Consider the following 57,671-nt stretch of genomic DNA (forward strand, 5'->3'; position numbering starts at 1 on the left):
CCGCGGCCGGCCGTGGGCCGTACCCCACGGCCGGCCGCGCGCAGCAGGCCGCCGCAACCGGTGCGTCGTCGCTCGGGGACGACGCACCGGTCCCGCCGCACGTGTTCGGTGAACGGAACGTCAGACCGGCAGGACCTGGTCCGGCCGTACCGTGACTGTCACCTGGCGTGTGCCCCCCATCACGCCCGGGACCGTGAACGCGACCGAGACCCCCCGGAACCCGACGCTGGTGACCACCCCCTCCGCGTACTGCGGCACATAGGGCTTGCTCCAGCTCTCGATGTCGGAATTGGCGATGACCGGGTCGCCGATTTTCATGCCGCGTCCCCTCCTTGGGAATGGACCGGAAGGCAGTGAGCGAACCAGTCAACCCCCGAGGCCCGGAACCGGCATGCGCTTTTCCGGAAACCACCCCATCGGGTGAAGGCCAATGACACGCTCCGAACGGCGTTGCCGAAAAGCGCCCCTGCGCGCCCCGCGCGTCGCGGCGTACCAACGCCCGTCCACGACGAGCCCGTTGCCGTGCGCGGTCACCCGGCGCCGTCGGGCTCGATGTACTGGCTGAGGACGACGATCGGCAGGGCCGGGAACTCGGCCCGCAGCGCGACCCGGGGCACGCACGCGGGCGTCGCCGGCATCGATCCCGCGGGTGCGGTACGCCCCGGATCTACAGCGCCGGGTCGCGGAAGCCGGCGGGCGGCTTGATCCCGCCGGCCGGGCCGGGCACGCCGCGGAACTTGTACGGCAGCGGCTCCCGGCCCGCCTGCACGACCCATGCCTGGCCGGTCTCGGCGGACGTGAGGCAGCCCAGCACCGCGGCGGCGATGTCCTCGGCCCGGATCAGCGGCATGCCCTGGTCCTCGAGGTAGGCCTTGGCGCCGCCGAGCAGCGGCGTGTCCGTGAGTCCCGGGCACACCGCGTTGATGGTGACGCCCCGCTCGGCCAGGTCGGGCGCCAGGGCCCGGACCAGCCCGATCACGGCGTGCTTGGTCGCGGTGTAGACGGGATCGCGCGGGAACGCGACCAGGCCCGCGAGGGAGGACGTGGCGACCAGGCGCCCGCCGCCGCGTGCCTCGAGGGCGGGGAGGAGCGCCCGGGCGCCGAAGACGACGCCGTCGACGTTGATCGCCATGATGCGGCGGTACTGGGCGTCCGAGAGCGAGCCGATACCGGCGCCGCCGGTGTCCACACCGGCGTTCAGGAACCCGATGTCGATGCCGCCGAAGACCTTGGTGACGTTCTCGACGAGACGCGTCCAGTCGGCGGGAGAGGTGACGTCGAGTTCGGCGTACCAGGCCCCGAGGGAGTCCGCGGCGCGGTGTCCGGCCTCGGTGTCGATGTCGGCGACGACCACCTGGGCGCCGGCGTCGATGAGTGCGCGGCAGGTCGCGTAGCCGATGCCGGAGGCGCCGCCGGTGACGACCGCGACCTTGCCGGCCAGGTCGTACGGGGCGGGATCCGGGGAGGTCTCGGGGTCGCCGTCCGCCCCGCCGTCAACGCCGTCCACCACGCGTCCCCCTCCGCCTGCGGGCCGTTGCACGGACACGACCGCCCTGGATTGTGCCCCTATGGCGGGTGTCACGTCCAGACCTTGACTTTTGCGCGGCAGGAGTGATGCTGTTCACCTGACGGTGTGTCAGTTATGACCGCGATCGCAGATGTGACACAACACCACTCTGCGCGTAGATGTGTCTTCACAGGACCGTGTCGACATGCTAAACACTGTCAACCAGTCGGATCGGATTCCCGAACAGGGATTCGGTTGGCAGCTCCGGTAGAGCGCTGAACCGCCGTCCGTCCACCTTGTTTTGTCAAAAGCGGACACGTGCGCCCTCGTGGTGACACGTGTCACGTGCACGCCCGGCTCGCTCGCAGACAGCTCCATGCACAGCTTCATGCACAGCACAGAACGGACAGGCCCTCATGTCTGAGACCGCAACACCGAACGCTGGACCTCCACCACAGGTCTCGGACGACACAGGACGCCTCGACGGTGCTTCCAAGGGGAAGATCTTCGGCATCCTCGCGATCATCGTCCTCTTCTCCGAGGTCGTCCCGCTCCAGTACGCGATGATCTCGGCGGCGGTCCCCAAGATCGCCCCTTCGTTCCCCGACCAGGGCGAGAACATCTCGTGGATGATCGTCATCCTCGGCCTGACCGGCGGTGCGGTCAGCCCGCTGATCGGCAAGCTCTCCGACCTGTACGGCAAGAAGCGCATGCTGCTCGCGTGCAGCGTCGCCTTCCTGGCCGGGACGCTGCTGTGTGCCACGACCGACAACTGGACGCTGTTCCTGGCCGGCCGCGCCCTGCAGGCGGTCGCCTTCGGTATGACGGCCATCGTGTACGGCCTGATCCGCGACCTGATGCCGCGTAAGTTCATCCCGGTCGCCATCGGCGTCTCGGCCACCGGCCTCGGCCTGTCCGCCGCCCTCGCCCCGGTCCTCGGCGGCGTGCTGACCGACCACTACTCGTGGCGCTCGCTGTTCTGGTTCCTGGCGATCTTCATGCTGGTGGCCATCCCGCTGCTGGTCATATTCGTGCCCGAGACGAAGCTGCGCGTGCACCAGAAGCTCGACTGGTTCGGCGCGATCGTCCTCGGCCTCGGCCTCGCGATGATCCTGCTGTACATCAGCCAGGGCGAGAACTGGGGCTGGAGCGAGCCCACCGCGTGGGGTTACGCGGTCGGCGGCCTGATCGTCATCGGCCTGTGGGTCGTATGGGAGAAGCGCCAGGACCAGCCGCTCATCGACATGAAGCTGCTGACCGCGCCCAAGGTCGCCGCCGTCATCGCCATCGCCTTCGTGGCGAACATGATCATCGGCATGCAGAACTACCTGACCAGCTACATGGCGCAGACGCCGGAGGCGGACGAGCTCAAGGGCCAGATCACCGCCGGAACGCTCGCCCAGACCGAGGCCGGGGCCCGCGCCGCCGGCACCCCGGACGGCATGATCGCCGGGCTCCTGGACAACATGCGCCAGGGCATCAGCTTCAACGACGACCTGAACTACGCGCTCGGCTTCTCGATGCTCGCCATGGCCCTGCACCTGGCCATCTGGCAGTCCATCGGCAGCATGATCTCGGGCCCGGTCGCCGGCGCCTGGGGCCAGCGCCGCGGCCTGCGCCAGCCGATGATCGCGGGTATGTCGCTGCTGTCGGCCGGCATGCTGATGTACGTCTTCCTGCACAACAACTGGCAGGTCATGCTGATCTGCGGTGTCGTCTACGGCCTCGGCTTCGGCATGTACTACTCGGCGGCGCCGAACCTCATGATCGAGGCGGTCCCGCAGGAGCAGCAGGGCATCGCGTCCAGCATGCTCGTCGTCGCACAGTCGTTCGGCGCCTCGGTCGGCGTCGCGCTGCTGTCGCCGATCTTCACCCGGAACGCGTTCGAGGTCTCGGTGCCGAACCCGGCCACGGGGCAGATCACGACCAACGAGATCCCCCAGGTGTACACGACCGACGGGTACGTCCAGGGCTTCTGGCTCGCCCTCGTCGCCGGCCTCATCGGCCTCGCCATCGCGATCGTCATGAAGCACGGCCGCAACAAGGCCACCGGCGGCCTCGGCCACGACGGCGCCGTCCCGGACGGCGACTCCGGCGCGGCGGCCAAGGAGCCCGCGAACGCCTGACGTTCGCCGAGCAGGCAAAGCTTCGGACAAAAGGAGCCCCCGGGACGTGGTCCCGGGGGCTCCTTTGCGCGGCCGTCGCACGCGCTCCTTTGCACAGCTTTTGCGTAGCCGTTACGCGCTGTGGGGTCAGCCGCGCAGCCGCTCCAGCTCGGCGACCAGTCGCGCCGCCTGCTCGTCCGGTGTGCCGTCGTCGGGGGTCAGCCGCAACTCGGGCTCCAGCGGGGCCTCGTAGGGCGCGTTGATGCCGGTGAAGTCCTTGATCTCGCCGGTCCGCGCCTTCGCGTACAGGCCCTTGGGGTCCCGGCTCTCGCACACCTCGATCGGGGTGTCGACGAAGACCTCCAGGAACGGTACGCCGTCGCGCTCGTGCAACTCGCGCGCCCGGTCCCGGTCCGCACGGTACGGGCTGATGACCGGGACCAGCGCGACCACGCCCGCGTCCGCGAACAGCCGCGCCACCTCGCCGACCCGGCGGATGTTCTCGGTACGGTCCGCCGCGCCGAAGCCCAGGTCGGAGTTGAGGCCGTGCCGCAGGTTGTCGCCGTCCAACCGGTACGCCGCTATCCCGCGCGCCACGAGCAGCCGCTCGGCCACCACCGACACCGTCGACTTGCCGGAGCCCGACAGGCCGGTGAACCACACCGTCGCCCCGCGCCAGGGGCGGTCCAGGCGCCCCACGCCGCTGTCGTGCCACACCACGTTCGTGCTCATTCGCGTCCGCTCCGTTCCGCACCCCGCCTTGCACCGATGGCCAGGACGTTACCGGGAGCCGCGCGAACAATCCCGCGCGGTCCTAAAGGCCCAGCAGCTCGATCGACCGCTCCCGCATCTCGACCTTCCGGATCTTCCCGGTGACCGTCATGGGGAAGTCCTCGACCGCGTGCACGTAGCGCGGGATCTTGTAGTGCGCCAGCCTGCCCGTGCAGAAGGCGCGTACGGACTCGGCCGTGGGAGCCTCCGCGCCGGGGCGCACCTTCACCCACGCCATCAGCTCCTCCCCGTACTTCGCATCCGGCACGCCGACGACCTGCGCGTCCACGATGTCCGGGTGCGTGTACAGGAACTCCTCGATCTCGCGCGGGTAGATGTTCTCGCCGCCGCGGATCACCATGTCCTTGATGCGGCCGACGATGCCCACGTACCCGTCCGCGTCCATCACGGCCAAGTCGCCGGTGTGCATCCAGCCGTCCGGGTCCACCGCCTCGGCGGTCTTCTCCGGCTCGTCCCAGTACCCCTTCATCACGGAGTACCCGCGCGTGCACAACTCGCCCGCCTCACCACGCGGCAGCACCTCGCCGGTGTCCGGTGCGACGACCTTGATCTCCACGTGCGGATGCACCGCGCCGACCGTCGACACCCGCTGCTCCAGGCTGTCGTCCACGCGCGTCTGCGTCGACACCGGCGACGTCTCCGTCATGCCGTAGCAGATGGTCACGTCGGTCATCCCCATGTCACTGATGACCCGCTTCATGACCTCGACGGGGCACGGCGCTCCGGCCATGACCCCGGTGCGCAGCGTCGACAGGTCGTACGACGCGAACCCCGGATCGGCCAGCATCCCGATGAACATCGTCGGCACGCCGTAGAGCACCGTGCAGCGTTCCGCCTCGACCGCCTTCAGCGTGGCTGCCGCCTCGAAGGCCGGCGCCGGGACGACCATGCACGAACCGTGCGCCACCGCACCGAGGTTGCCCATTACCATGCCGAAGCAGTGGTAGAACGGCACCGGCAGACAGACCCGGTCCTCGTGCGTCCAGCCCTGCAACTCGGCGACGAACCAGCCGTTGTTCAGGATGTTGCGGTGGGTGAGCGTCGCGCCCTTCGGGAAGCCGGTGGTGCCCGAGGTGTACTGGATGTTGATCGGGTCGTCCGGGTGCAGCGTCGCCGCGACCTCCGCGAGCCGCGCCGGGTCGAGCGCACGGCCGGCCGCCACGACCCCGTCCCAGTCCGGGCCGTCGAGGAACACCACCTGCTCCAACGCCGGGCAGGCGTCCCGCACTTCGCCGACCATGGCGCGGTAGTCGCTGGTCTTGAACACCGGTGCCGACACCAGCAGGCGGATGCCGGACTGCCGCAGCACGTACTCCAGTTCATGTGTGCGGTACGCCGGGTTGACGGTCACCAGCACCGCCCCGATCCGCGCCGTCGCGAACTGCGTGAGCACCCACTCGGTCCGGTTCGGCGACCAGATCCCCACGCGGTCGCCGGGCCGGATCCCGCGCGCCAGCAGCCCGAGGGCGAAGGCGTCCACCGCCTCGGCGAGCTCCCGGTACGTGTACGCCGTCCCCGCGGCCCGGTCCACCAGCGCCGCCCGGTCCGGACCGGCCGCGACCGTGCGCGCGAAGTTCGCCCCGATGGTCTCGGTCAGCAGCGGCGAGTCCGTCGGCCCGGAGGCGTACGACAGCGCTTGATCCATGGGTGCCCCTCCAACGTGGGTGGTCCGGCGGCCGCGTACTGCCCGGTCAGCCAGGCGGCGGAACCCGACGTTATCGGGCGCGGGGGGTCAGAAGGGAGGGGTCGGCGGCGTCTTCAAGGCGATCTCGACAACCGGGGGAGCGGGCGGCTCAGGGGTGGGGTGCGCGAGGCGGGCAGCCCTTCTTGTGGCTTGCCGCGTACTCGAAGTGCCAGGGCTCGTTGTCGTAGGTCCGGCACCACCCGTACTGAGCGCCGTTCTTCTCCAGCCATGTCTGCGCGGCCTTGGGGGCGATGTCGATCGCGGTGCCCTTCACGTGCGAGGACTCGTCGGGCGGCAGGACGCGCTTGCGGGCCGCCGCCTCCGAGCCCTTGCAGGCCACCTCGGTCTCCCACAGCAGCTTCTGGTGGTCGTACGAGCGCGCACCCGAGCGCAGCGAGAGGTCGATGCCCGCGTCGGCCATCTTGTCCTCGACCGTGCGGTACGCACTGCGCGCCGCCGATGCCAGCTTGTCGGGGTTGGTGGCATCCGGCTCGGGGATGTCGCCGCCTTCGGCGCCGTCGTCGCAGCGCACGGTCATCGTGGTCGCCGGCGCCGGTGCCGCCCCCGGAGGGCGGGCGGTGCCGGTCCCGGACGTGCTGTTGCCCGACGGTCCGGGCGACGCCGTGACGGCGATCTCCACGACGCGATCGCCGCTGCCGAACACCGTCGCTCCCACGGCCGTGCCGATGCCGCACGACACCGTGATGCTCCCCGCCCACAGGATCGCGACGGGTATTCGCCGCCTCCGCCTGCTTGCGTCGCGCCGTCCTCGGTCGGGGTCGGGCGTGAGTGCGAACCTGTCGGTGCCGTTCGCGGCACCTGTCGTCTCAGGGTTGTACGCGTTCACAACAGTCCTTTCTCCGATGCGGAATCGCGAGATCGCGGGGTTGCCGAATCCGGGATCGCGAGGTCGCGGGATCGCGAGGTGTTGGGGTGTTGGGGTCTGGGGGTCGTGTGGTCGCCGAATCACCGGGTGAACGGGAATCAGGGCGCGGAGCCCGGCAGGGGACCGGGCGGCACGGGGCAGCACGGGGCAGCACGGCGGCACGAAGGGGCGTGCGGCCCTGCGACGCGATCCGGGTTGTGCGGTGGGTGGGTGTGAAGTTGTGGAAGAACGCCGGGAGTTGCCGCGGCCGCTACCGCGTTGCCCGTTACACCGTCACTCCGTGCGGAGGTTGTCCGGCCGTACCAGCCGCCACAGCGGGGGCAGCCCGACGAGTGCGACCGCCAGTACGGCGGCGCCTCCCAGGCCGGCGACCGATCCGACGTACGCCCAGTCGACTTGCGGTGGTCGCGCCGCCAGGCTCAGCAGCAGCGAGCCCAACCCGATGCCGCCGGCGACGGCGAGGACCAGGCCCACCGCCAAGGGCACGATCGTCTGTGCCAGCACGGACAGGGCCAGAGTGCGGTGCGGCGTTCCCAATGCGGCCAACACGGCCAGTGGACGCCGCTGTTCGCGCAACTGCTCCAGGGTGGACACGAGCATGCTCGCGGCGATCAGCATCAGCGTGACCGTGGCGCCGACGAAGAGGCCGCGCTTGATGTTGGTGTACTTGCGTGCCTCGGTGCTCGCCTCCAGCGTGGAGACGTAGGCGCCCGGATCGGCCCGCATCACCGCGGTGCGCAGATGTTCGAGGCCGTCCGGAACGGTCAGGTCGACCTTCACGTACGCACGGGCCTCCAGGATCCGGTACCCGCTCCCGGCAAGCGCCTCCGGCGTGGCGTAGAGGCCGCCCCCGCTCGCGAGCATCTGACCGCGGACCGATTCGATTCGCTTGGCGGTCGTGGGCACGGTCCACTCGATCTTCCGGTCGGGGGCGCCGGGAAGGTCGAGTGTCACCCGTGACCCGGGGCCGAGAGCACCCGCTTCCGTGAACGACGGCCCCCACTCCGGGTCGACGCCGTCCACCCGGGGCTCGCCGAGCACCGGGGCGCGCCGGCTGTCCGGTGCAGGGGGCATGGTGAACACGTCGCCGGCCGTGCAGTCGGTGATGTCGGCGATCTCGCGCAGGGCCGGGCAGTCGGCGACCACGACGGTCTCCGTGGGGGCGGCGTCGGTCGACTTCGAGGCGGCGCTCTCGGCATACGGCACGAACGAGGCGACCCCGGGGGTCGTGGCGAGTTCGCGGAGACGGGCCGCGCTGTCGTCGCCCGTCGAGAGGCTCACATATGAGTCCGCGAGGTCGACCCGCTGGCCGGTCGGCGTGGTGAACGTCGACTCGAGCCCGGTGAGCAGCGTCTGTACGGCGATCGCGCCGGCGACCGCGACCGCGATGCCGTTCACGACGCGCACCGATGCCGCGGTTTCGGCGTGCAGCCTGCGCATGCCGAGGAGCCAGGGGGTCGGCCCCGCGCCGAGTCGCGCGGTGAGGGTGCGTACCGCCCACGGCAGTATTGCCGTCACACCGATGAGCACCAGCAGTATTCCGCCGGAGAGTTGGTAGACGTTCATGGCAGTGTCGGCGCGGGCGTCGCGCAGCAGCGGCAAGAGCAGCGCCAGGCCGAGCGCGGCGGGGAGCAGGCGCAGCCACGCGTGCCTCGGCGCGGGCGCGGCGCGGCGCGCGACACCGAGAGGCTCGACGGTGAGGCCGCGCAGGGCCAGGAGCCCGGCGGCCACCGAGACCGCCGGGACCGCGACCAGGACGAGCGCGCCGAGCCCGATCGGCGGCTTGATGTCGCCGGGGAACACGCTGACGTCCCACAGTTCGATCCCGCGGACGAACTGCCGTCCGACGAGGAAGAACGCGAGGCCGACCGCGGTGCCGCCCACCGCGGTCGCGAGCGCTTCACCCGCGACGAGGCGCCGCATCATGCGCCGGTCGGCGCCGACGAGTCGCAGCACGGCCATGCGGCGGTCCCGAGTGCTCGACCCAAAGCGGGACGCGACGGCGACGAACACTATGACGGGGGACAGCAGCGCGACGAACACGGTCACCGCGAGCAGGGTGAGGAGCGGACCCAGCGGCTCGGGAGTCTCCCCGCTGCCGAACCCGTCGACCCGGTCCGCCTGTTCGGGTGTGAGCGACGCGCTCCCGACGTAGTACGCCAGCTCGGCCGGCCCGGTCAGACCGGCGTCGCCGATGTGTCCCGCGATCGGGTACGGCAGCCGCTCGCGGAGCAGCGTGCCCGAGGAGGACCGCAGCAGGTCGTCCAGGGCGGGCGAGACCAGCATCGTCCCGGCGCCCGGCAGTTCGCCCAGCCCCGGCGGCACCACGGGCCGGTCGCCTTCCGCCTGAAGGAGCCGGCCGCGGATCTCCTGACCGCGGAACTTGGTGTCCGCCTTGACCACCAGCAGTGTCTGCGGCCCGGCCGGAGTGCCCTCCGCGACGATCTGGTCCATGCGCTCGGAGCCACGCGTGTTGCGCGCGTCCAGCATGTTGGGCACGGACGTCGCGAGCAGCAGCAGTCCGGTGCCCAGGGCGATGCCCAGCATGGTGAGTGCCGTACGCAGCAGGCCCGAGCGCCCGCCCGAGACCGCGAACCGGGCGCCCATGCCGACGTCGTGGAGCCACTGCCGGGGCCTTGCGGCCTCGCTGCTCACGCCGCCCACCCCAAGCTGCGGGTGCGGCCGTCGCGCACCACGACCTCCCGGTCCGAGTACGCCGCGACCCGGGCGTCGTGCGTCACCAGCACCACCGCGGCGCCGGATTCCCGGGCGGCGTCGGTGAGCAGGTTCATCACCCGCTCGCTGTTGAACGAGTCCAGTGCGCCCGTCGGTTCGTCGGCGAACACCACGCGCGGTCCGGCCGCGAGCGCGCGGGCGATCGCGACCCGCTGCCCCTGGCCGCCGGACACCTCGCCGGGCAGCTTGCCGGACACGTCGTCGACCTCCAGCCGGGCCAGCCACTCGGCCGCGCGACGGGCCGCCTCGCGGCGGCGTACGCCGTTCAGGCGCAGCGGCAGCGCGGCGTTCTCGGCACAGGTGAGCTCGGGCACCAACTGGCCGAACTGGAACACGAAGCCGAAGTCGTGGCGGCGCAGCGCACTGCGCTCACGGTCGGACATCGCGGCCACGTCGCGCCCTTGGTACCGCAGTTCGCCCGCGTCGGGCGCCACGATTCCGGCGAGGCAGTGCAGCAGTGTCGACTTGCCGGACCCGGACGGGCCCATCACCGCCACGATCTCCCCCGCCGCTATGTCGAACGAGGCGTTCTCGAGGGCGGGCGTCGGACCGTACGTCTTGCGCAGTCCGCGAGCGGTGAGCAGCGAGCCGGATTCGTCGCCGGTGCGGGCCTGCGGTGCGGTGGTGACGGCGGTCGGCCGGCCCGCGCCGACCGCCCCGAGGCCCCCGGCCGGGCCGGTGCCGCCGGCACCGGACGACTTCTTCCGCTTCATCGGGTTCACAGGGCCACCTCCGCCTTCAGCCGGTCGAGGCGCGCCTCGGTCAGTTCCAGCCAGCGCAGGTCCGCCTCCAGGTGGAACAGCGCGTGATCGCAGATCAGCTGGTCGGCGAGGTCGCCGCCCTTCTTGCGCTCGGTCAGCTCGCGCATCAGCCGCAGGTGCTCGGCGCGCTGCGTGTCGAGCAGGTCGCCCGCGCTGCGCCCGGTCATCAGGGCGATGACGACCTTCGTGTAGAGCGTGCTCTGCAGATAGGGCTCGGGCTTCTCCGGCCGCGCGAGCCACTGCTCGACGTCGGTCAGCCCCTCGGCGGTGATCGCGTAGCGCTTCCGCTCCGGGCCCTCGCCGTGCTCTATGCCGTCGACTTCGACGAAGCCGTTCTTCAGCAGTCGCGAAAGCGTCGCATACACCTGCCCATAGGCGAGTGGCTTGCCCTGCCCGAAGCGGTCGTCGAACGCGCGCTTCAGGTCGTACCCGTGGCGTGGGCCGGACTCCAGCAGCCCGAGGAGGGTGTGGCTAATCATGTCGACGACTATACATGCGGGATATACACCGAGTGTATAGACGCGGTGAATAGCCTCTTCGGAGGACGCCGGAACGTCCGACCGGGATGCCCGACCGGACGGGCGAACATGGGTTTGACCTGCGGTTATGCTCCACCGCTCAGGAACTCGGAAACCGCCGAGGATTCTTTCTCGATCACCCGGGCGAGCGAAGGGCCCCAGGAGTCGAACGCCGCCGTCCGAACCTCGTGCCCCTTGCGTCCCCACGTCCCCACGGCGACGCCGTCGGCCAGCACCACGGGCCGGATGACCCCGCCGCCGGGCCACACATCTCTCTCATGGGCGGGTGGCACCACGAGGCGGCGGTCGCGGTAGGCGAGGAGGTAGTCGTCGTACGCGGGAAGCAGCCGGACGTCGGGCCCGACCGGGTCACCGCCTCCGACCGCGCCCCGACCGTCGACGCGATCCCCGGCCTCCCCTTCGTCAGGGGCCGCGTCCTCCGGGCGAAGCGTCTTCGCCGGTCCGGCCGCCCAGGCCCGCCGGGCGAGCGACAGAGGCAGGCCGGACCAGTGCGCGAAGTCCTCGGCGTCGGCGGGGCCGTGCGCCCGGGCGTACCGCAGTGCGAGCTCGGCCGCCGCCGCGTCGCCCTGCGGCCCGCGCCCGTGGGCCGGGATCCAGTCGTCGAGCAGCACGAAGGTGCCCTCGCCCGCCCGCCGGGGACCGTGGCAGACCACACCGACCAGCGCGGCGTGCCTGATCAAATGGAACGGCGCCTGCCCGGAAGGCGGGACCCCGATGGCCGCCAGGCGTTCGGCCAACTCGCCGCGGGTGAGCGGCCCGTGCGTCGCGACCGCCTCGCGGATCACGCGCGCGGCGCGTTCGCGAAGTGCCTCGTCGAGGTCCAGTTCACGGTACCGGCGGGCGTTCGCCGCCTCGTTCCGTGCCCCGAACACGCCGAGCAGCCAGCGCAGGTCCTCCGCGGGCACGGTGTGCAGCGTGCCGCGCATGAACCATCCGGTGGCGATCGAGCGTTCGTCCTCGTACGCGGCCCGCACCTCGGCCGCCGAGACGCCGTCGGCGCGCACCCGGACGCCGAGGTCGGCGGCGACCGCGTCCTGCGCCTGGATCGCGAAGACCCGGCGCACCACGCCCGCGGCGGTGTGCTCCCGGACACCGCCGGCCAGCGCCTGCGCGCGGGCCCGCGCGAGGCGCAGCGCGCGCATCGTCTGCTTGGTGGTCACGCGCATAGTCTCCCGCGTCGGGCTGACGCGCCGACCGCTACGCCCGACCGCTACGCCCGACGGCTACGCACCCGAACGCGCTACGCACCCGAACGCGCTACGCACCCGAACGCGCTACGCGCTGACCGCGTCCGGCTCCGCCGCCGGGCGGGCCTCCTCGACCGGCTCGGCCTTGCGCATCGTCGCCGCGGCATCCTCGTCGCGCACGGTCAGTGCCACGAGGGCGCCGACGAGCGCGATGCCAGCCGCCGTCCAGAACGCGGCGCGGTACGCGTCCAGATTCGGAGCGGCCAGGCCCGCCGAGGTGGTGGTGAACGCGCCCACCCCCGCGATCACCGTGCTCAGCAGGGCGACGCCCAGTGCCGAGCCGAGCTGGCGCTGCGTGCTGAACAGCGTCGACGCCGCGGCGCTGTCGGAGGGCTTGGTCTTGGCGAACGCGGCGGCCTGCATCGGGATCATGTTGAACGCCAGCGCGACGCCGGTGAAGAAGAGGATGCCGGCGAACACCGCGGGAGGGGTGTTCTGGTCGGTCCGGCTGAGCATGACGGCCGCCGCGGCTATGCCCGCCAGGCCGACGGCCATCAGGCGGCGCGGTCCGACCTTCGGGTAGATGCGGGAGACGACCTGCGAGGTGATCATCACGCCGAACGCCTCGGGGAAGGTCAGCAGACCGGTCTTGAGCGCACTCCAGCCGAACGCCTGCTGGCACATCAGCGGGTAGACGTACAGAAGGCCGAGGAAGCCCGCGGAGCCGAGCAGCGACACGGTGTTGGTGCTGGCGAACAGGCGGTCGCCGAACAGGCGGAGCTTGAGGATGGGTTCGGCGGCGCGGAGCTCGTACCAGACCATCGAGACGAGCAGCACCGCCCCGGCTATGCCGGTGCCGATGATGAGCGGGGACCCCCAGCCCTTGCCCGGGCCCTCGCTGAGCGAGTACATCAGCAGCGCGAAGCCGACGCCGGCGAGGAGGAAGCCCGGCAGGTCGAAGCGGCCCACGCCCGGCTCGCGGTGCTCCTTGAGGAACAGCGCGCCGAACACCAGGGCCACCGCGCCGACCGGCAGGTTGATGTAGAAGACCCAGTGCCACGACGCCTTGTCGACGAGCAGGCCGCCGAGCACCGGGCCGAGCGCGGGGGCGATCGCGGTCGGGACCATCAGGACGCGGGACGCGCGCACGCGCTCCTCGGGCGGGAAGGCGCGGAACATCATCGCCATGCCGACCGGGGTCAGCAGGCCGCCGCCGACACCCTGGAGGATGCGGAAGAGCACGAGTTGGTCGAGCGTCTGCGCGAGGCCGCACAAGGCGGACGCGCCGGTGAACACCGCCAGCGCGAAGAGGAACACCCGCTTGCTGCCGAACCGGTCGCCGAGCCAGCCGGACGCGGGGATGAACACCGCGAGGCTGACCAGATAGCCGACCGCCACCGTGCCGAGCTCCGAGGGACCGACCCCGAAGTCCTTGCCGATGGCCGGGAGCGCGACGTTGATGATCGTGATGTCGAGGATGTTCACGAACATCGCGGCCACGAAGACCGCGCCGACGACGAACTTCTGGTTGAGGTCGGGCAGACGCGATCGGCCGGGTGATGCCATACGGGCGGACTCCTGGGAGCGGAACGGATAGAGCGGGAGCGGTCAGGGGGCCGCCCCGGTACGTGTCGTGGTGCCGGGCCAAGGGCGGAGTACCGGGAAGCGCGGTGCACCGCGGTGTGCGTCGTAACGCGACGCCGGCCGGCGCCAAGCAGACGCAACGAGCGCGGCCCGGGAGGAATTCCTCCCGGGCTGCGACTGTGGCACAGGCCACACCAGTGCGTCGCCGATCACCCCGGCGGCGCCGCCGGTACGGCGTGTCTCAGTGCTCGCCCTCCTGGCGCGGCTCGATGCCGAGGGCCGCGCAGGCCTCGTTGTAGAGGCGGACGACCTCGACGCGCACCTCGCGCCGCTCGGTCAGCTCGCGCTCCCAGGGGATCCGGACGTCGGTCTCGGCGCCGTCGACCACCGCGACGAAGTCGGCGCCGAGGCCGTCGAGCCCGCTCATGCGCGCCGAGGTGGCGGTGTCCTTGCCGCCCAGGCCGCGCACGATCAGCAGGTTGTCGGCGGGGTGGTCGTCGTTCATGTGCTTGGTGATCGCGGCGACGACGTCCGGACCGAACGGGTTCGCGGTGCCCTGCGGGGAGGGGGTGGTGGTCATGGTCGCCTCCGAAGGCGGTCGGGCGGGTGGTCGGGTCCGGAACGGTGTACGGGCGAGGCGGCGCCGGGTGGTTCGGGGCGGTGCGAAGCGGTTCCCGGCCGTGCGAAGCGGGGCCGGCGACGCCGAGCTGTGCGGGGCGGGCGTGCCCCGGTCAGTGCGCCGCGCGGCGGCGTACGAAGACGAAGGTCCCGGCGCCGACGACGATGACGACGGCCGCCACGACGCCGACGACGATCCACACCGAGGAGTCGGAGTCGTCGTCCTTCTTGTCGGCGCTGGGAGCGGTCGACGCGTCCGGTGCCGTCGAGGTCTGCGGCACGTTCGGCATGGCGCCGTCGATTCCGGTCGGCGCGGGGCCGGAGCTCGGCGCGCCCGCCGCGTCCGTGCCGGGTGCCGCGGGGCTCTCGGTGGCTCCGGGCGGGCCCGCGTTCTCCTGCGGACGGTTCGGCAGCGACGGGGCGACGCCGCCGGTGAAGCCGATCGCCGCGACGCCCTCCTGGCTGCGGTCCTTGCCGTTGCCGACCCAACTGGTCTGCAGCGCACACGGTGTCGCGAGGCAGTCGGTGACGCCGAACTTCGCGGCCGGCTTGTAGTCGGCCACGAATCCGCCGCTCGCGTCGGTGTCGACCAGCTTGAAGTTGACCACGTCACACGCGCGTCCGGCAGGCTGGGCCGGGTCGCACACGGTGAGGAAAAGCTTGATGCCCGGCTTGAAGCCCTTGCCGGTGACCGTGATCACCTCGCCGGCCGGGTCCAGACCCGTGGTCTTGGTCGCCGACAGGCTGACGTTCTCCGCATGTGCGGTGCCGGCGCCGGCGAACAGCGCGAGCGGCAGGCCGAGGAGCATGCCGAGCAGCAGGACGGGCAGGGACGCCGCACGGCGACGGCGGGTTCGATGTGTGCTCACGCTGCTTAACTCCCAGGTCAACGGCCTGTACTCCGGCGTACGTTCGTTGTGGAGGTTAGGCTACCCTCATTGCCGTGGTGCACATCGCCGGGGCCGCCCCCGGAACCCCTTGGAGCCCAAGGATGCACCCTCCGACATCGTTCCGACAAGATGTCGGTAAGTTCTTGACGCCGGCATACGGGGCCGCACACACTGCGGTTCGGCAGCTTGTCGTACCGACGCCGCCCAAGGGCCGTTCCAAGGGGACTCAACGATGACCACGACCGACACCGCCGAGACCGCCGAAGAGACGTTCTCCGCGACCATCCGCAAGCGTTCCTGGGGAAGCCACCAAAGTGCCGAGGGCGAGGGCTTCCTCGACGTTCTGATGCGCGGCGGCCTCACCCGGGACGCCTACACCGCGATGGTCGCCCAGCACTACTGGGCGTACGAGGTCCTGGAGCAGGCTTCGGTCGTGATGCGCGGCGACGAGGTCGCGGCGCCGTTCTGCCCCGAGAGCCTGGACCGCATGGCGGCCCTCGAAGCCGACATGCTATTCCTGGCCGGCGAGGGCTGGCGCGAGAAGTACCCGGCCAACGCGGGCACCGAGCGGTACATCCAGCGCATACGGGAGAAGTGCTTCGACTGGCCCGGCGGCTATGTCGCGCACCACTACACCCGGTACCTCGGCGACATGTCCGGCGGCCAGCACATCGCCAAACTGATGCGCCGTCACTTCGGCCTCGAAGGCCACGAGGGCACCGAGTTCTACAACTTCGACGCGGTCGGCGACCTCGACGCGTTCAAGACCGGCTACCGCCGCGCGCTCGACGTCGCCCCGTGGGACGACGAGGAGAAGGAGCGCATCATCGAGGAGGTGCTGTACGCGTACGAGGTCAACAGCGCCGTACTGCGCGACCTCGGCGCCGAAATGGACCGGTGGCGCAAGGACGGCTGACCCGGCTGCGCCCGCGCATGCGCCGTGGGGTGGGATAGCGGAGCAGGCGGAGTACTCCGGATGTCCCACCCCACAGCAGTTCGCCCGCAAGGAAGCACGGAAGCAAACAAGAAAGCACGGCACGGCGGCACAGCACCGCACAGCCGCACGGCACAGCGGCGGCTGCACGGCATGGCACGGCAACTCAACAGGAGCAGACGATGGCCACCTACATCCTGCGGCGCGCGGTAGGCGTGCTCGTGGTGATGTTCGCCGTCGTCACCGGCATGTTCATGCTGCTGCACGCCTCACCCGTCTCGCCGGTCAACCAGCTCGCCCCGCAGGTCGCCGCCGACCCCGTGGCCCGCGCCGCCGTCGAACACCGCATGGGCCTGGACCGCCCCCTGGTCGTGCAGTACTTCGACTATCTCGGCGGCCTGGTGACCGGAGACTTCGGCACCTCGCTGTACGACGGCTCCTCCGTCGCCGACCAGATCGGCCGCGCGCTGCCCGTCTCGCTCGAACTCGGCTTCCTCGCCGCCCTGCTGGCCGTCGTCCCGGCCGTCCTGCTCGGCACCTGGTCCGCGCTGCGCCAAGGCCGCGCGGTGGACCAGGCCACCCGCGTCGTCACCGTCGTCGCCATGTCCCTGCCGGGCTACTGGATCGCCGTCGTGATGCTCGTCATGGTCGACAACCCCGACTTCCTGCCCGGCGCGGGCGGCTTCGTCACCTTCTCCGAGGACCCCGCCCGCAACCTCCAGGTGCTGCTGCTGCCCGCGGTCGTGCTCGGCCTCGGCGCGTTCGCGATGATCACGCGCTCGCTGCGCGGCGGGCTGGTGGAGGCGTACACCTCCGACCACGTCGCCTTCGCGCGCGCGATGGGCTCGTCGCGCACCCAGGTGCTGCGCCGCGTGGCGCTGCGCGGGGCGGTGGTGCCGACGCTGACCGTCGCGGGTGTGCTGATCGGCGGCCTGCTGTCCGGGACCGTGCTGGTGGAGAGCGTCTTCCAGATCCCCGGCCTCGGGCAGATGATGGTCACCGCGTTCCAGCGCCAGGACTACCAGCTCGCGCTCGGCGGCTGCGTCGCCACCGCCGCGATCTTCCTGGTCCTCAACCTGGTCGTCGACCTCCTGTACCTCGTCGTGGACCCCCGCACGCGACAGGGGCTGGCCCGTGCCTGAGAGCAAGCCGGTGGAGCCTGTACGTCCGATACCGCCCGAGTCCGCGGTCCCGGCGGGTTCCGCGGGCGGCTCGGACGCCGTCGGTGCTACACCCCCGGCGCCCGAGCCCGCGCCGTCCGGCCGGGCCCGTGCGCACGGACTGCGCAAGCACCTCGGGAACCTCGGCATCGCGGGCTGGACCGGGCTCGTCATGGTCGCCCTGTACCTGCTGGTCGCCACCGTGGGACGCCTGCACGGCAGCCCGACCGAGCTGGTCGCCCTCGGCCCCGAAGCGCCGTCTCCCGACCACCCCTTCGGCACCGACCACCTCGGCCGCGACCTCCTCGCGCGCACCGCCGAGGGTGCGTGGACGTCGCTGTGGATCTGCCTCACCTCGATCGGCTTCGCGCTCGCCGCCGGCACCGCGATCGGCGTGCTCGCCGGATACCGCTACGGCGGACGCCTGGACGGGCTCCTCATGCGCACCGTCGAGACCGTGCAGGCCCTCCCGCAGTTCATCTTCGTGATGTTCGTCATCGGCCTCATGGGCACCGACGACATGCACTTCGGCCCGGTCACGGTGACCAACGGCGTACGCGTCGCCCTCGCGATCGGCGTCGGCTTCATCCCGTACTTCGCCCGCGTCGCCCGCGCCGCGACGGTGGTGGAGCTGAGCGAGGACTACGTGGTGAACCTGCGTGGCCTCGGCGTGCCCCCGCGCGAGATCCTGTCCCGGGAGGTGCTGGTCAACGTCATGCCCCCGGTGCTCGGACAGGCGTTCCTCGCGATGGCCATCGCGGTCTTCGCCGAGGGCGGTCTGAGCTTCCTGGGGCTCGGCGTCCCACCCCCGCACGCGACACTGGGCAACCTGGTCGCGGACGCCGGCGGCCAGATCCTGGGCGACGCGTGGTGGTACGCCACGCTCCCCGGCGCGGTCCTGGTCCTCGGCATCCTCGGCTTCAACCTGCTCGGCGAGGCGTACGGGGAGCGGAACCGGAGCCCCCGTCTCGCACGTTCGAAGCGCGCAGGCACGAGCACGAGCGGCATCCCCGCCGCGTACGCGACAGAGGAGACGAAGTGACCCCCGGAGCGTGGAGGGCCCGTACGGCAACCGGCGGCACGGGCCGGACCGGCCAGACCGGCCCGAGCCGGCGCGGGTTCCTCGGCATGACCGCGGGTCTTGCCCTCGGCGGCACCGGCCTGCTGACCGCGTGCAGCTCCGGCGACTCCGGATCGCGCGTCGCCGACCGGCACAAGGACGGCATTCTGCGCATCGGCGTCGCGGCCGCGCCCAGCAGCCTCAACCCGCTCGACTCCGGCGCCGAGGTGACGCGCTGGATCGCCGAGCCGGTGATGGAGAGCCTGTACGCGTACGACGACCAGCTCAATTCCGTGCCGCTGCTCGCCGACGGCGAGCCGGAGGTCTCGCCGGACCAGCTCACCTGGACCGTGAGACTCAAGAGCGGGATCGTGTGGCACAACGGCGAGCCGTTCACCGCCGACGACGTGGTGGCCACGCTCACGCACATGCTCGACATGTCGGCGGGCAGCGAGTGGATCACGTACATGCTCGGTTACGTCGCGTCGTTCGAGAAGGCCGACGAGCGGACCGTGCGCATCAGGCTCGCCAAGCCGTACGGCCTGCTCCGCTCGCACCTGACCAACCTGCCGGTCACGCACAAGGACTTCGTGTCGCGCAAGGACACGATGATGGGCACCGGCCCCTTCCGCCTGGACCGCTACATCCCGGGGCAGAGCTTCACGATGTCCAGGTTCGACCGCTACCACGGCGGCCAGTACCGGGCGCCGTTCGCCGACATGCCGGCGGGCGCGGCCTTCGCCGGCATCGAGTACACGGTCTTCACCGACGGCAACACGCGCGCGGTCAGCCTCAAGCAGGGCAAGGTCGACCTGATCACCGCACCCGCGCAGACCACCGTGCCGATCCTGGAGAAGGAGAAGGGCGTCGCGGTGGTCACCGCGGTCGCGCCGCTCGACGTGCTGACGTACGTCATGATCGAGCGCGAGCCGTTCAACGACCCGGAGTTCCGCAAGGCCATCGCCTACTCGATGGACCGCGACGGCGTGCTCCAGCGCGTGTACGGCGGCAAAGGCAAGCCCGGCCAGGGCCCCATCGGCCCCGGCGAGCTGGGCCACGACGCCGGGCTCGCGGTCTTCCCCGCGACCCCCGACCTGGCCAAGGCGCGCGAGCACCTGGACCGCGCCAAGACCACCAAGCGCTCCTTCACCATCACGATCGGCGCCAGCCAGACCATCCGCGACATCGCGCAGGTCCTGGTCGCCGGATGGGACAAGATCGGCGTCAAGGTCACCATCGAGCAGCTCGCGGGCGGCCCGTGGTCCAACAAATGGCTCTCGCGCGACTACGACATGCTCATGAACACCTTCATGTCGGGCTTCACCTCGGGACCCGCGAACTACCTGACGCTCGCGCCCGCGTCCTCGACCAACGTGCTCGCGTGCGGGTACAAGAACCCGGTCGTGGACCAGGCGATCGACACCGTGTGGCAGACCACCGACCCCGCCGCCCGCACGGCCGCGCTCAAGGCGGTCGACCGCGCGCTCGCCGAGGACGCGGTGATCTTCCCGCCCGTCCATCCCGAGCTGATCGTGGCCCAGCGCCGCGAACTGAGCCCGCTCAACACCGCGCAGCTGAAGGTCTGCCGCCTGTCGCCGCAGACCCTCCGCTTCACCGGCTGACCGACCGCCGGACCGGTACCCGGGATCCGGCCCGCACACTGGGAAGGAAAACCTCCGCCCACCCGCAAACGGACGGACACTCCATGGCCACGACTCTCGGATCGGGCACCAAGCCCGGCACGGCCGCCGCAGCCGCCCCGGACCCCGCCGCGGGCGGGGCGGACCCGGCGGCGCTGCTGCGCGTGCGCGGGCTGTCCGTGACGTACCCCTCCGCACGGGGACCGGTCACCGCGGTACGCGGGGCGTCGTTCGAGGTACGGCCGGGGGAGGTCTTCGGCCTGGTGGGGGAGTCCGGCAGCGGCAAGAGCAGCGTGTGCACCGCGGTCATGGGCCTGCTGCCGGACGGCACGCGCCTGGAGGCCGACGGCATCGACTTCGAGGGCCGCGACCTCGCCCGGCTGCGCGAGCGGGATCTGCGGCGCGTACGCGGCCACCGCATAGCGCTGGTCCCGCAGCAGCCGATGACCTCCCTCTCGCCGACCACGCCCGTCGGCCGCCAGCTCCGCTGGTACCTCGGCGACCGGATGGACGACCCCGAGCTGCGCGGCACGCTGGCGGCGATCGGCCTCGGCGCGGTCCTCGACCGCCCGCGCGACCTGCCCGGCGCGTTCTCCGGCGGGCAACTCCAGCGCCTCGTCATCGCCATCGCGGCGTTGTCGCACGAGCCGGCCCTGCTGCTCGCCGACGAGCCGACCACGACGCTCGACGCCACGGTCCAGGCGCAGGTCCTCAAGCTCCTGCTGACCCTGCGTGAGAACCTGGGCCTGGCCGTGTTGTACGTCTCGCACGACCTCGCCGTCGTCGCCCAGATCTGCGACCGCGTCGGTGTCATGTACGGCGGCCGCCTCGTCGAGACGGCGCCGGTCCACGAGATCTTTGCCAACCCCCGGCACCCCTATACCCGGGCGCTGGTCGCGGCGATGCCGTCCACCACGCCGGCCGACGAGCCGCTGCGCCCGATCCCCGGTACCGCGGAGGGGGCGAACCTGCTGCCCGGGTGCCCGTTCGCGCCCCGCTGCCCCAAGGCCACCGACATCTGCCGCACCGAGATGCCGGAGCCGGTCCGGTACGGCGACGCCTCGGCCTCCTGCCACCGGCCCTCCGACGGTGGTGCCAAGTGACCGACCGCGAACCACTCCTGACGGCTCGTCACCTCCGTCGCCACTTCACTCTGCCGCGCACGCTCGGCAAGCGCGGCCCCGGTGACCGGGTGCACGCCGTCGAGGACGTCTCGTTCGACGTCGCGGCGGGGGAGATCCTCGCGATCGTCGGGGAGTCCGGCTGCGGCAAGTCGACCGTGGCGCGCATGCTCGCGGGACTCAGCGAACCGACGGCCGGGACGGTCGAGTTGGACGGCCGCGAACTGCCCGCGCACCGGGACGGCAAGGACCAGCGGCTCGTGCAGCTCGTGACGCAGAATCCGCGCGCCGCGTTCAACCGGCGCCGGGGCATCCGGCACGCGCTGCACCAGCCGCTGCGGGTGCACGGGCTGGCCGCGGACAAGACGGAACGCGAGCGCCTGGCGCTGGAGACGGTGCGCCGGGTGGGCCTGTCCGACGAGCACCTGGACCGCATGCCGCGCGACCTGAGCGGCGGCGAGCTCGCGCGCATGGTGCTGGCCCGCGCGCTGCTGGTCGGGCCGCGCGTCCTGGTGCTGGACGAGCCGACCGCGAGCCTCGACGCGAGCGTCAAGGCGACGGTGGTGAACCTGCTGCTGCGGCTGCGCGACGAACTGGGCCTGGCGATCGTCGTCATCACACACGAGATCGACATCGCCCGGCGCCTCGCGGACCGGGCCGCGGTGATGTACCTGGGGCGGATCGCCGAGATCGGCGCGGCGTCGCATGTGCTGCACACGCCGGCGCACCCGTACGCGCGCATGCTGCTGGCCAGTGTGCCGGAGCCCGATCGGGGTCGGACCGGGCCGGCGCGGTCGGACGACGCGGTGTCCGGGGCGCTGGGGGAGGTGCCGTCGGCGGTGGCGCCGCCGCCGGGATGCGCGTACCACCCGCGCTGCCCGCTGGCGACGCAGGAGTGTCGGACGGAGGTGCCGGTGCCGCGGCTGCTGGCCGGTGCCGAGGTGGCGTGCCACCACGCCGAGGAGGCCGAGGTCGCCCGCTGACGTGGTCGGCGGCCGACGGCCGAGCGGGGCGACGGCCGGCCGGTCAGCGGTTGAGGCGGCGTCCCGTCACGAGCTCCGGCTCGATGCGGAAGACGATGCCCTGCTCCGCCCAAGGGATGGGCAGCCGGCGCGAGAGCCGGTCGATCTCGGCGGCGTCGTCGACGCGTACCGCGTTCCCGGTCGCGGTGACCGACCAGCCGCTCCGCCGCTCCATGTCGCACTCGTCGGCCTGGAAGGCGACGACGGACCTGTGCAGCGCCGAGGCGAGGTTGCGGTCCCCGATGACGCGGAAGACGATCGCCGTGGCTGCGAGGGTTGCCGAGGTCGCGGGGTCAGCCTGGTCCGTCTGGTCCGCCCCGTCCGCTGCGTCCGCGGGGGCCTCGGGGCCGGCGGCCGGACCGGCGTCGCGGCCGCCTTCGACGAAGAAGTGCACCGGGCGGATCGCGGGCAGCGCGCCCTCGGTGAAGACGACACGGCCCACCGGCACGCCGGCCATCAGACGGAGCGCCTCGGCGGCCGTCAGCTCTTCGAGCCGGGGTGCGGGTGTCGTGGTCATGTGTTCCAGGATGGCCGCGCCCCGCAGCGGTGTTCAGGGGCTAAGGTCCCGCTTTGCCCGGTGGATCGGTCCGGAGCCGGTGGGACCCGGTCGGTGCGGTTGTCGGCGTGCCGTCGGCACGGCTGCCCGACTTGCCCCGAGTAGTCGCCGACTTTGTGTCGAGAACCACACTCGCCCGTTACGTCAACAAAACGATTCCTATTTCGCCAATTGATCGCCCGGCGGAATTAGCGGAATCGCAACCTCCGGTTGGTCCGAACGCCGGACAACCCTCGGAAAATCGGGGCTCCCGATGAAACCGCGCCCCTTGATCCGGCGTCCTGACAGCCAAGGGGGTGACAGGCGCCCGCGCCCGAGGATAGCGGGTTCCGTGGCCATGGATAACGGCGGGGTTTCGTCGCGGGAAAGTCGCGGATGCGGGCTGACACGCGTCATCCCGGTGCTTGATCGGCACATCGGTGATCAGGCAAGCTGAACCGTCAGACCGACCGGGACAAGCCGAGTTCCTGGCCAACTGTCGTGTTGGAATCGAAGCCGGGGCGCGATCCGCTGCTCCCGGGACAACGGTTCCCAGCAGTCCAGGGAGAGAGATGGAGCGCAATTCCGGCGGTCAGGCAGGTCCCGATGACACCGGAGGCGACGCTGCGGGAGTCGGCACCGGGGACCGGACCGGGGAACTACCGGACCGCGCGGTCGTCGACCCCGCGGTGGTCATGGCCCAGGCCAAGGACGAGAACTTCCCGGTCGCCTCGCGCGTGCTGCGTCCCGAGCACCGGCGCCACCTGCTCGCGGTGTACGGCTTCGCCCGGCTCGTCGACGACATCGGCGACGAGGCGACCGGCGACCGGCTCGCCCAGCTCGACGAGGTCGAGAAGGACGTGCGCCGGATCTACGACGGCGACGCGCCGCACCTCGAAGTGCTGCGCCCGCTGCGTGCCACGGTCGCCGAGACGCGCATGCCGGCGGACCCGCTCGTCGCGCTGATCGACGCGAACCGGCAGGACCAGCGGGTGCGCCGCTACGAGACGTACGGCGACCTGGTCGACTACTGCAAGCTGTCCGCCGACCCCGTCGGGCGCATAGTCCTGTACGTGTTCGGCCGGGCCGACGAGCAGCGGTTCGTCTGGTCCGACCAGATCTGCACCGCACTGCAGATCGTCGAGCACCTCCAGGACGTCGCCGAGGACCTCGGCAAGGACCGCATCTACCTGCCGACGGAGGACATGGCCCGGTTCGGGGTCGCCGAAGCCGACCTGACGGCCGGGTCCGCGGGCCCCCACCTGCGAAAACTGGTTGCGTTCGAGGCGGGGCGCGCGGCTAACCTGCTCCGCGCCGGTGCGCCCTTGATCGATTCGCTGCGCGGACGGGAGCGGCTGGCGGTCGCGGGATTCGCCGCCGGCGGACGCGCCGCACTCGCGGCGATCGCCGCCGTGGACCACGACGTGCTGGGGCATCGTCCCCGGCCGGGAAAGGCCGGCCTGCTGCGGGAACTCGTCCGCGTGCTGGCCCGGAAACGGTGAGGAGCCACATGGACGTCGACGCGTCGTACGCGTACTGCGAGCGGCTGACCCGCAATCAGGCGCGGAACTTCTACTACGGCATCCGGTTGCTGCCCGAACCGAAGCGCCTCGCGCTCAGCGCGGTGTACGCCTTCGCCCGCGAGGTCGACGACATCGGCGACGGCGACCTGCCGCTGGAGACCAAGGTCGCCGAGCTGGGCCGGATGCGCGCGCAGCTGGAGGATCTTGCCGCCTACCGCGACCCGGTCTGCACCGCGCTCGCGGACGCCGCGCACCGCTACCCCATCCCGCTGTCCGCGCTCGACGAGCTCATCGACGGCGTCGAGATGGACCTCAAGGAGACGCAGTACCAGACCTTCGAGCAACTGACCGTGTACTGCCGCTGCGTGGCGGGCGCGGTCGGACGCCTGTCGCTCGGCATCTTCGGCTCGACGGACCCCGAGCGCGCGCCGGAGCTGGCCGACACGCTCGGCATCGCGCTCCAAGTGACCAACATCCTCCGGGACATCAAGGAGGACAAGGACAACGGGCGGGTCTACCTGCCGCGCGAGGACCTCGCGAAGTTCGGCCTGGAGGACGCCTGGGAGCCGGAAGGCGCCTTCGTGCCCGGGGCGGCGTTCGACGACCTGGTGCGCTTCGAGGGCGAGCGGGCCCGGCGCCTGTTCGACGAGGGCCTGCGCCTGCTGCCGCTGCTCGACCGGCGCAGCGCCGCCTCCGCCGGTGCGATGGCCGGAATCTACCGCCGCCTGCTGACCCGCATCGTCGCCGAACCGTCGGTCGTGCTCACCGGCCGCCAGTCGCTCCCCGGCTGGGAGAAGGCCGAGATCGCGGTGCGCGGGCTGTCCGGACTGCCGGTCGGCGAACGCTCGGCGTTCACGGCCGTACCGCAGAACGTCGCGCGTGTGACGCGGTCCACGGAAAAATTCCTCATGCGGGGAACACGTTCCGGCGAAAAACACTTCAAGGGGGAGTAGGCCAAGTGATCTTCTGGGTACGTGAGGGCTCATGACACGTCGTCTGATCGTGGTGGGGGGAGGACTCGCCGGCATCACCGCCGCACTCACCGCGGCTGATGCGGGCGCGTCCGTGACGTTGCTGGAGGGGCGTCCGCGCCTCGGCGGTGCGACGTTCTCCTTCCGCCGTGGCGGACGGTGGCTCGACAACGGGCAGCACGTGTTCCTGCGCTGCTGCACCGAGTACCGGTGGTTCCTCGACCGCATCGGATCGACGGGCGACACGGTCCTGCAGGACCGGCTCGACGTACCCGTCCTCACTCCCTGGGGCACGACCGGGCGGCTGCGCCGCAGCGCGCTGCCCTCGCCCCTGCACCTGTCCGCCGCACTGTCCCGCTACCCGTTCCTGACCCTCGCGGGCCGGGCCCGGGTCGGGGTCGCGGCGCTCGCGCTCAAGCGCCTCGACCCCGAGGACCCGCGCCTCGACGAGGTCACCTTCGGCAGCTGGCTCGACCGGTTCGGCGTCACGGCCCGCGAACGCGCCGCGATGTGGGACCTGGTCGGCGTCGCCACCATCAACCTGACGGCCGAGCACGCCTCGCTCGCCGTCGCCACCAAGGTCTTCCGCACCGGGCTGCTCGACACCAACGACGGCGCCGACATCGGCTGGAGCAAGGTGCCGCTCCAGAAGCTGCACGGCGACGCCGCACAGCGCGCGCTCGAGGACGCGAAGGTGGACGTACGCCTCCGCTCCCGGGTCGCGGCCGTCGAGCCGCTGCCCGGCGGCGGCTTCACCGTCGACTCCGACGGCGGCACCCTGCACGCCGACGGCGTCGTCATCGCCGTACCGCACGAGGACGCCGCGCGGCTGCTCCCCGCCGGCGCCCTGCTCCTCGACGACCGGCCGGCCGACCCCACCGTCCTTGCCGGACTGGGGAGTTCGCCGATCGTCAACCTGCATGTGGTCTACGACCGGCCGGTCTTCACCGAGGACTTCGCGGCCGGCCTCGGCAGTCCCTTGCAGTGGGTCTTCGACCGCAGCGACAACCTCGGACTCGAACGCGGCCGGTACCTCGCGGTGTCGTTGTCCGCCGCCGAGGACGAGATCGATCTGACGCAGCATCAACTCCGGGACCGGTTCCTGCCCGCGCTCGAAAGGCTGATTCCCGCCACGCGTTCGGCGCGTGTCGAGGAGTTCGTCGTGACCAAGGAGCGCACCGCGACCTTCCGAGCCGCACCCGGCTCGGCCCGACTGCGACCGTACGCGCGCACCGCCCTGCCTGGACTCGCACTCGCCGGCTCGTGGACCGCCACCGGGTGGCCCGCGACCATGGAGTCGGCTGTCCGAAGCGGCCTGGCCGCGGCCCACGTCACCCTGCCCAGCCTGGACTTGGATCCCGGGCGTGTACTGCCGACGACTCCATCTGGTGCCTTCCCGGAGAGGACGACGACACCGTGACCGTAGCCGACAGCTCACTCGCCCCCGTTGTACTTGACCGCGCCCGCGAGGCCACGCAGCCCGCGCTCCGCACCGCCGTCGCCCGCCTCGAACCGCCGCTCGCCCGGGTCTCCGCCTACCACATGGGATGGGCCGACACCGAGGGCCGCCCGGTCCCGGGCAACGGCGGCAAGGCGCTGCGCCCCGCGCTCGCGCTGCTGTCCGCCGAGGCCGTCGGGGCGCCCACCCGGGCCGGTGTCCCCGGTGCGGTCGCCGTCGAACTCGTCCACAACTTCTCGCTCCTGCACGACGACCTCATGGACGGCGACGAGGAGCGGCGGCACCGGCCCACCGCCTGGAAGGCCTTCGGCCCCGGCCTCGCGGTCCTGGCCGGCGACGGGCTGCTCGTGCTCGCCGAGCAGGTGCTGATGGAGTCGTCCGGCCAGGGCGACCGCGCCGCCAAGCTGCTCACCGACGCGACCGCCGCACTGATCGACGGACAGTCCCAGGACCTCTCGTTCGAGACGCGTATGGACGTCACGGTCGAGGAGTGCCTGTCGATGGCCGGCAACAAGACCGGTGCGCTGCTCGCCTGCGCGAGCGCCATCGGTGCCGCGCTCGCCGGCGCCGAGCAGGAGACCGTGGACCGGCTGTACGCGTTCGGCCACCACCTCGGCATCGCCTTCCAGGCCGTCGACGACCTGCTCGGCATCTGGGGCCGCCCCGAGGTGACCGGCAAGCCCGCCTGGAACGACCTGCGCCAGCGCAAGAAGTCCGTCCCGGTCGTCGCCGCGCTCACCTCCGGGGGCGCCGCGGCGGACCGGCTGGCCGACCTCTACACCACCCCCGGTGACCTGACGGAGGATCAGTTGGCTTTGGCCGCAAGGCTCGTGGAGGAGGCGGGAGGCCGCGTCCGAACCGAGGTGGAGGCGCAGCGACACCTGGAGCTCGCGCTCGGCAGCCTCGACGGACTCGGCATCCCGGAGGTGACGCGTACCGACCTGGCGGCCCTGGCGGCATTCACTACGACTCGGGAGTTGTGAAGATGACGGTGACGGTCCAGACCGGTTCCACCGACGCGCCGGAGCGGGCGAAGGACACGCTCGACCGCGCCGTGGCCCACCTGCTCTCGCTGCAGGACGAGACGGGCTGGTGGAAGGGCGAGCTGGAGACCAACGTCACGATGGACGCCGAGGACCTCCTGTTCCGGGAGTTCCTCGGCATCCGCACCGCCGAGCAGACCGAGCAGTCGGCCCGGTGGATCCGTGCGAACCAGCGGGAGGACGGCACATGGGCGTCCTTCCGGGGCGGTCCCGCGGAGCTGTCCACGACGATCGAGGCGTACGTCGCCCTCAAGCTCGCCGGGGACTCCGTCGACGCCGACCACATGCGGCGCGCCGCCGCGTACATCCGCGAGCAGGGCGGCATCGCGCACAGCCGGGTCTTCACGCGCTTCTGGCTGGCCTTCTTCGGCTGGTGGTCCTGGGACGAACTCCCGGTGATGCCGCCGGAGTTGATCTACCTGCCCAAGTGGTTCCCGCTCAACGTCTACGACTTCGCGTGCTGGGCGCGGCAGACGATCGTCCCGCTCACCATCGTGAGCTCGCTGCGCCCGGTCCGGCCCGCGCCGTTCGGCCTCGACGAACTGGAGCCGACCGGGCCGGTGGCCGCCAAGCCGGTGGCCGACGACCCGTGGTCGCGGTTCTTCCGCGCCCTCGACCGGGTCCTGCACGTCTACTCCAAGCGCCCGGTGATGCCGGTGCGCCGGCACGCGATCCGCCGCGCCAAGCAGTGGATCATCGAGCGCCAGGAGGCGGACGGCGGCTGGGGCGGTATCCAGCCGCCGTGGGTGTACTCGCTCATCGCGCTGCACCTGACCGGCATGCCGCTCAACCACCCGGTCGTGGCGCAGGGCATCAAGGGCCTCGACGGGTTCACCATCTGGGAGGACACCGACGAGGGCACGGTGCGGCGCTTCGAGGCCTGCCAGTCCCCGGTGTGGGACACCGGCCTCTCGCTCGTCGCGCTGCGCGACGCCGGGCTCGCCGCGGACCACCCGCAGGTCGTCAAGGCCGCGGGCTGGCTGCTGGACGAGGAGATCCGCGAGTACGGCGACTGGGCGGTCCGCCGTCCCGGTCTCGAACCGGGCGGATGGGCCTTCGAGTTCGCCAACGACTACTACCCGGACACGGACGACACCGCCGAGGTCGTGATGGCTCTGCGGTACACCGCCCACCCCGACACCGAGCGCATGCGCGAGGTGCTGGGCCGCGCCGAGGTGTGGACCGCCGGAATGCGCAGCAAGGACGGCGCGTGGGGCGCGTTCGACGCGGACAACACCGCCGGGCTGCCGCTCAAGCTGCCGTTCTGTGACTTCGGCGCGGTCACCGACCCGCCGTCGGCGGACGTCACCGCGCACATCGTCGAGATGTTCGCGGAGTCCGGCCCGGAGTACCGCGACCAGGTCGTCGAGGGCGTGCGCTGGCTGCTGCGCAACCAGGAGGCGGACGGCTCGTGGTTCGGCCGCTGGGGCGCGAACTACATCTACGGCACCGGCGCCACCGTCCCGGCCCTCGTGCTCGCGGGCGTCGACCCGCGGCACAGCGCGATCCGCCGCGCGGTCCGCTGGCTCAACGGGATCCAGAACCCGGACGGCGGCTGGGGCGAAGACCTGCGCTCGTACGTCGACCCCGCGTGGTCCGGCAAGGGCGACTCCACCGCGTCGCAGACCGCGTGGGCGCTGCTGGCGCTCCTCGCGGCCGGCGAGAGCGGTGCCGCGGTCGAACGCGGAATCCGCTGGCTGACGGAGCATCAGAACGAGGAAGGCGGCTGGGACGAACCGCAGTTCACCGGCACCGGCTTCCCCGGCGACTTCTACATCAAGTACCACATGTACCGGATCGTGTTCCCCATCATGGCGCTCGGACGGTACGTGAAGGCGGCGGGCTGAGCCGTGGCACGGAACGCCGACGGAGGCCGCGGACACACCGGCGGTGCGCCCGCGGCCCAGGCCGCCGAAGAGGCGGCGCAGGCCGTCGAGGACGGCCCCGCGCGGCCCCTTCTCGTCGCCCCCCTGCGCATCGAGCGCCGCGCCCTGGTGCGCGGCGGCGCCGGGACCGTGCTGCGCTCCGGCATGGGCGAGGCCAAGTCGCTCGCCTGTGCCGAGACCCTGACCGGCGCCCCCGCGGTGGCCGTGGCGGGCATGGGCGCGGGCATGGAGGGGCTGCGGCCCGGCGACATCGTGGTGGCCACCGAAGTGCGCGGCCCCGACGGCGAGGTGCGGCCGTGCCCCTGGGCCGACTCCCTCGTGAAGGCCCTGCGCCCGCTGCCCGTCCCGGTGTACGCCGGACCGGTCGCGACCGTGCGCAAGCTGGTCCGCCCGGCCGAACGCGGCCCGCTCGCCGAGGCCGGGGTCGTCGCGGCCGACATGGAGTCCTTCTTCCTGCTCACCGAGTGGTGGACGCGGCCCGGCCCGGAGCGGCCCTGGGCCGTGGTGCGCGTGGTCAGCGACTCGCCGAAGCACGAACTGCTGCGGCCGGGCATCGTGCGCAACGGCCTGACCGCGTACCGGTCACTGAAAGCCGCCGCGCGCACACTCTCCGATTGGCTCGACGCGGTCGCGGGCCCGGATTCCGGCCCGTTCCCGACGGCCGGGGCACGCGAGGGGGCAGACTTGGGCGTGGGACGCGGCACGGCGGATGAACAGGACGGTGGCGGATGACGTTCGATCTCGGTGAGACGCTGGCGGAGTACGAGGGGCGCGGCTTCGAGCTGACCGCCAAGCACCTCAATCCGCAGCTGCCGCGCGTGCTCCAGACCATCGGCTTCCACCGCAACTACGTGCGCGCCGAGGGCCCGTACCTCTACGACGAGACGGGGGGCGAGTACCTCGACTTCCTGTCCGGCTTCGGCACGTACGGCGTCGGCCGGCACCACCCCGTGGTCCGCAAGGCGATGCAGGACGTCATCGCCCTCGACCTGCCGGACATCGTGCACTTCGCGACGCCGCCGCTGGCCGCCGCGCTCGCCGACCGCCTGCTGCGCACGACGCCGCACCTGGACCGGGTGTACTTCTGCAACAGCGGCACCGAGGCGGTCGAGGCGGCGCTGAAGTTCGCGCGCTTCGCCACCGGGCGCAAGCGCATCGTGTACGTCGACCACGCGTTCCACGGTTTGACCACCGGCTCGCTGTCGGTCAACGGGGCCAAGGAGTTCCGCAAGGGCTTCGAGCCGCTGCTGCCGGACTCCGCGGTGCCGCTCGGCGACCTCGACGCGCTGGAGCGCGAGCTGAAGCGCGGCGACGTCGCGGCGTTCATCGTCGAGCCGATCCAGGGCAAGGGCGTGCTGATCCCGCCGCCCGGGTACCTGGCGGCCGCCCAGAAGCTGCTGCGGCAGCACGGCGCGCTGCTGATCGCCGACGAGGTGCAGGTCGGCATGGGCCGCACCGGCAAGTTCTGGGCGTACGAGTGGGAGCCCGGCGTCGAGCCGGACATCGTCACGGTGGCCAAGGCGCTGTCCGGCGGGTACGTCCCGATCGGCGCCACGCTGACCAAGGACTGGATCTTCAAGAAGGTCTACTCGACCATGGACCGCGTCCTGGTCCACGACTGCACCTTCGGCGGCAACAACCAGGCCATGGCGGCCGGCCTCGCGACCCTCGCGGTCATCGAGGACGAGGACCTGACCGGCAACTGCCTGCGCATGGGCGACGCCTTCCAGTCCGCGCTGCGCCCGCTGCAGGAGAAGTACGAGCTGTTCGCCGACGTCCGCGGGCGCGGGCTGATCGTCGGCCTGGAGTTCGGCAAGCCGAAGTCCCTGAAGCTGCGCGCCGGTTGGTCGACCCTGAAGGCGGCGCGCACCGGGCTGTTCGCGCAGATGGTCGTCGTCCCGCTGTTCCAGCGGCACCGCATGCTCACGCAGGTGGCCGGCGACCACATGGACGTCATCAAGCTGCTGCCGCCGTACGTGATCGGGCAGCACGACGTCGACAACTTCACCGCGGCCTTCGTGGATGTCATGGACGACGCGCACAAGGGCACCGGCCTCATGTGGGACTTCGGCCGCACCCTCATCAAGCAGGCGTTGACGAAGTAGCCGCGCAGGCCCCCCGGTCACCGTGTCGGTGACCTGCACGTCGACCTGCACGTCGACCTGCACCAGGCCGGAGGAGGCCACGCGTCGCACGCCGTCGAAGACCACGGCGGCCATGTCCTGTCGGCACGGCGGCGGCATCAGCGGACGTGCCCCGGGAAGACGGGGATCCAGGCAGCCGAGCGCATGGCGGGTGCCCTCGTGATGCCGACGGCCAACTAGGGCCGGTTTGCGGGCGGAGTCCCACCCGACCGACCCGGGCGAAGACGTCGTCCTTGCCGGTGCCGAGCATCGACGCGCGCCCCACCCGCCCCTGCCCCGCGAGGAGTTCGACGAGCACGTCGGCCGCCCGGTCGGCGCGCGGGTTGTCCACCGGCACGGCGAACTCGGGCCGCGGCGGCGCGGCAGGGCGGCCGGCCCCGCCGGCAGCGTGACGCGCAGTTCCGGGTCGCCGCCGGAGGGTGCCTCGGCGTGCTCCATGTCGCTGTCCGCCGGCCCCGGCGTCTCCGTCGACCCCCTCCTGCGGCGCCGTCCAGGTACGCGTCGACCAAGACGCAGCAGGCCCTCCGTGGAAGTTTCCGGACGGTTCCGTACGACGAATAGGTTGACAGAGTCAATCAACTAAGTAGCATGAAGCGGGTAGCCGCAGAGGCCTGGAAAGCCAGGCCCGACAAGGAGGTTCGCGCGTGCCAGGTTTCCCGTCCGATGTCGGCGCAGTGGACTTGATGATCGGATTCCCGAGCGCGCAGGCCCGCAGCCACTACGACTTCCTGAAGCCGCAGCTGCGCGACGCCGAGAGCGCCGGCATGGAGTTCCCGGCCGAGTACATGTTCAAGGGCGTGCCCAACCACCTGGACGAGGGCGTCGACCCCGTCGGGGTGACGCTCGCGCAGATGGACGCCTGCGGTGTCGCCGTCGGTCTGGTCGGCATGGGCGAGACCGCGCAGCGTGCGGTCAAGGAGCACCCCGACCGGTTCCGGCTCAGCCTGGAGGTCGACCCGAACGACATCACCGCCACCGTGCGGCGGATCCGGGAGGCGTACGAGGAGCACCGCATCGCCGCCGTCACGACCTTCCCGGCGGGCTGCAACCCGCAGGTCCCGGTCAGCGACCGCCGGTACTACCCCGTCTACCAGACGTGCATCGACCTGGACATCCCGATCATCTCCAACGCCGGGATCCCCGGGCCGCGCGTACCGGCCGCATGCCAGGACGTGATGCACTTCGACCAGGTCTGCTACGACTTCCCCGAACTGCGCATCGTGATGCGGCACGGCGCGGAGCCGTGGGAGGACCTCGCCGTCAAGCTCATGCTCAAGTGGCCCGGCCTCTACTACATGACCTCGGCCTTCGCCCCCAAGTACTACCCGAAGGCCATCGTCGACTACGCCAACACCCGCGGCGCCGACAAGATCATGTACGCCGGCTACTACCCCATGGGCCTGTCCCTGGAGCGCATCTTCCGCGAGCTGCCCGACGTGCCCTTCAAGGCCGAGGTGTGGCCCAAGTTCCTGCGCGACAACGCGACCCGCGTCTTCAAGCTCTAGAGCCTTCGGAAGCTTCGCAGGACCCGGAAGCTCCGGAGGACCCGGAAGCTTCGCAGGCCCCGCGGGCCCCGGACCCCTCCGAGGCTCCGGAGGACCGCGACGCCCCCCCGCACACGAACGCATCCCCACGAGACCAGAAAGGCCGCGCGATGAGTGACCGCTACACCATCATCTCCGCCGACGGCCATGCCGGCGCCAACATGGAGACGTACCGCGAATACCTCGACGCCGCATGGGTCGAGGAGTTCGACGCCTGGCGCGACAAGTACCGCAACCCGTTCCGCGACCTCCAGGCCGACGGACGCACCCGCAACTGGGACGACGAGCGCCGGGTGCGCGAGATGGCGGCGGACGGCGTCGTCGCCGAGGTCGTCTTCCCCAACACCGTGCCGCCGTTCTTCCCGACCGGCCAGCTCGTCGCCCGGCCGCCCACGGAGCGCTCGTACGCCCGCCGCCTCGCCGGCATCCGCGCGCACAACCGCTGGCTCGCCGACTGGTGCGGCGGCGAGCACCGGCACCGCCGGGCCGGCCTCGCCCAGGTCTTCCTCAACAACATCGACGACGCGGTCGCCGAGGCGAAGTGGGCCAAGGAGCAGGGACTTGCCGGGATCCTCATCCCGACCACCCCGCCCGACGCGGCCGGCATCACGCCGATCTACGCCCCGGACTGGGACCGCCTGTGGGAGGTCTGCCAGGACCTCGACCTCGTCGTGGTCAACCACGGCGGATCCGGCTCGCCGGACTACGGGCCGTACCCCGCCTCGAAGTTCCTGTGGATCGCGGAGGCCGCGACGTTCTTCCGCAGGCCGCTCACCCACATGCTGGTCTCCGGCGCCTTCGAGCGGTTCCCGCGCCTGAAGTTCGTCATCACCGAGCAGGGCGCCTCGTGGATCCCGCCGCTGCTGCGCCAACTCGACGCGTACCACGAGCAGATGGGCTCCGGCCGCATCGGCGAGCTGAAGTACGACGAGGGGGACCGGCTGCCGCTCAAGCCGAGCGAGTACTTCGCCCGCAACGTGTGGGTCGGGGTCAGCTTCCCGAGCCCTGTCGAGGCCGAGTCGCGCCACGAGCTGGGGGTCGACCGCTTCCTGTGGGGCAGCGACTACCCGCACGACGAGGGCACCTACCCCTACACCCGCGAGTCGCTGCGCCGCTCGTTCCCCGGGGTGGACCCCGCCGACCTGCGCCGCATGCTCGCGGGCAACGCGGCCGGGGTCTACGGGTTCGACCTGGACGTGCTCGACGGTTACGCCGCGGAGTGCGGGCCGACCCACGCCGAGATCGCGGAACCGCTCGAGACCGTGCCGTCCGACAGCAACAGCCCGGCGTTCACCCGCCCCTGAGGAGGCATCACATGTCCGACAAGCGGTTCGCCGGGCGGCGCGCACTGGTCACCGGCGCCAGCCGGGGCATCGGTGCCGCGGTCGCCCGGCGCCTCGCGGCCGAGGGCGCCGACGTCGCCATCACGGCCCGCAGCCTGGACACGGCGTCCAAACTCGCCGGCACGCTCGCCGAGGTCGGCGCGCTGCTCCGGGCGTACGGCGGCAAAGTCGCACTGATCGGCGCGGACCTGTCCGACGAAGCCGACCGGGACCGCATCGTCCCCGAGGCCGAGCAGGCCCTCGGTGGACCGCTCGACATCCTGGTCAACAACGCCGCCATGGGCGTGTACGCGCCGCCGTCCGACTACCCGCTGCGCCGCGCCCGTCTGCACTTCGAGGTGAACGTCATCGCGCCGCTGCACCTCGCCCAGGCTGCGATCCCGGGTATGCGGGAACGCGGCGAGGGCTGGATCGTCAACCTCTCCAGCGCCACCGCACGGCCGTGGGCGGGACCGCCGTACACCCTCGGCGGAACCGGGACCGGGACGACCGTCTACGGCTCCTCCAAGGCCGCGCTCAACCGGCTCACCAACGGCCTCGCCGCCGACCTGTACGGCAGCGGGATCCGGGTCAACACGGTCGAGCCGCGCGCCGCGGTGATGAGCGAGGGGGCCCGCGAGCTGGTCGGGCACATCGTGCGCGAGGACCAGATCGAGTCGATGGACGAGATGGTGGAGGGCGTCGTCGCGCTGTGCGACTGCGCGCCGGAGCGGACCGGTCGCGTCGAGGTCAGCCTCGACGTCATCGCCGAGCTGGGGCTCACCGTGCGGCGGCTCGACAGCGCTCCGTGAGCCGGTCCGGCGGCTCGCGGCCCGAGTCGGTCCGGCGGCTCTGTCCGAGGTCAGAGGCGATGTGGTGATCCCGACCCGCCGATTCCATTGCAAAGTCAAACACTGATTGCATACGCTCCGGGACATGTCGACGGATCAGCGCAACGAAGAGTTCATCGAGCCCAGCCCCGAGGAGATCGTGGCCTTCACGAAGGAACACGTGAAGGGCATGGAGGGCTCGGACGACGACGAATGGTGGAACGTCGCGGGCATGCTGCACGTGCTCATCCAGACGGTGGGCCGCAAGACCGGCAACGTGCACAAGGTCGCGCTGCCCTACTGGGTGGACAAGAACGGCCACCGCGTCGTGGTCGCCTCGTTCGCCGGGGCGGACAAGAACCCGTCGTGGTTCGTCAACCTCGCGGACAAGAAGGCCAACCCCACGATCCTGGTCCGGGTCCAAGGTGCGACGTACTGGAGCGATGCCGAGGTCCTGGACGGTGACGACTACACCGACACCTGGGCCGGCCTGACCGCCGACCGCGCCTACTACAACAACTACCAGAGCCGCTGCGAGCGCCGGATCCCGCTGGTCCGCCTCCCGGAGAGCAACCTCGTCGCGAAGCGCGGCTGACCTCCGCCGCACTGCGCCACCACGGCCCGGCCCCCGACTCCCGGGGGCCGGGCCGCCCGCGTTCCGGCGACCTTCCCGCGGCGGCTCCTGCGGACTGCCGCGGGCCTCCCGACGGCATCACGTGGGGGACTTGCCTCAGGTACGTGCGACCCCGCCCGGCAGCTCCCGCCTCTGGCCTACCATCCGAGCAGCGGCCACCGGGGAGCGGCCGCTGCTCGCGTCGGAGGTGGGGACCTGTGACGAGTGGGGGAAGCGGCGGAAAGTGGGCCGTGTTCGGGGCGGTCGTGGGCACGGTGGCCGCATTGGTGGGCATTCTGCAGTTCGCCCTGGGGGTGGTCGACTTGGGCGGAGGCAGCGGTGACGGCGGCACGTCGGCGCGGGCGGAGAGCGTCGGAACGCAGACGCCGGGAGGCGACGCTGGCGGCGGCGATCCGGTCGAAGCGGATGAGGTGGAACCGGGCCGGGACGGCGGCGCGGACGGGGCCACCGACCCCTCGACGTCGTCGTCGGTGGCCGACCCGTGCCTCGTCGGCCGGTGGAAGGCCGCGGCGTTCCCCACCACGGAGATGCTGCCGGACGGCACACTGCGGCAGCTGACGGTGACGGGGTACGCGTACGTCAACTACGCGCCCGACGGCACGGGCAGCTTCGAACTCGACCTGGCCACCGACTACTTCGACCGCGGCAAGAAGGTCAGCCTGCGGGACTCGGGCATCGCCCGCTTCGCGTACACGACCCGCAACGGCCGGATCACGTACGCCGACGACAGCAGCACGGTCACGAGGACCACGCGGGAGAACGGGGTCGTGGTCTCGACGAAGGAGATGGACCCGATCCCCGACGGCGGGGACTACACCTGCACGTCCAAGACGCTGACGCGGCAGGTCAACGGCGCACTCAACCTCTGGAATCGGCAGTAGCCCGGATCGCCGCCGCCCGGGCTCCTCGGTGACGCCCGTGGGCGGCGGCCGCCGACGTGGGCTACGTTGATCGCGGTGCTCCGGCGTTCGAGCCGCGACGAAGGGGGAACGCATGCCGCACTGGGCCGTGTTCGACTACGGCGAGGTCCTCTGCCACGCCTCCGCGGTGCTTCCGGACATGGCCGCTTCGGTCGGGGTCGGAACGGCGGAGTTCGAGGCCGGGTACTGGGCGGTGCGGGACGCGTACGACCGCGGCATGCCGGACGACGCCTACTGGACCGAGGTGGGCCGCCGCGCGGGATTCGCCGTCGACGCCCGCCGCGTCGCGGAGTTGACCGAAGCGACGTCGCAGGCTGGCTGGAGGCGGACCCCGAGTCGATCGCGCTGATCGCCGAACTGTCCTCGCAGGGCGTGCCGTTGGCGCTGCTGTCCAACGCCCCCGCGTCGTGCGGGAAAGCCTTTGCGGCCCAGCCGTGGGCGAAGTACTTCCGGCACCTGGTGGTGTCCGCCGACCACGCGACGGCGAAGCCCGACGCGGAGATGTGGCGCGTGCTCGCCGAGCGGCTGGGGGCCCGTACCTCCGACTGCCGGTTCCTCGACGACCGCGAGGACAACGTGGCCGGGGCGACCGCCGCCGGACTGGTGGCGCACCGCTGGACCGGTGTCACGCCGGCCCGCGCCTGGCTGGTGGAGCAGGGCGTACTCCGCGCCTGACGCGGCATCGAGCGCGCAGACCAGGCAGGGCCGGGAAAGGCAACGTCGGATCAGACCGGGCAAGGCCGGTTGACGCCAAGTCAGTTGCCCCGCTTGGTGGCGAGGAACGTGTTCGTCACGTGGCTCACGTCGGCCGGGTCGGGCTGGTCCGCGAGCAGTCCGCGCAAGCGGTCGAGCACGTCCGCACGCTCCTCAGGCCGCATCGCGTTGATGTAGCTGATCGTGGCGACCCGCGCCAACCGCTGTTCGCGGGTGAGACGTTCGATCCAGGCGAACTCCCGCGACCGGACCGGTCCGAAGTGCCCGGAAGCGGCGATGTCCGCCGCGAAGTCGTGGCGCACGTCGTACGGCTGCGTCTTCGTCGACGCGATGGCCTTGCTCACCGCGGCGTCGAACTCGGTCGGCTCGTCGCGCTCGTTCCACAGCAGCGCGAGGCCGCCGCCGGCGCGCAGCACGCGGGCGATCTCGCGCAGCGCCGCCGGTCCGTCGAACCAATGGAACGCCTGCGCGACGACGACGGCGTCGAAGGACCCGGCGGGGAACGGGATCTCCTCGGCGGTCCCGTCGACGACCGCAACGCCCGGCACCGTCTCCGCGCACACCGCCCGCATCGCCTCGGACGGCTCCACCGCCGAGACGTCGGCGCCCAGTTCCACCAGACGTGCCGTCATGTGCCCGGTGCCCGAGGCGAGATCGAGGACGCGGACACCCGGCCCGAGTCCCAGAGCGTCGCCCAGGTACGCCATCACCTCGGGCCGGTACGACGGACGTTCCCGGTGGTACCGGTCCGCGCCCGAGCCGAATCCCCGGCGTGCCACGTCATCCACAGCCATGCCGGGCATTCTGCCGCGCTTACCCCAGGCGGGGCACCGCCCGGGCCCGGTTCATGTGTAGAGCGGGGCCAGGGATGTGGACACGAAGCGGCGGGCGGCGCGCATTTCGCCGATCGGGTCGGGCACCATGTCGAGTTCCAGGAGGGTGGGTGCGGTGAAGCCGATCTCGCGCATGAGGCGGGCCCAGGCGAACCAGTCGACGACGCCGCTGCCCAACGGGCAGAAGTACGGCTGGTGCGCGGCGAAGATCTTCTCGTCGATCTCCACGTCCATGGGCGCAGGGCCCAAGGCGTCCTTCCAGTGCGCCAGCACGATGCGCTCGCGGTGCCGCGAGACCACCTGCACCGGGTCGGCGCCGGAGAGCGTCAGGTGGGCGGTGTCGGGGCAGAGGCCGACGTACATCGGGTCGGTGAGGAGCATGAACAGGTCGACGTCGCGGCCCGTGCACAGCATCGAGTGGGCTTCGGTGTGCAGCGCGAGCCGGACGCCCTGACGCAGCGTCACGTCGCCGATCTCGTTGAGCAGCGCCGCCAGCGGCTCGGCGGCGGCCATGTCGACGAACACTGCGGGTTGGGCACCGACCGTACGCCGCAAGGGCAGTCCCGCCACCAGCACACTGCCGCCGGCGCGGTGCAGGAAGTCGGCGTACTCCCCGGCCGCGCGGAGGATGTCGCGGCGGCCTTCGGGGGTCCGCCACTCGTGGCGGTCGATGTCCGCGAAGAAGCCGCTGACCAGGGTGAGTTCACGCCGCGCCAGGGCCTCGGCGAAGCCTTCGGGGGAGCCGTACGCCGCGACCGCGGACCGCCAGTCGCCCGGCGGAAAGGTCAGTTCGATGCCCGGGACACCCGCCTCGCGCAGTGCGTCGAGGCAGCGCTCCCAGAACCAGCGCGGCTCGGCGACGGTCTTGGCGACGAGCGCGTCGTAGCTGTCCAGGCCCCAGAACTCGGGGTGGTAGAAGGTGATCAGGTCGACCGCGTACAAGGGTTCGTGCCGGGACTCGGGCGCGGGGGTGGGCGCGGGGGTGGGGCCGGTGGCGGGGGAGGGATCGGGCACGGTCGGTTCCTTTCGGTCGGGTGTCGCGTGGGTGCGGCGCCGGTTGCGCCGCGGGGTAGGTGACGCGTCCAGGTATCTGCTTGGCGTCCAGGTATCTGCTTGCTCGATTCAGCGAAGGCCTCCGGGCGCTCGCACGTCGTCGTCATGGCCAGCGGCGCCTTCGCCGCACCCGACGCCGTGACGGCGCCGAGGACTTCGAGGACGTGCAGCGCGAGGGACGCGGAAGCGCGGTGCGGACCGCCGCGCAGCGATGCCGCGAGGTCGGCGACGCCGGGCCCGCGCAGCAGCTGGTGTTCGAGGGAGTCGGCCGGCCCCTGAACGGGCAGCACCGGCGGGCACACCGCCCACGCGTCGTCGCCATGCAGCCGCACCTTGACGTCGCCGTCGTAGGTGTTGGGGTCCGGGACGGCGAGAGTGCCGCGCGTGCCGTAGATCTCGACGAAGGGCAGTTGGTGGTCCCAGATGTCGAAACTCAGGGCCATCGTGGCGAGTACGCCCGACGCGAAGGTCAGCACGGCCGCCGCGTGCGTGTCGACCTCGACGTCGATCGACTCCACGAGGCGCCCGGGTGCGGAGACGGTACGCACCGCGGCGCCGACACGCGTCCGGCCGTACACCTCCGCCACCGGCCCGAGGCAGTTCACCAATTGCGTCACGTAGTACGGGCCTAGGTCCAGGATCGGGCCGCCGCCGGGCTTGAAGAGGAACGTGGGGTCCGGGTGCCAGGTCTCGGCGCGGCTGTGCGTGACGAACGCGGTGGCGCCGACCGGGTCGCCGATCACCCCCGCGTCGATCATCGCGCGGGCGGTCTGGCCCGCGCTGCCGAGGAACGTGTCCGGCGCGCCGCCGAGGGTCAGGCCCGATTCCCGTGCCAGCACGAGCTGTTCGCGTGCGGTGGTGAGGTCGGTGGTGATCGGCTTCTCGACGTACACGTGCTTTCCGGCGCGTAGCGCGGCGTCGGTGACGGCCGCGTGTGCGGTCGGCGGCGTGATGTTGACGACGATCTCGACGGCGGGGTCGGCGAGCAGGTCCTCCAGGGTGCCGTACGGCGTTCCCGGGCCGACGAGTTCGGCGCCACGCCGGGCCCGGTCGGCATCGACGTCGGCGACGCGGACGACGCGCAGTTCCGGGAAGCGCGCGAGGCCGCGCACATAGCGCTCGAAGATGTTGCCGCAGCCGACGATGCCTGTGCCTGTGCCGGTGGCGTGTGCGTTGCTCACTGGTCCCCTCCCGGGCTTCGGTGGAAGGGAAGCTATTCGCGCGACAAGTTACGTACAAGACCACGCGTACTTATTTCGGACATGGACAAAAGTGCGAGTGCCGCCTGCGACTGCCCGGCGGGATGGCATCGGGGAGCGCGCAGGATTGGGGGCGCACAGGGTGCAACGCGGAGGCGTGCACGCGGGGTCACCATAGGCGACGGGGTGTTCACCCCGAGTCTGGAGAACGACCGCATGACCGTAAGCGCGCTTGTACGTCCCCGTCGTCGACTGCGCCGGCTTGTCGCCACGACCGTGATGGCGTCCGCCGTCGCGGTCGGCGGTGCGCTCCCGGCGGCCGCGGACGAAGCGGCGGAATCCGCCGCCCAGCGCTGGACGCCCGCCAAGCTCCCCGCCGGTGCCGCCAGCCTCACCGGCGTCACCAAGCCCGACGCCGCCACGACCTGGGTCGCGGGCTTCCGCCTCGTCGACGAGGGTGGCGGCCTCGACTTCCAGCCGGTGGTCTACGAGAAGAACGGCGGCGGCCGCTGGACCGAGATCCCCACCGCTCCCGGCGAGAGCGGCCGGATCAACGCCATCGCGTCCACCTCGAAGAAGGACGCATGGGTGGTCGGCGACCAGAAGGGCTACGACCCCGGCGGACCCATCATGGCCCAGCACTGGAACGGGCGTTCGTGGAAGTCCGTGGACGTGCCGACCGCACCCGACTCGACGGGCGGCGGCCTGCTGAGTGTGTCCGCGGTCGGCCCGAACAACGTGTGGGCGGCGGGGTGGACGCAGATCCAGGACAGTGTGACGCCGGACCCCGACGGCGGCCCCCCGCAGATCGAGACGCACAGTGAAGGCATCGTGGCGCACTGGGACGGACGGAGCTGGAAGAACGTCCGGGTGCCGCAGCCGTACCCCTCATGGGCGTTGAACTCCATCAGCGCGTCCGGGCCGAACGACGTATGGGCGGTCGGCAGCGGCTACGGGGACGACGACCAGCCCGTCGCGCTGCACTACAACGGGTCGAAGTGGTCGGTGCTGCCGACACCCCCGCACGGCGGTGTGTACGGCGAGTTCAACTCGGTCGTGGCCAAGTCCCCGACCGACGTGTGGGCGGTGGGCCGCGTACTCCTCGACGACAAGGACCGCGGACACGCGCTCGTCATGCACTGGGACGGCAAGGCGTGGACGAAGGTGGCCACTCCGGAGACGGCCGGCCCGATGTACGGCGCGGCCCCGGCACCGGGCGGCATCGTCGCGGCGGGGAAGACGAACGACCGGGTGAACGGCTACGCCCTGCGCGTCGTGGGGAACCGGGCCAGTTCGCTCGGCATCCCCACGGACCTGCCCGAGGGCAGGACCTATGCGCCGTGGGCGGTCGCCACGGACCCGAAGACCGGCAAGGCCACGATCGTCGGCGTGATCGAGAACCCGCAGGGGTACCCCGACCCGATGGTGCTGACCGGCCGCATCTGAGCCGCTCGGCGGCGGCGTGGTGCCCGGCCTCGACGACACGGCGGCCGGGCCCCGCGCGTCGGGCCCCGCACGTCGGGCCCCGCTGGTCGCGCCCCGCGCGTCGGGCAGGGCGCGGCAGTGCTTCGGCTCCGTGACAAGCTGGGGCCATGGGTTTGTTCACTGTCGACGAGGCACGCGAAGTGCTCGCCGAGCTGCTCCCGGTCCTCGACGAGATCGTCACGCTGCGCGGCCGCGCGGCGGAGTTGTCCGCCGACCTCGCGTCGGGGGCCGGACCGACGCCGGACGGCGGCCTGCCCGAGCTCAAGGGCATGCACGCGCGGCTGGACGAGCTGATGACCCGGGTGCAGGAGACCGGCGCCGAACTCAAGGGGTTCGCGCCGCTGCTCGTCGACTTCCCGTCCGACCTCGCCGACGGGACCCCGGTCCACCTGTGCTGGCTGGAGGGTGACCGGGAACTGGCCTGGTACCACCGTCAAGACCTCGGCTTCCCGGGCCGTCGACCGCTGCCCTGACCGGCGTCCGGCATCTGGCGTCGGAATCTGGCGGGCGACCGCCGCCGACGTCACCCGGGCGAGGCAACTCGGCGTTCCCCCATGCGGATCAACGACTTGATCCGATCTCTGTCGCGGCAACAGAGTGGACCCATGAGCATCATCCCTACCGTCGACCTCGCGGCCTGGCGCACCGGGGGCCCGGCCGTACGCCGTGACATCGCCGAGTCCGTCGACGGCGCGCTGCGCACCGCCGGTTTCCTGCAGGCGACCGGGCACGGCGTCGCCCTGGAGGAGCGCGCGGCCATCCGCCGGGCGGCACGCGGGTTCTTCCACCTGCCCGCCGAGGCCAAGCAGGCGTACGCCGTCAAGGTGGGGGACCGCGGCTGGCTGGGACCCGGTGCGGAGGCCAACGCTTATGCGGAGGGCGGCGAGAGCCCGCCCGACATGAAGGAGTCGTTCTCTTTCGTCTCCGACGAGCCGACGGGTGATACGGCGGTTGACGCGGAGTGGTTCCGCCCCAACGTCTGGCCGGACGAAGTCCCGGAGCTGCGCGCACCGGTGGAGTCGTACCTGCGCCGGATGCGGGCGTTGTCCGACCGACTCCTGGAGCTCCTGGGCACGGTGCTCCGCGACGACGCGGGGTTCTTCACCCGGCACACCAAGCACCCGACGTGGGGCTTCAACATCAACTGGTATCCGGGAACCGGGCGCGTCGGGCCCGCGGCGCCTGGACAGTTCCGCATCGGCCCGCACACCGACTTCGGCACGGTCACGGTGCTCGACCGGGAGCCGGGGGCCGGGGGACTGCAGGTCTACACGGACGAACACGGTTGGCAGGACGCGCCGTACGATCCGTCGGCGTTCACCGTCAACGTGGGCGACCTCATGGCCCGCTGGACCGACGGACGCTGGCGCTCGGGCCGCCACCGCGTGCTGCCGCCGCCGGAGCACGCCCCCGACGAGGAACTCATGTCGCTGGTCTACTTCTACGACTGCGACCCGGGGACCGACGTACGCGGCATCGACTCGCACGCGTACCTGCGCTCCCAACTGACCGCCATCACAGCAGACTGACCGACCCCCCACCCTCCCCGGCCCCCGGCCCTTCGCCTTCCCACTCCTGCTTGCGCCTTCTCCCTTCCCCGGTGTTACGTGTGTTCGAGTGTGCTGGCGCTGCGTTGTTTCGGGTGGTTGGGGGCGTGCCCGGCACCTTGGGGTGGCGGCGGACGTTCCCGAGATGTGGAAGGGGCGGGAGGAGGGGGCGGGTTGGGAGCGTTGTGAGCCGTGCGTTGTGACGCTTGCATCGCGACTCACCCGCTTGCCGCGGTGCCGCAGGCTTCTGGCAGAGTTCGCCCGGGGCGTGGTCAGGTCAGGGGGCTGTGGTGGGGAGAGTTTGGGGTGCGAAGGGCGGGGCGGACGACTTCTGGGCGTCCTTCGAACTCGCCGAGCGGCTCGAGGATGACCGCCGGTTCGCGGAACTTCTGGCGCTGACCGACCAGTTGCTGGCGCACGGAGCGGCCTGGACACCGGCGTTCGGCGAGCACATGGGCCGTGTGCACCGGTACCGGCTGGTCTCCCTCGGCGAGTTGGGCCGCGGGCCCGAGGCATGGGCGCACTTCGGCGTCGTGCTCTCGCAGTTCCTCGCCGCGCCGCAGGCCGGGGACTCCGTACGGGTGCTGCGCCAGACCATGGGCGACATTCTGCTGCGCCTGGGCCACGACGGGCCGGCCCAGGAGTTGTTCGCCCTGGCCCTCGCGGACTCTCGGGCGAATGCCTCGCCCGCGGACACCGTGGAGCTGGAGTCGACGATCGCGGCAATCGAGGTCAACGCGGGGCGCTACGCGGAGGCCGATCGGCGTCTGGACGCCCTGACGTCGCGGCTGGCCATCATGCAGATCGCCGAGGAACAACGCGCCCGGCTGCGTGCCCTCGTGCTTTGGATGCAGGTTGTCGTCCGCAACGGGCAGGAACGGTTCCGCGAGGCGGAGCAGGTCGGCGTCGCGGCGGTGGCCGCGTGCGTCGCGCACGAAGGCCCGGGCGGCGACGTCGGCCGCAACGCGCGCATCGCCCGGGCCCGTGCGCTGGTGGAGCTCGGACGCGCCTACGAGGCCGAGACGGAATGCCGCCTCGTCCTCGCCCACGAGATCGACGTCGACGAACCCGCGTACGCCGGCCAGTTGTGCGTACTGCGCACTGTGCTCGGCCGCGCGTTCACCGTGCAGCGCCGCCACGATCAGGCGGTGGCGGACCTGGAAGCGGCCGTGGCCGACGGATGCCGGTCGCTGGGGGCCGGCGACCCGCTCACGCTCGACGCGGTCCTCGCCCTCATGGCCGCGCGCCGCGCCCGGGGCGGGGCCGACGACGCGGGCGAGGTGCTGCGGTTGCTGGAGACGGCCGTACGCGAGGGCGAGGCCGGGCCGGACTCCGGCCACCCGCTCGTGGGAGCCGCGCGGGAGCGGTTTGGGGAGGCGAAGTTTCGCGTCCAGGCCGAAGCCGCCGGGATGGCACCGGTGCGGCCGTGGAGGGCCCGCGTGCAGCCGGGCCTGCGCCCGTGCTGGAACTGCGGCGGCACGATCTGGCACGACCACAAGTAGCCGAGTTGCGCCGACCGTTCCCGGTGCGGCGGGCGCTTGCCGTTGGTGTCGACGTCGGCAACCGGTACGAAGTGTTGCGTGGCACGAGCGCGGGCTCGTAACATCCCGACTCTCGGTATGTATCTGGAGGTCCGGGTGACCCGCACGCGTGATGTGATCGTCGTCGGGGCGCGGGTGGCGGGGGCGTCGACGGCCATGCTGCTCGCCCGCCGGGGCCTGGACGTCCTTCTCGTCGACCGGGCCGCGTTCCCGAGCGACACCATCTCGTCGCACCAAGTCCAGTTGCCGGGCGTCGCGTTGCTGAACCGGTGGGGCCTGCTCGACGCGATTCGCGAGGCCGGCACGCCGCCGACGCGGCGGGTCCGCTTCGACGCCGACGGTACCGTCCTGACCGGCGCGTTCCCCGAGCACGACGGTGTCGACGCTCTCTACAGTCCGCGGCGAACCCTGCTCGACCGGCTCCTGCTCGACGCTGCGCGGGCCGCTGGCGCCGAAGTACGGGAGCGCACCCGCGCCGACGAACTCCTTTGGGACGAAGGACGGGTGGCCGGCGTACGGCTGCGCGGGCGCGACGGCCTACACGTGGACGAACGGGCCCGGTTCGTGGTCGGCGCCGACGGCAAGCACTCCTCCGTCGCCGCGGCGGTGCACGCGCCGGTCTACCGGGAGTGCCCGACACGCGCGTTCGCCTGCTACGGCTACTGGTCGGGCCTGGAGATGACGCACGGAGAGCTGTACCAGCGCCCGGGCTGTTCCGTCGCGGTGTTCCCCACCAACGACGACCTGACGATGGTCTACATGTCCGCCCCGCTCCGCGGGTTCGACGCCTTCCGCACCGATATCGAGCGGAACTACCTTGCCACAACAGCCCGTTGCGGAGACCTCGGTGACCGCCTCGCATCCGCGTCCCGCGTCGAGCGGCTGCGCACCACACCCGACCAGCCGAACCGCTTCCGCAAGCCCTACGGCCCCGGGTGGGCCCTGGTCGGCGACGCGGGCGTCGTCATGGACTCCGTGTCCGCGCAGGGCATCAGCAACGCGCTGCGCGACGCGGCGAATCTGTCCGAGGCGTTGGTCGGCGAACTCGACGGGCGCACCTCGCTCCCCGCGTACCAGACGCAGCGCGACCGATCGCTGACCGCGATGTACGACTTCACCGTGGCCATGGCCGCGCACTCCCAGGGGTGGCCGGAACGGTTGTTCCTGCGGACGGTCGCCCGGCACCCGGACGAAGTCCCCAGACTGCTCGCCGCGTTCGCCGGAGTCACGAGGCCGGACGAGTTCTTCGGCCCGCGGACGCTGCTCCAGATGCTGCTTCGGCCGCGCCGACGGGACACGGGCAGGTGTGCGGGCGGGGATACGGACGGGCTTGCGGCCGCGGAAGGTGCGGAGGCTACTCCGTCAGCCGGCGTTTCTGCACCTTGCCCATGGCGTTGCGGGGGAGGTCCTCGCGCAGGAGCACCCGGCGGGGCCGCTTGTGGACCGACAGCGAGCGGGCGACGAAGTCCGTCAGTTCGGGGCCGGTGACGCCGTCCGCGACGACGAAGGCGACGATCTCCTGGCCCAGATCGGCGTGCGGGATGCCGACGACGGCGGCCTCGCGCACCGCCGGGTGGGCAAGCAGGGCTCCTTCGACCTCGCCCGCACCGACGCGGTAGCCACCGCTCTTGATGAGGTCGGTCGACGCCCGGCCCACGATGCGGTGCCATCCGTCCGGTGCCACGACCGCCACGTCACCGGTGCGGAACCAGCCGTCGGGGGTGAGGGATTCGGCCGTCGCGTCGGGGCGGTTGAGATAGCCGTCGAACAACGTGGCGCCCCGCACCTGGAGTTCGCCGACCGTCTCGCCGTCGTGCGGAACGGGGGTGCCGTCGTCGCCGACGAGGCGGGTCGCCACGCCGTCGACCGGGGTGCCGACCCAACCCGCCCGCCGTTCGCCGTCGGCACGGGTGCTGACGGTGATCAGCGTCTCGGTCATGCCGTACCGCTCGACGGCGCGGTGGCCGGTCAGCTCGGCGAGGCGCGCGAACACCGGTACGGGGAGCGGCGCGCTGCCCGAGACGAGCAGCCGTGCCGATGCCAACTCCCGTGCTGCCGCCGGGTCTTCCGCGACCCGCGACCAGACCGTGGGGACACCGAAGTAGAGCGAGCCGCGGGCCTTCGCGTACGCGGCGGGCGTCGGACGACCGGTGTGCACCAGCCGCGAGCCGGTGCGCAACGCGCCCAGCACGCCGAGCACGAGGCCGTGGACGTGGAACAGCGGCAGCCCGTGCACGAGAACGTCGTCGGGCGTCCATGCCCATGCGGAGGCCAAGGCGTCGAGGTCGGCGGCGAGCGCGGCGTGCGACAGGAGGACGCCCTTGGGCGCGCCGGTCGTACCGCTGGTGTAGAGGGTGAGCGCGACGGAGCCGGGGCCGGGCTCGGGGAACGTCGCCGCCGAGCGCCGGGTGAGGTCGACGGGGACGACCGGGAGCCCGAGGTCGTCGGCCGTCCACGCGCCCGTGCCACCGGGTTCGAGGAGCAGTGCAGCGCCCGAGTCGCCCAGAATGTGGCGGCGTTCCAGCGGCCCCGAGTCGGGCGGCACCGGGACGACCGGTACTCCGGCCACCAGTCCGGCGAGCGTCGCCGCGACGGTGCCGAGGGACGCTGTCGCGCGCACCGCCACCGCGGACGCACCCGAGATCCGGTCGGCCATTGCGGTCGCCGCGCCGAACAGGTCCGCACGGCTCATCGCGATCCCGTCGACGACCACCGCGTCCGGGCGGTCGGGCACGGTGGCGGAGACGGGGACAAGCGGCGGCACAGCGGACCTCCGAGAACAGGACGCCCGGCAGAAGACGGGCAGCGGGGCATTACCGGCCGATGCTAATGGACGCCGAACGAGCCCCCGAGGAGCCGAGGTACGAGGGACCGACGGATTGACGGTCCGAGGGGTGGAGCCCCAGAGCCCTGGGGCTGAGCCCCGGCCCCGGCCCTGAACCCCCGAGCCCCGGCCCTGAACCCCAGAGCTCCGGACCTGAGCCCCGGACCTGAGCCCCAAGGCCCCGGGCTGGGGACCTGCCCCCCGGGAGCTGAGGGACGGGGCCCGAAACATCTGCGGCGCCGAACGACCGAGCCCCGGCGACCTGCGCGCGTCCTGGTTCCTGGGAGCCGAGTCGGCACGAAGCGACTCCCCCTGGTTGCCCGCCCGGAGCTGCCCCCCCGAGCAACCTGGAGTCGCCCCCAGCCGGGCCCCCGCGAGCTGCCTCCTCGTCGCCACCCCCGCACCTGCCGGTCCGCGCCAGGGATCCGCCCCGCGGGTCGGCGGAGTCCGCCCGGCGGTGGGAATTTCGTTTCGTCCCGGCGGGCCGCCGTGGTTGGCTTGCGCCGTAACGATCATTGGTCGATGCTGCGCTGACGCATCGTCAAAACTGCGGCGACGCCGCTTATTCGGGGGATTTCATGGGGCAACGTGCCGTGCGCGCGACCGCGGCCGCGGTGACTGTCGTGACGGTGGTGACCGCGCTGGCCGGGTGCGGGCGGCTGGAGACGCGGCGCCATGCGTTTCCCGATTCCCTGTACGAGCCGACGCCGTCGACGGGCGCTTCCGCCACGCCGTCCGCCACCCCGAGCGCGGCCGCCGGGACGGGGAACCCGCCCGCGGCCACCGCACCCCGGGCCACCACCCCCGGCACCGGAACCGGCGCGCCGGGGGAGCCGTACGCCGACCTGACCGCCGCGCAGCTGCTGCAGAAGGCGGAGGAGGCCGCGTCGGAGGTGCGGACGGTCCGTGTCGTCGCCGCGTTCTCCGAGGACGGCGAGCAGTCCTCCCTCGACCTCCGCTACGACCTGGACACCGCGGACGTCGTGGGCTCGATCGAGGCGGAGGGCCATACGGTCGAGATTCTCCGCCGCGGGGACGACTCCTGGTTCAAGGCGGAGGCGGCGTACTGGCGCGCGTCGGGCGCTCCGGCGGATACCGCGCGGCAGATCGGCGGCAAGTACCTGCACGTTTCGTCGGACCACAAGGCGTTCGGCGAATTCGAGCAGCTGGCGGGCATCGCCGATCCCGGCTCGGTCCTGGAAGCACTCACCAAGCCCCGCCGGCAGGCGCCGGTGGTCGCCGCGGGCGGGACGCAGATACCGGTGGCCGGTTACACCGGCGGCGACCCGACGATGGTGTACCTCTCGGTCGAGCTCGGGCTGGTCCCGGTCCGCGTCGTCGACCCGGGATCGGGGAGCGCGGTCGACTACCGCGAGATCGACAAGCCGGTGGTCGTGCCGACCCCGCCGTCGAGCCAGGTCGTCGACATCGAGGAACTCTCGGCCGACGTACGGCTCCCCACGGCGTAGCCCGCGCCCGTCCCCGGCCGTCCCGAACCGCACCGCGCGCAAAACGAGGGGTACACCCAATACGCCGCGCGGGCGCCCGGCGTACCGTGAAGCGCAGAGGCGGATCGGCCGTGTTGCCGGACGGCGGAACCGCCGCGCGGGCGCGCCCGTCCAAGGGGCCGCACGGGGGCAGGGACAACCGAGGGGACGGGACACAAGGTGCGTCGCATCGCCAGCATAGGAGTGGTGGGGGTTCTTCTCTCGGCGGCGTTGACCGCATGCGGCCAGGTCGACGGCGCGGCGCGGTCGATCAAGGACGCCGCGAGCCCGTCGCCGAGCTCGGGCGGACCGACGACGGCGCCGCCGTCGAAGTCCGCGTCGCCGTCGCCGACGAAGACCACCCGCAAGCCGACCACGAGCCGTCCGCCGACGTCGGCCTCGCCGACGCGCGGTCCGGTCACGTCCGCCGAGGTGCCGAACCTGTCGGTGGGCGAGCTGATATCCCTCGCCCGTACCGCCGCCCGTACGGTCAAGACCGTGCACGTGCGCGCGACGATCAAGCTCGACGGCACCAAGAAGATGCTGATCGACGTCTACGTCGACCGGGAGACCGAGAACTTCACGGGCAGCGCGAGCACCGACAAGTACGTGCTCCAGATCGTGCGCAAGGGCGACGCCGTCTGGTTCAAGGGCGACGAGCAGTACTGGGTGGTCGAGGGCAAGGGCCAGTTCAGCGCCGCCGACGCCAAGACCCTGGCGACGAAGTGGTTCCGCACCAGCGACACCGACTCCTCGGTGTCCGGCATCGTCACGGGTGTGCTCGGCGCGTCGAACCCCGAGTACGTGTTGGAGCACCTGAACTCCAGCTCCACCAAGCTGCCGCTCCAGCAGTTCGAGGGTTGGACGGTCATCCCGATCAGCGCCAGTACCGGCACCGGCTACCTGAACGCCGCGCTCCCGGTCTACCCGATCCGGCTCATCACCAACGGCCCCGAGCCGGAGGCGGACAACTACGACAAGTTCAACGAGCCGGTCAACATAGCCGAACCGCCGGCGTCCGAGGTCGTGGACCTGCCGAAGTCGTAGCGCGCCCGACCGGCTCGCGCTCCGGACCGGCTCGCCCTCCCGACCGGCTCGCGCTCCCGACCCGCCCGCGAAGCCGACCGGCCCGCCTACCGCGCGAGGCCTCGCGCGAGTCGCGCGAGGTCCTCGGCACGGTCCTCAGGGCGGCGTCCCGGGCAGCTGGTGCACATCGGCTGCCCGGGCGCGCGGTACAGCAGGCAGCAGGACGTGCGGTGTACGAAGCGCGTGCGGCCGAAGTCGACGTAGCGGGGGCGGGGGACCGGCAGGCCCGCGGCTTGCGCGGCGGCCGCGACCAGCGGGGCCGCGAGTGCGGTGGCCGCCTCCGGCTCGCCGCCCGTCGTCCCGGCCCGCAGCAGTACGCCCGCCACCGTGTCGACCGCGATCGCCCACGCCGCCCGCGGGCGTACCGGGGCCGCGTCGGCCAGCGCGCCCACGTAGGCGGCGATGCCGAGGCCGAGAGCGGCGCCGGCCTCGGACGGTGTGCCGCCGACCGCCGCCGTCGAGCGGGCGCCGGACGGGAGGCCGTCGCGCCGTACGAAGAGCACGGTCGCCTCGGGGCGCGGGTCCACGGCCCGGCCGGTCACCGCGTACGTCGCCAGCGCCGGGGTCAGCAGCACCGTGCTCGCCGAGTACCACCACAGGATCGCCGCCACGCGCGCATCGCCGGTGCGGTAGCGGCGGCCCGATTCGGCGAGGCGGGCGCCGAGCCACGCGGGGTCGAGGACGGCGGTCGCGGGGACGACGGCGTCGCCGGGGCCGGGTGCCAGCTGGGCGCGGTACTCCGGGCAGCGGTCGGTCAGCGTGTTCTGGATCCGCTCGGCGTCAGGGGACGGCGGCCCGGGTTCGTTCGTGGACACGGGCCTGACGGTACCGCCCGCGCGGTGCCCGAACGCGATCGAAAATCTCCCGTCAGGACACTCCTCGGGCGAACGGAAATGTGATCAACTGACCAGATGTCACTATGCGTTCGCAAACTGGGCCGACTCGCTGACGGGCCGTGACAATTGTGATCAACTCTGACATATGCCTGTAACAGTCGGGTCGTACCCTGCGGGAATGGGCAGCGGCAGCGCTGGTGCGACTCGCTCGGTCACCGTCGGCGTCGAGGAGGAATTCCACCTCGTCGGGCTCGACACCAGGCATCTTGTGCCCGGCGCTCGTGAAGTGCTGGAGCGGCTGCCCGGGAAGGGCTTCACCGCGGAACTCCAGCAGTCGGTGGTCGAGACCAACAGCAGTCCGCACTGCGAACTCGCCGCACTGCGCGAGGAACTGGTCCGCTCCCGGCGCGAACTCGCGGACGCCGCCGAGCGGTCGGGGCTCGCGATCGTCGCCGCCGGGACCGTGCCGCTGGCCCGCCTGGAGGAGATCTCGGTAACCCCCGACGCGCGCTACCTGAACATGGTGGACGCGTACCAGCGGGTCGCGCACGAGCAGCTCATCTGCGGCGCGCAGGTCCATGTCGGGGTGGACGACCGTGACTTGGCGGTGGCGGCGCTGCCCTGGCTGTCCCCCTGGCTGCCGGTTCTGCTTGCGGTGTCCGCGAGTTCGCCGTACTGGCTCGGCTCCGACACCGGCTACGCGTCCTGGCGTACGAGCGTGTGGCAGCGCTGGCCCACCACCGGGCCCGCCGGCTCCTTCGGTTCGGCCGCCGAGTACGACGAGATGGTCGAGGGCCTGCTGCGCTCCGGCGTCATCAGCGACCCCGGGATGGTCTATTACGACGTGCGCCCCTCCCGGCACGTCCCGACCCTCGAACTGCGCATCACCGACGCCTGCCCCAACGTCGACGACGTGGTGCTCATCGCGGGGCTGTTCCGTGCGCTGGTGCTGCGCGGCTGCGCGTACGCCACCGAGGGCCGCGAGCCCCCGCGCATGCGCGACGAGTGGCTGCGCGCCGCGACCTGGCGGGCCGCGCGCTCCGGCCTGGAAGGCGAACTCGTCGACCCCGTCTCGCTGTCCGCCGCGCCCGCACCCGACGTCGTACGCGGCCTCCTGCACACCGCCCGCCCGCAATTGGAGGAACTCGGCGACTGGGACGGCCTGGTCTCCGCCGTCGACACCGTGCTCGGGCACGGGAGTTCGGCCGCCCGGCAGCGCGCCGCGACCCGGCGCGGCGGATCGCTCGCCGACGCCGTCGACCTCGTCGTCGCGCAGACCCGCACCAGCCCCGTCTGGCCGCTCGGCGGCACCGTCCCCGCGCAGCGCACCCCCGGGATCTTCGAGGGCTACACCGCGTCGGTGGACGAGGCGCTGGATCCGCAAGGCCGGGTGCGACCCCAATACGCGGCACCCGTCGCCGCCCTCACCCGGCTCGGCGCCGCACGGCTGCGCGTCCGCGCCCGGGCCCGCGACGAACGCCAGCGCCTCGACGGCACCCTGTTCAGACCCGAGGGCGCCGACGAACCCCGCTTGTTCCCCTACGACTTGCTCCCGCGGCTGATCTCCGGCGAGGACTGGGCGCTGCTGCGCGGCGGGCTCGCCCAGCGGGTCGCCGCACTGGAGGCGTTCCTGCACGACGTGCACGGCGAACGCCTCGTCGTCCGCGATCGCATCGTCCCCGCCTGGGTCGTGGAGGCCGCCCCCGGCCTGCGCGACACCGGCGCCCGGCTGCCCGCCGACACCGTGCGCATCACCCTGGCCGGCATCGACCTGGTCCGGGACGGCTCGGGGGACTGGATGGTCCTGGAGGACAACCTCAACATGCCCTCGGGCATCGCCTACGCCCTGGCCGCCCGCCGCCTCTCCGCCGAAATCCTCCCCGAACTCCAGCCCGGGGACCGCATACTGACGGTCGATCAGGTGCCGTCGCTGCTCAAGAGCGCGCTCGTCGCAGCGGCTCCGAGACGGTCCGAGCGGGACCCGGTCGTCGCCGTGCTCAGCGAAGGCCCGGACAGCCCCGCGTGGTTCGAGCACCGGTTCCTCGCCGACGAGATGGGCGTGCCCGTCGTCACCCCCGCCGAGCTGCGCCTGGTCGACAACCGCGTGGTGGTGATGGGTGGGCGGTACGGCGCGTACCCCGTCGACGTCCTCTACCGCCGCGTCGACGAGGACCGCCTCGTCTCCGCACTCGGCGCCGACCGCCGGCCGCTCGGCCCCGGCCTGCTGGACGCCGTCCGCGCCGGACGGGCCGCCGTCGCCAACGCACTGGGCAACGGTGTCGCCGACGACAAGGTCCTGTACGCGTTCGTGCCGCGCCTGATCGAGTACTACCTCGGCGAGCGCCCCCTCCTCCGGTCCGTGCGCACGTACGCCTGCGGCGACCCCGACGAGTGCGCCCACGTCCTCGGCCACCTCGAAGAGCTGGTGGTCAAACCGGTCGACGGCTTCGGCGGCGAAGGCGTCGTCATCGGCCCGGACGCCACCGAGCAGGAACTGAAGCAGGCGCGCGCGGACATCGTGGCGGCCCCGCGCCGCTGGGTCGCCCAGGAGACCGTCGCGCTGTCCACGCACCCCACCTTCACCGGCGAGCGCTTCGAGCCCCGAGCCGTCGACCTGCGGGCGTTCGTCTGCCAGTCCGGCGGCCCCACCGTCCTCCCCGTCGCCCTCACCCGGTCGGCGCCGCGCCGCAGCCTGCTCGTCCACTCGCTGCGCGGCGGCGGGGCCAAGGACACCTGGATCATGCGGTGACCAAGCTCACAGCCCCTCCGGCACCCCGTGAGGGAACGGCGTTCCCGCTGGTCAGCCCTGTTGTTCCGTAGTCACGCACGGTGCCCGGCATATGGGACCGACCTGCGGGGGACCAGTACACGTGTCCTATGGTTCGGGGCATTCCGACCGGAATCCCCGGGCGACCGGGCAAGGAGGGTAGGTAGCTCGTGATCCGCAAGTTGCTGGTGGCCAACCGCGGTGAGATCGCCGTGCGGGCGCTGCGTGCCGCAACCGAGCTGGACATCACCACGGTGGCCGTCTACGCGTACGAGGACCGTCACTCGCTGCACCGCCAGAAAGCCGACGAGAGCTACGAGATCGGGGAGCGCGGCCACCCGCTTCGCGCGTACCTGGACGTGGACACCATCGTCGGCGCCGCGCTCGCGTGCGGCGCGGACGCGATCTACCCCGGCTACGGGTTCCTGTCCGAGAACCCCCTCCTTGCCGAGGCGTGCGAGGCCAACGGCATCCAGTTCGTCGGCCCCAACGCCGCGGTCCTGTCCCTCGCGGGCAACAAGGTCCGCGCGCTGGAGGCGGCCAAGAGCGCCGGCCTGCCGACGCTGCGCACCGCCGACCCGCGGGACGACATCGACGGGCTGCTCACCGCCGCCGACGAGATCGGCTTCCCGATCTTCGTCAAGGCCGCGGCCGGCGGCGGCGGGCGCGGCCTGCGCCGCGTCGACCGGCGCGAGGACCTGCGCTCCGCGATCGAGACCGCGATGCGCGAGGCGCAGACCGCGTTCGGCGACCCGACGGTGTTCCTCGAGGAAGCCGTCGTACGCCCGCGCCACATCGAGGTGCAGGTGCTCGCCGACGCCGACGGCAGCGTCGTCCACCTCTTCGAGCGCGACTGCTCGGTCCAGCGCCGCCACCAGAAGGTCGTCGAGATCGCCCCGGCGCCGCACCTGGACCCCGACATCCGCGCGCGCATGTGCGCGGACGCCGTGCGCTTCGCCGAGACGATCGGCTACCGCAACGCGGGCACCGTGGAGTTCCTGCTCGACGAGCGCGGCCGGTACGTCTTCATCGAGATGAACCCCCGCATCCAGGTCGAGCACACCGTCACCGAAGAGGTGACCGGCGTCGACCTCGTGCAGGCGCAGCTGCGCATCGCCTCCGGCGCCACGCACGCCGACCTCGGGCTCGCCCAGGAGACGATCCGGGTGCAGGGCGCGGCGCTGCAGTGCCGCATCACCACCGAGGACCCGGCGCACGAGTTCCGGCCCGACACCGGGACCGTGTCCGCGTACCGCTCGCCCGGTGGCGCGGGCGTACGCCTGGACGGCGGCACGTTCACCGGCGCCGAGGTGCTGCCCTACTTCGACTCGATGCTGGTCAAACTGACCTGCCGCGGCCGGACCTTCGCCGACGCGGTGGCCCGCGCCCGGCGCGCGGTCGCCGAGTTCCGCATCCGCGGCGTCGCCACCAACATCCCGTTCCTCCAGGCGGTCCTGGACGACGCGGAGTTCCGCGACGGCCGCGTCACCACGTCGTTCATCGACGACCGCCCGGACATGGTCCGGGCCCGTGCCGGCGCCGACCGCGGTACGCGCCTGCTCGCGTACCTCGCCGACGTCACCGTGAACCGGCCGCACGGCCCGGCGCCCGCCCTCGCGGTGCCGCGCACCAAGCTGCCGCGGCTCCCGGAGGGCGACGCCCCGGCGGGCGGCCGCCAGAAGCTCCTGGAGCTGGGCGCCGCCGGGTTCGCGCAGGCGCTGCGCGCGCAGACGGCGCTCGCGGTGACCGACACGACGTTCCGCGACGCGCACCAGTCGCTGCTGGCGACCCGGGTACGGACGTTCGACCTCGCCGCGGCGGCCCCGCACATCGCGCGCCTGACGCCGCAGCTGCTGAGCGTCGAGGCGTGGGGCGGGGCGACGTACGACGTCGCGCTGCGCTTCCTGACCGAGGACCCGTGGGAGCGGCTGGCCACGCTGCGCGAGGCGATGCCGAACCTCAACATCCAGATGCTGCTGCGCGGCCGCAACACCGTCGGGTACACGCCGTACCCGGACAAGGTGTGCGTGAAGTTCGTCGAGGAGGCCGCGGCCACCGGCATCGACATCTTCCGCATCTTCGACGCGCTCAACGACATCGAGGCCATGCGGCCCGCGATCGAGGCGACGCTCGGCACGCACGCCGTGGCCGAGGGGACGCTCTGCTACACGGGCGACCTGGCGAACCCGGGCGAGACCCTCTACACGCTCGACTACTACCTGCGGCTCGCCGAGCAGCTGGTCGAGGCCGGCGTGCACGTGCTGTGCGTCAAGGACATGGCGGGCCTGCTGCGCGCCCCGGCCGCGCGCACGCTGGTGACGGCCCTGCGCGAGCGGTTCGACCTGCCGGTCCACCTGCACACGCACGACACCGCGGGCGGGCAGCTGGCGACGTACCTCGCCGCGATCGAGGCGGGCGTCGACGCGATCGACGGCGCGTCGGCCGCGCTGGCCGGCACCACCAGCCAGCCGCCGCTGTCCGCGATCGTCGCGGCCACCGACCACACCGAGCGCGCGACCGGGCTGTCCCTGGACGCGCTGTGCGACCTGGAGCCCTACTGGGCCGCGGTCCGCGAGGTGTACGCGCCGTTCGAGTCCGGGCTGCCGGCGCCGACCGGCCGCGTGTACCGCCACGAGATCCCGGGCGGCCAGCTGTCCAACCTGCGGCAGCAGGCCATCGCGCTGGGCCTCGGGCACAAGTTCGAGGAGATCGAGGACGCGTACGCCGCCTCGAACCGGATCCTCGGCAACATCGTCAAGGTCACCCCGTCGTCCAAGGTCGTCGGCGACCTCGCGCTGCACCTGAGCGCGGTCGGCGCGGACCCGGCGAAGTTCGAGGAGGACCCGGCGGCTTTCGACATCCCGGACAGCGTCATCGGGTTCCTGCAGGGCGAACTGGGCACGCCGCCCGGCGGGTGGCCGGAGCCGTTCCGCACCCGGGCCCTCGCGGGCCGCAGCACGACCGTGTCGCGGACCGTCGCGCTCACCGAGGAGCAGGACGCGGCGCTCGACGGGGACGACGTACGCGGCACCCTCAACCGGCTGCTGTTCCCCGGCCCGGCGCGCGACTTCGAGGAGGCGCGCCGGCTGTACGGCGACGTCTCGGTGGTCCCGACCCCGGCCTTCCTGCACGGCCTCAAGCCGGGCGAGGAGCTGACCGTCGAGCTGTCGCCCGGCGTCGCGCTCTACCTCGCGGTGGAGGCGATCGGCGAGGCGGACGAGCGCGGCTTCCGCACCGTCTACTGCCGCATGAACGGCCAGCC

Annotated in this window: 47 protein-coding genes and 1 pseudogene (1 of these 48 running past the window's edge); 30 read left to right on the plus strand and 18 right to left on the minus strand. The window is 72.0% G+C overall.

The features are described 5' to 3' along the window. Positions 1 to 120: 120 nt before the first annotated feature. Both AB0C36_RS18430 and AB0C36_RS18435 read right to left on the minus strand, forming a co-directional pair. Positions 121 to 318, minus strand: coding sequence for a hypothetical protein (locus AB0C36_RS18430; RefSeq protein ID WP_358355275.1), 198 nt, complete (start codon positions 316 to 318; stop codon positions 121 to 123). 349 nt (positions 319 to 667) lie between these two features. Next, positions 668 to 1,510: an SDR family NAD(P)-dependent oxidoreductase gene (locus AB0C36_RS18435; protein WP_358355277.1), complete on the minus strand. Its 843-nt coding sequence runs from the start codon at positions 1,508 to 1,510 to the stop codon at positions 668 to 670. A gap of 413 nt (positions 1,511 to 1,923) precedes the next feature. Here AB0C36_RS18435 and AB0C36_RS18440 point away from each other — a divergent pair, with 413 nt between their 5' ends. Then, positions 1,924 to 3,633 carry an MFS transporter gene (locus tag AB0C36_RS18440; RefSeq protein ID WP_358355279.1) on the plus strand — a complete coding sequence of 570 codons (1,710 nt, stop codon included), beginning with the start codon at positions 1,924 to 1,926 and terminating at the stop codon, positions 3,631 to 3,633. Between the two features lie 126 nt (positions 3,634 to 3,759). On the opposite strand, the gene cysC is transcribed toward AB0C36_RS18440, so the two are convergent. From cysC to AB0C36_RS18490, 10 genes are all read right to left on the minus strand, one after another. Further along, positions 3,760 to 4,344 (minus strand): adenylyl-sulfate kinase, encoded by a 585-nt coding sequence (gene cysC, locus AB0C36_RS18445; RefSeq protein ID WP_358355281.1) that lies wholly within the window; start codon positions 4,342 to 4,344, stop codon positions 3,760 to 3,762. An 82-nt stretch (positions 4,345 to 4,426) separates the two neighbouring features. After that, on the minus strand, positions 4,427 to 6,049 hold the full coding sequence (locus AB0C36_RS18450; protein WP_358355283.1) for an AMP-binding protein: 1,623 nt from the start codon (positions 6,047 to 6,049) through the stop codon (positions 4,427 to 4,429). A gap of 148 nt (positions 6,050 to 6,197) precedes the next feature. Next, positions 6,198 to 6,935 (minus strand): D-alanyl-D-alanine carboxypeptidase family protein, encoded by a 738-nt coding sequence (locus tag AB0C36_RS18455; RefSeq protein ID WP_358355285.1) that lies wholly within the window; start codon positions 6,933 to 6,935, stop codon positions 6,198 to 6,200. Between the two features lie 312 nt (positions 6,936 to 7,247). Further along, the gene (locus AB0C36_RS18460; RefSeq protein WP_358355287.1) at positions 7,248 to 9,629 is read right to left on the minus strand and encodes an FtsX-like permease family protein; all 2,382 of its coding nucleotides are present in this window, start codon (positions 9,627 to 9,629) and stop codon (positions 7,248 to 7,250) included. After that, positions 9,626 to 10,432: an ABC transporter ATP-binding protein gene (locus AB0C36_RS18465; RefSeq protein WP_358355289.1), complete on the minus strand. Its 807-nt coding sequence runs from the start codon at positions 10,430 to 10,432 to the stop codon at positions 9,626 to 9,628. The genes AB0C36_RS18460 and AB0C36_RS18465 overlap by 4 nt, the downstream gene beginning before the upstream one ends. Next, a complete protein-coding gene (locus tag AB0C36_RS18470; RefSeq protein WP_358355291.1) occupies positions 10,429 to 10,950 on the minus strand; it encodes a PadR family transcriptional regulator in 522 nt (173 codons plus the stop codon). The genes AB0C36_RS18465 and AB0C36_RS18470 overlap by 4 nt, the downstream gene beginning before the upstream one ends. 125 nt (positions 10,951 to 11,075) lie before the next feature. Further along, positions 11,076 to 12,176 (minus strand): winged helix DNA-binding domain-containing protein, encoded by a 1,101-nt coding sequence (locus tag AB0C36_RS18475; protein WP_435839070.1) that lies wholly within the window; start codon positions 12,174 to 12,176, stop codon positions 11,076 to 11,078. Between the two features lie 108 nt (positions 12,177 to 12,284). After that, positions 12,285 to 13,763: an MDR family MFS transporter gene (locus tag AB0C36_RS18480; protein ID WP_358355295.1), complete on the minus strand. Its 1,479-nt coding sequence runs from the start codon at positions 13,761 to 13,763 to the stop codon at positions 12,285 to 12,287. A 259-nt stretch (positions 13,764 to 14,022) separates the two neighbouring features. Then, positions 14,023 to 14,361, minus strand: coding sequence for a DUF2470 domain-containing protein (locus AB0C36_RS18485; protein ID WP_358355297.1), 339 nt, complete (start codon positions 14,359 to 14,361; stop codon positions 14,023 to 14,025). A gap of 151 nt (positions 14,362 to 14,512) precedes the next feature. Continuing rightward, the gene (locus tag AB0C36_RS18490) at positions 14,513 to 15,268 is read right to left on the minus strand and encodes a neocarzinostatin apoprotein domain-containing protein (RefSeq protein ID WP_358355299.1); all 756 of its coding nucleotides are present in this window, start codon (positions 15,266 to 15,268) and stop codon (positions 14,513 to 14,515) included. Positions 15,269 to 15,521: 253 nt separating this feature from the next. Here AB0C36_RS18490 and AB0C36_RS18495 point away from each other — a divergent pair, with 253 nt between their 5' ends. From AB0C36_RS18495 to AB0C36_RS18520, 6 genes are all read left to right on the plus strand, one after another. Continuing rightward, entirely contained in the window at positions 15,522 to 16,205 is a 684-nt protein-coding gene (locus tag AB0C36_RS18495) for a biliverdin-producing heme oxygenase (RefSeq protein ID WP_358355301.1), read from the plus strand. A gap of 200 nt (positions 16,206 to 16,405) precedes the next feature. After that, entirely contained in the window at positions 16,406 to 17,365 is a 960-nt protein-coding gene (locus tag AB0C36_RS18500; protein ID WP_358355302.1) for an ABC transporter permease, read from the plus strand. Continuing rightward, the gene (locus tag AB0C36_RS18505) at positions 17,358 to 18,425 is read left to right on the plus strand and encodes an ABC transporter permease (protein ID WP_358355304.1); all 1,068 of its coding nucleotides are present in this window, start codon (positions 17,358 to 17,360) and stop codon (positions 18,423 to 18,425) included. Before AB0C36_RS18500 ends, AB0C36_RS18505 begins: the two co-directional genes overlap by 8 nt. Next, the gene (locus AB0C36_RS18510) at positions 18,422 to 20,065 is read left to right on the plus strand and encodes an ABC transporter substrate-binding protein (protein ID WP_358355306.1); all 1,644 of its coding nucleotides are present in this window, start codon (positions 18,422 to 18,424) and stop codon (positions 20,063 to 20,065) included. The genes AB0C36_RS18505 and AB0C36_RS18510 overlap by 4 nt, the downstream gene beginning before the upstream one ends. Before the next feature lie 83 nt (positions 20,066 to 20,148). After that, positions 20,149 to 21,186, plus strand: coding sequence for an ABC transporter ATP-binding protein (locus AB0C36_RS18515; RefSeq protein ID WP_358355308.1), 1,038 nt, complete (start codon positions 20,149 to 20,151; stop codon positions 21,184 to 21,186). Beyond that, positions 21,183 to 22,187, plus strand: a complete 1,005-nt coding sequence (locus AB0C36_RS18520) for an oligopeptide/dipeptide ABC transporter ATP-binding protein (RefSeq protein ID WP_358355310.1) — start codon at positions 21,183 to 21,185, stop codon at positions 22,185 to 22,187. Before AB0C36_RS18515 ends, AB0C36_RS18520 begins: the two co-directional genes overlap by 4 nt. Before the next feature lie 43 nt (positions 22,188 to 22,230). Here AB0C36_RS18520 and AB0C36_RS18525 read toward each other — a convergent pair whose 3' ends face one another. Further along, positions 22,231 to 22,743, minus strand: coding sequence for a pyridoxamine 5'-phosphate oxidase family protein (locus tag AB0C36_RS18525; protein ID WP_358355312.1), 513 nt, complete (start codon positions 22,741 to 22,743; stop codon positions 22,231 to 22,233). Positions 22,744 to 23,456: 713 nt separating this feature from the next. Here AB0C36_RS18525 and hpnC point away from each other — a divergent pair. From hpnC to AB0C36_RS18595, 14 genes are all read left to right on the plus strand, one after another. Continuing rightward, the gene (gene hpnC / locus AB0C36_RS18530; protein WP_358355362.1) at positions 23,457 to 24,263 is read left to right on the plus strand and encodes a squalene synthase HpnC; all 807 of its coding nucleotides are present in this window, start codon (positions 23,457 to 23,459) and stop codon (positions 24,261 to 24,263) included. Positions 24,264 to 24,271: 8 nt separating this feature from the next. Further along, positions 24,272 to 25,237, plus strand: a complete 966-nt coding sequence (gene hpnD / locus AB0C36_RS18535) for a presqualene diphosphate synthase HpnD (RefSeq protein ID WP_358355314.1) — start codon at positions 24,272 to 24,274, stop codon at positions 25,235 to 25,237. A gap of 31 nt (positions 25,238 to 25,268) precedes the next feature. Beyond that, positions 25,269 to 26,675: a hydroxysqualene dehydroxylase HpnE gene (hpnE, locus tag AB0C36_RS18540; protein WP_358355316.1), complete on the plus strand. Its 1,407-nt coding sequence runs from the start codon at positions 25,269 to 25,271 to the stop codon at positions 26,673 to 26,675. Next, on the plus strand, positions 26,672 to 27,697 hold the full coding sequence (locus tag AB0C36_RS18545) for a polyprenyl synthetase family protein (protein WP_358355318.1): 1,026 nt from the start codon (positions 26,672 to 26,674) through the stop codon (positions 27,695 to 27,697). Before hpnE ends, AB0C36_RS18545 begins: the two co-directional genes overlap by 4 nt. 2 nt (positions 27,698 to 27,699) lie before the next feature. After that, a complete protein-coding gene (gene shc, locus AB0C36_RS18550) occupies positions 27,700 to 29,604 on the plus strand; it encodes a squalene--hopene cyclase (RefSeq protein ID WP_358355320.1) in 1,905 nt (634 codons plus the stop codon). A 3-nt stretch (positions 29,605 to 29,607) separates the two neighbouring features. Next, a complete protein-coding gene (locus AB0C36_RS18555; protein ID WP_358355322.1) occupies positions 29,608 to 30,375 on the plus strand; it encodes a nucleoside phosphorylase-I family protein in 768 nt (255 codons plus the stop codon). Then, positions 30,372 to 31,748: an aspartate aminotransferase family protein gene (locus tag AB0C36_RS18560; protein WP_358355324.1), complete on the plus strand. Its 1,377-nt coding sequence runs from the start codon at positions 30,372 to 30,374 to the stop codon at positions 31,746 to 31,748. Before AB0C36_RS18555 ends, AB0C36_RS18560 begins: the two co-directional genes overlap by 4 nt. A 683-nt stretch (positions 31,749 to 32,431) precedes the next feature. Further along, the gene (locus AB0C36_RS18565; protein ID WP_358355326.1) at positions 32,432 to 33,292 is read left to right on the plus strand and encodes an amidohydrolase family protein; all 861 of its coding nucleotides are present in this window, start codon (positions 32,432 to 32,434) and stop codon (positions 33,290 to 33,292) included. A gap of 149 nt (positions 33,293 to 33,441) precedes the next feature. After that, on the plus strand, positions 33,442 to 34,635 hold the full coding sequence (locus tag AB0C36_RS18570) for an amidohydrolase family protein (protein ID WP_358355328.1): 1,194 nt from the start codon (positions 33,442 to 33,444) through the stop codon (positions 34,633 to 34,635). 11 nt (positions 34,636 to 34,646) lie between these two features. Continuing rightward, entirely contained in the window at positions 34,647 to 35,465 is an 819-nt protein-coding gene (locus AB0C36_RS18575) for an SDR family NAD(P)-dependent oxidoreductase (RefSeq protein WP_358355330.1), read from the plus strand. 124 nt (positions 35,466 to 35,589) lie between these two features. Beyond that, positions 35,590 to 36,078, plus strand: coding sequence for a nitroreductase/quinone reductase family protein (locus AB0C36_RS18580; protein ID WP_358355332.1), 489 nt, complete (start codon positions 35,590 to 35,592; stop codon positions 36,076 to 36,078). A gap of 236 nt (positions 36,079 to 36,314) precedes the next feature. Then, complete coding sequence (locus tag AB0C36_RS18585) at positions 36,315 to 36,998, plus strand: hypothetical protein (protein ID WP_358355333.1); 684 nt, start codon at positions 36,315 to 36,317, stop codon at positions 36,996 to 36,998. Between the two features lie 112 nt (positions 36,999 to 37,110). After that, complete coding sequence (locus tag AB0C36_RS18590; protein ID WP_358355335.1) at positions 37,111 to 37,386, plus strand: hypothetical protein; 276 nt, start codon at positions 37,111 to 37,113, stop codon at positions 37,384 to 37,386. Between the two features lie 23 nt (positions 37,387 to 37,409). Then, positions 37,410 to 37,712 (plus strand): HAD-IA family hydrolase, encoded by a 303-nt coding sequence (locus AB0C36_RS18595; RefSeq protein WP_358355336.1) that lies wholly within the window; start codon positions 37,410 to 37,412, stop codon positions 37,710 to 37,712. A gap of 80 nt (positions 37,713 to 37,792) precedes the next feature. On the opposite strand, the gene AB0C36_RS18600 is transcribed toward AB0C36_RS18595, so the two are convergent. Genes AB0C36_RS18600 through AB0C36_RS18610 form a run of 3 tightly spaced genes read right to left on the minus strand, consistent with a single transcriptional unit; the run spans position 37,793 to position 40,818 of the window. Continuing rightward, complete coding sequence (locus tag AB0C36_RS18600; protein WP_358355338.1) at positions 37,793 to 38,545, minus strand: class I SAM-dependent methyltransferase; 753 nt, start codon at positions 38,543 to 38,545, stop codon at positions 37,793 to 37,795. A gap of 51 nt (positions 38,546 to 38,596) precedes the next feature. Further along, complete coding sequence (locus AB0C36_RS18605) at positions 38,597 to 39,598, minus strand: sugar phosphate isomerase/epimerase family protein (protein WP_358355340.1); 1,002 nt, start codon at positions 39,596 to 39,598, stop codon at positions 38,597 to 38,599. Next, entirely contained in the window at positions 39,508 to 40,818 is a 1,311-nt protein-coding gene (locus AB0C36_RS18610) for a Gfo/Idh/MocA family protein (RefSeq protein WP_358355342.1), read from the minus strand. Before AB0C36_RS18610 ends, AB0C36_RS18605 begins: the two co-directional genes overlap by 91 nt. Positions 40,819 to 41,052: 234 nt before the next feature. Here AB0C36_RS18610 and AB0C36_RS18615 point away from each other — a divergent pair, with 234 nt between their 5' ends. The 5 genes and pseudogenes from AB0C36_RS18615 to AB0C36_RS18635 all read left to right on the plus strand — a co-directional run. Then, the gene (locus tag AB0C36_RS18615; protein ID WP_358355344.1) at positions 41,053 to 42,282 is read left to right on the plus strand and encodes a beta propeller repeat protein; all 1,230 of its coding nucleotides are present in this window, start codon (positions 41,053 to 41,055) and stop codon (positions 42,280 to 42,282) included. 146 nt (positions 42,283 to 42,428) lie between these two features. After that, entirely contained in the window at positions 42,429 to 42,794 is a 366-nt protein-coding gene (locus tag AB0C36_RS18620; protein ID WP_358355346.1) for a DUF2203 domain-containing protein, read from the plus strand. Positions 42,795 to 42,926: 132 nt separating this feature from the next. Beyond that, complete coding sequence (locus AB0C36_RS18625; RefSeq protein ID WP_358355348.1) at positions 42,927 to 43,850, plus strand: isopenicillin N synthase family dioxygenase; 924 nt, start codon at positions 42,927 to 42,929, stop codon at positions 43,848 to 43,850. A gap of 308 nt (positions 43,851 to 44,158) precedes the next feature. Beyond that, positions 44,159 to 45,370 (plus strand): hypothetical protein, encoded by a 1,212-nt coding sequence (locus AB0C36_RS18630; protein ID WP_358355349.1) that lies wholly within the window; start codon positions 44,159 to 44,161, stop codon positions 45,368 to 45,370. A gap of 117 nt (positions 45,371 to 45,487) precedes the next feature. Next, a pseudogene (locus AB0C36_RS18635) lies at positions 45,488 to 46,513 on the plus strand (FAD-dependent oxidoreductase); the annotation flags it as partial. Between the two features lie 250 nt (positions 46,514 to 46,763). On the opposite strand, the gene AB0C36_RS18640 reads toward AB0C36_RS18635, so the two are convergent. Beyond that, positions 46,764 to 48,173, minus strand: coding sequence for an acyl-CoA synthetase (locus AB0C36_RS18640; RefSeq protein ID WP_358355350.1), 1,410 nt, complete (start codon positions 48,171 to 48,173; stop codon positions 46,764 to 46,766). 638 nt (positions 48,174 to 48,811) lie between these two features. Between AB0C36_RS18640 and AB0C36_RS18645 the strand changes: the two genes are divergently transcribed. Next, the gene (locus AB0C36_RS18645) at positions 48,812 to 49,702 is read left to right on the plus strand and encodes a hypothetical protein (protein ID WP_358355351.1); all 891 of its coding nucleotides are present in this window, start codon (positions 48,812 to 48,814) and stop codon (positions 49,700 to 49,702) included. A gap of 225 nt (positions 49,703 to 49,927) precedes the next feature. Next, on the plus strand, positions 49,928 to 50,767 hold the full coding sequence (locus AB0C36_RS18650) for a hypothetical protein (RefSeq protein ID WP_358355353.1): 840 nt from the start codon (positions 49,928 to 49,930) through the stop codon (positions 50,765 to 50,767). Positions 50,768 to 50,853: 86 nt separating this feature from the next. On the opposite strand, the gene AB0C36_RS18655 is transcribed toward AB0C36_RS18650, so the two are convergent. Then, on the minus strand, positions 50,854 to 51,621 hold the full coding sequence (locus AB0C36_RS18655) for a (2Fe-2S)-binding protein (protein WP_358355355.1): 768 nt from the start codon (positions 51,619 to 51,621) through the stop codon (positions 50,854 to 50,856). Positions 51,622 to 51,820: 199 nt separating this feature from the next. On the opposite strand from AB0C36_RS18655, the gene AB0C36_RS18660 reads away from it, so the two are divergent. Further along, on the plus strand, positions 51,821 to 54,391 hold the full coding sequence (locus AB0C36_RS18660; RefSeq protein WP_358355357.1) for a glutamate--cysteine ligase: 2,571 nt from the start codon (positions 51,821 to 51,823) through the stop codon (positions 54,389 to 54,391). 188 nt (positions 54,392 to 54,579) lie between these two features. Further along, positions 54,580 to 57,671: the 5' portion of a pyruvate carboxylase gene (locus tag AB0C36_RS18665; RefSeq protein WP_358355359.1), read on the plus strand. The gene runs 283 nt beyond the window's last position; the window shows 3,092 of its 3,375 coding nt (coding positions 1-3,092); the start codon lies at positions 54,580 to 54,582; its stop codon lies beyond the right edge, outside the window.

Origin of the sequence: Streptodolium elevatio (assembly GCF_040649515.1) — a bacterium.
GTDB lineage: Bacteria > Actinomycetota > Actinomycetes > Streptomycetales > Streptomycetaceae > Yinghuangia > Yinghuangia elevatio.

Coding starts and splice junctions, on each gene's coding strand:
- AB0C36_RS18430 (WP_358355275.1), bottom strand. CDS start 318: ATGAAAATCGGCGACCCGGTCATCGCCAATTCCGACATCGAGAGCTGG.
- AB0C36_RS18440 (WP_358355279.1), top strand. CDS start 1,924: ATGTCTGAGACCGCAACACCGAACGCTGGACCTCCACCACAGGTCTCG.
- cysC (WP_358355281.1), bottom strand. CDS start 4,344: ATGAGCACGAACGTGGTGTGGCACGACAGCGGCGTGGGGCGCCTGGAC.
- AB0C36_RS18450 (WP_358355283.1), bottom strand. CDS start 6,049: ATGGATCAAGCGCTGTCGTACGCCTCCGGGCCGACGGACTCGCCGCTG.
- AB0C36_RS18470 (WP_358355291.1), bottom strand. CDS start 10,950: ATGATTAGCCACACCCTCCTCGGGCTGCTGGAGTCCGGCCCACGCCAC.
- AB0C36_RS18475 (WP_435839070.1), bottom strand. CDS start 12,176: ATGCGCGTGACCACCAAGCAGACGATGCGCGCGCTGCGCCTCGCGCGG.
- AB0C36_RS18480 (WP_358355295.1), bottom strand. CDS start 13,763: ATGGCATCACCCGGCCGATCGCGTCTGCCCGACCTCAACCAGAAGTTC.
- AB0C36_RS18485 (WP_358355297.1), bottom strand. CDS start 14,361: ATGACCACCACCCCCTCCCCGCAGGGCACCGCGAACCCGTTCGGTCCG.
- AB0C36_RS18495 (WP_358355301.1), top strand. CDS start 15,522: ATGACCACGACCGACACCGCCGAGACCGCCGAAGAGACGTTCTCCGCG.
- AB0C36_RS18500 (WP_358355302.1), top strand. CDS start 16,406: ATGGCCACCTACATCCTGCGGCGCGCGGTAGGCGTGCTCGTGGTGATG.
- AB0C36_RS18515 (WP_358355308.1), top strand. CDS start 20,149: ATGGCCACGACTCTCGGATCGGGCACCAAGCCCGGCACGGCCGCCGCA.
- AB0C36_RS18525 (WP_358355312.1), bottom strand. CDS start 22,743: ATGACCACGACACCCGCACCCCGGCTCGAAGAGCTGACGGCCGCCGAG.
- hpnC (WP_358355362.1), top strand. CDS start 23,457: ATGGCCCAGGCCAAGGACGAGAACTTCCCGGTCGCCTCGCGCGTGCTG.
- hpnD (WP_358355314.1), top strand. CDS start 24,272: ATGGACGTCGACGCGTCGTACGCGTACTGCGAGCGGCTGACCCGCAAT.
- hpnE (WP_358355316.1), top strand. CDS start 25,269: ATGACACGTCGTCTGATCGTGGTGGGGGGAGGACTCGCCGGCATCACC.
- shc (WP_358355320.1), top strand. CDS start 27,700: ATGACGGTGACGGTCCAGACCGGTTCCACCGACGCGCCGGAGCGGGCG.
- AB0C36_RS18560 (WP_358355324.1), top strand. CDS start 30,372: ATGACGTTCGATCTCGGTGAGACGCTGGCGGAGTACGAGGGGCGCGGC.
- AB0C36_RS18570 (WP_358355328.1), top strand. CDS start 33,442: ATGAGTGACCGCTACACCATCATCTCCGCCGACGGCCATGCCGGCGCC.
- AB0C36_RS18575 (WP_358355330.1), top strand. CDS start 34,647: ATGTCCGACAAGCGGTTCGCCGGGCGGCGCGCACTGGTCACCGGCGCC.
- AB0C36_RS18580 (WP_358355332.1), top strand. CDS start 35,590: ATGTCGACGGATCAGCGCAACGAAGAGTTCATCGAGCCCAGCCCCGAG.
- AB0C36_RS18590 (WP_358355335.1), top strand. CDS start 37,111: ATGCCGCACTGGGCCGTGTTCGACTACGGCGAGGTCCTCTGCCACGCC.
- AB0C36_RS18600 (WP_358355338.1), bottom strand. CDS start 38,545: ATGGCTGTGGATGACGTGGCACGCCGGGGATTCGGCTCGGGCGCGGAC.
- AB0C36_RS18615 (WP_358355344.1), top strand. CDS start 41,053: ATGACCGTAAGCGCGCTTGTACGTCCCCGTCGTCGACTGCGCCGGCTT.
- AB0C36_RS18620 (WP_358355346.1), top strand. CDS start 42,429: ATGGGTTTGTTCACTGTCGACGAGGCACGCGAAGTGCTCGCCGAGCTG.
- AB0C36_RS18625 (WP_358355348.1), top strand. CDS start 42,927: ATGAGCATCATCCCTACCGTCGACCTCGCGGCCTGGCGCACCGGGGGC.
- AB0C36_RS18645 (WP_358355351.1), top strand. CDS start 48,812: ATGGGGCAACGTGCCGTGCGCGCGACCGCGGCCGCGGTGACTGTCGTG.
- AB0C36_RS18660 (WP_358355357.1), top strand. CDS start 51,821: ATGGGCAGCGGCAGCGCTGGTGCGACTCGCTCGGTCACCGTCGGCGTC.